51 protein-coding genes (2 of these 51 cut by a window edge) are annotated in these 57,414 nt (G+C 58.5%); 20 read left to right on the plus strand and 31 right to left on the minus strand.

Going from position 1 to position 57,414, the window contains the following annotated elements:
* From ABH912_RS07455 to ABH912_RS07465, 3 genes are all read right to left on the minus strand, one after another.
* Positions 1-1,194, minus strand: the 5' portion of a protein-coding gene (locus ABH912_RS07455) for an NAD(P)/FAD-dependent oxidoreductase (protein ID WP_033056464.1). 90 nt of this gene lie to the left of the window's left edge; 1,194 of the gene's 1,284 nt are visible here — the first part of the coding sequence; it begins with the start codon at positions 1,192-1,194; its stop codon lies beyond the left edge, outside the window.
* Positions 1,195-1,246: 52 nt separating this feature from the next.
* A complete protein-coding gene (locus ABH912_RS07460) occupies positions 1,247-2,737 on the minus strand; it encodes an aldehyde dehydrogenase (protein WP_429510232.1) in 1,491 nt (496 codons plus the stop codon).
* 183 nt (positions 2,738-2,920) lie between these two features.
* A complete protein-coding gene (locus tag ABH912_RS07465; protein ID WP_033056466.1) occupies positions 2,921-4,297 on the minus strand; it encodes a glutamine synthetase family protein in 1,377 nt (458 codons plus the stop codon).
* Positions 4,298-4,577: 280 nt separating this feature from the next.
* Between ABH912_RS07465 and ABH912_RS07470 the strand changes: the two genes are divergently transcribed.
* The 5 genes from ABH912_RS07470 (at position 4,578) to ABH912_RS07490 (ending at position 9,972) form a co-directional block, all read left to right on the plus strand.
* Complete coding sequence (locus tag ABH912_RS07470) at positions 4,578-5,339, plus strand: gamma-glutamyl-gamma-aminobutyrate hydrolase family protein (RefSeq protein ID WP_429510233.1); 762 nt, start codon at positions 4,578-4,580, stop codon at positions 5,337-5,339.
* Between the two features lie 370 nt (positions 5,340-5,709).
* Positions 5,710-6,852: an ABC transporter ATP-binding protein gene (locus ABH912_RS07475; RefSeq protein ID WP_429510234.1), complete on the plus strand. Its 1,143-nt coding sequence runs from the start codon at positions 5,710-5,712 to the stop codon at positions 6,850-6,852.
* Positions 6,853-6,881: 29 nt separating this feature from the next.
* Positions 6,882-7,763, plus strand: a complete 882-nt coding sequence (locus ABH912_RS07480) for an ABC transporter permease subunit (protein WP_197281736.1) — start codon at positions 6,882-6,884, stop codon at positions 7,761-7,763.
* Positions 7,760-8,644, plus strand: a complete 885-nt coding sequence (locus ABH912_RS07485) for an ABC transporter permease subunit (protein ID WP_033056472.1) — start codon at positions 7,760-7,762, stop codon at positions 8,642-8,644. Before ABH912_RS07480 ends, ABH912_RS07485 begins: the two co-directional genes overlap by 4 nt.
* Before the next feature lie 230 nt (positions 8,645-8,874).
* On the plus strand, positions 8,875-9,972 hold the full coding sequence (locus ABH912_RS07490; RefSeq protein WP_008151822.1) for a polyamine ABC transporter substrate-binding protein: 1,098 nt from the start codon (positions 8,875-8,877) through the stop codon (positions 9,970-9,972).
* Between the two features lie 116 nt (positions 9,973-10,088).
* Here ABH912_RS07490 and thpR read toward each other — a convergent pair whose 3' ends face one another.
* On the minus strand, positions 10,089-10,631 hold the full coding sequence (gene thpR, locus ABH912_RS07495) for an RNA 2',3'-cyclic phosphodiesterase (RefSeq protein ID WP_429510235.1): 543 nt from the start codon (positions 10,629-10,631) through the stop codon (positions 10,089-10,091).
* A gap of 60 nt (positions 10,632-10,691) precedes the next feature.
* Here thpR and ABH912_RS07500 point away from each other — a divergent pair, with 60 nt between their 5' ends.
* Positions 10,692-10,886: a hypothetical protein gene (locus tag ABH912_RS07500; protein ID WP_033056474.1), complete on the plus strand. Its 195-nt coding sequence runs from the start codon at positions 10,692-10,694 to the stop codon at positions 10,884-10,886.
* A 14-nt stretch (positions 10,887-10,900) separates the two neighbouring features.
* On the opposite strand, the gene ABH912_RS07505 is transcribed toward ABH912_RS07500, so the two are convergent.
* Both ABH912_RS07505 and ABH912_RS07510 read right to left on the minus strand, forming a co-directional pair.
* Positions 10,901-11,254 (minus strand): DUF1428 domain-containing protein, encoded by a 354-nt coding sequence (locus tag ABH912_RS07505; protein WP_429510236.1) that lies wholly within the window; start codon positions 11,252-11,254, stop codon positions 10,901-10,903.
* 16 nt (positions 11,255-11,270) lie between these two features.
* The gene (locus ABH912_RS07510; protein WP_429510237.1) at positions 11,271-12,338 is read right to left on the minus strand and encodes a hypothetical protein; all 1,068 of its coding nucleotides are present in this window, start codon (positions 12,336-12,338) and stop codon (positions 11,271-11,273) included.
* A gap of 324 nt (positions 12,339-12,662) precedes the next feature.
* On the opposite strand from ABH912_RS07510, the gene ABH912_RS07515 reads away from it, so the two are divergent.
* Complete coding sequence (locus tag ABH912_RS07515; protein ID WP_429510238.1) at positions 12,663-12,923, plus strand: hypothetical protein; 261 nt, start codon at positions 12,663-12,665, stop codon at positions 12,921-12,923.
* Here ABH912_RS07515 and ABH912_RS07520 read toward each other — a convergent pair.
* The 6 genes from ABH912_RS07520 to ABH912_RS07545 all read right to left on the minus strand — a co-directional run bounded on the left by ABH912_RS07520 (position 12,895) and on the right by ABH912_RS07545 (position 19,915).
* Positions 12,895-13,842 (minus strand): NAD-dependent epimerase/dehydratase family protein, encoded by a 948-nt coding sequence (locus ABH912_RS07520; RefSeq protein ID WP_429510239.1) that lies wholly within the window; start codon positions 13,840-13,842, stop codon positions 12,895-12,897. The genes ABH912_RS07515 and ABH912_RS07520 overlap by 29 nt on opposite strands.
* Positions 13,843-13,845: 3 nt before the next feature.
* Entirely contained in the window at positions 13,846-14,961 is a 1,116-nt protein-coding gene (locus tag ABH912_RS07525; RefSeq protein WP_033056480.1) for an HlyD family secretion protein, read from the minus strand.
* Positions 14,962-14,967: 6 nt separating this feature from the next.
* Positions 14,968-15,819 carry a hypothetical protein gene (locus tag ABH912_RS07530; RefSeq protein WP_429510240.1) on the minus strand — a complete coding sequence of 284 codons (852 nt, stop codon included), beginning with the start codon at positions 15,817-15,819 and terminating at the stop codon, positions 14,968-14,970.
* Positions 15,819-17,147 (minus strand): glycosyltransferase family 2 protein, encoded by a 1,329-nt coding sequence (locus ABH912_RS07535; RefSeq protein ID WP_033056481.1) that lies wholly within the window; start codon positions 17,145-17,147, stop codon positions 15,819-15,821. The genes ABH912_RS07530 and ABH912_RS07535 overlap by 1 nt, the downstream gene beginning before the upstream one ends.
* A 6-nt stretch (positions 17,148-17,153) precedes the next feature.
* Positions 17,154-18,542 (minus strand): diguanylate cyclase domain-containing protein, encoded by a 1,389-nt coding sequence (locus ABH912_RS07540; RefSeq protein ID WP_033056482.1) that lies wholly within the window; start codon positions 18,540-18,542, stop codon positions 17,154-17,156.
* 482 nt (positions 18,543-19,024) lie between these two features.
* On the minus strand, positions 19,025-19,915 hold the full coding sequence (locus tag ABH912_RS07545; protein ID WP_429510241.1) for a LysR family transcriptional regulator: 891 nt from the start codon (positions 19,913-19,915) through the stop codon (positions 19,025-19,027).
* A gap of 134 nt (positions 19,916-20,049) precedes the next feature.
* Here ABH912_RS07545 and ABH912_RS07550 point away from each other — a divergent pair, with 134 nt between their 5' ends.
* Positions 20,050-21,480 (plus strand): MFS transporter, encoded by a 1,431-nt coding sequence (locus ABH912_RS07550; RefSeq protein WP_033056485.1) that lies wholly within the window; start codon positions 20,050-20,052, stop codon positions 21,478-21,480.
* A 13-nt stretch (positions 21,481-21,493) separates the two neighbouring features.
* Here the strand turns inward: ABH912_RS07550 and ABH912_RS07555 are convergent, their stop codons facing one another.
* The 7 genes from ABH912_RS07555 to ABH912_RS07585 all read right to left on the minus strand — a co-directional run bounded on the left by ABH912_RS07555 (position 21,494) and on the right by ABH912_RS07585 (position 28,062).
* A complete protein-coding gene (locus ABH912_RS07555) occupies positions 21,494-21,934 on the minus strand; it encodes a cupin domain-containing protein (protein ID WP_033056486.1) in 441 nt (146 codons plus the stop codon).
* Between the two features lie 525 nt (positions 21,935-22,459).
* Positions 22,460-23,395: a Ppx/GppA family phosphatase gene (locus ABH912_RS07560; protein WP_033056487.1), complete on the minus strand. Its 936-nt coding sequence runs from the start codon at positions 23,393-23,395 to the stop codon at positions 22,460-22,462.
* Between the two features lie 191 nt (positions 23,396-23,586).
* Positions 23,587-24,405 (minus strand): CHAD domain-containing protein, encoded by an 819-nt coding sequence (locus tag ABH912_RS07565; protein WP_033056489.1) that lies wholly within the window; start codon positions 24,403-24,405, stop codon positions 23,587-23,589.
* A 76-nt stretch (positions 24,406-24,481) separates the two neighbouring features.
* Positions 24,482-25,330, minus strand: coding sequence for a sugar phosphate isomerase/epimerase family protein (locus ABH912_RS07570; protein WP_429510242.1), 849 nt, complete (start codon positions 25,328-25,330; stop codon positions 24,482-24,484).
* A 1-nt stretch (position 25,331) separates the two neighbouring features.
* Positions 25,332-26,573 (minus strand): NAD(P)/FAD-dependent oxidoreductase, encoded by a 1,242-nt coding sequence (locus ABH912_RS07575; protein ID WP_429510243.1) that lies wholly within the window; start codon positions 26,571-26,573, stop codon positions 25,332-25,334.
* Positions 26,574-26,591: 18 nt separating this feature from the next.
* Positions 26,592-26,912, minus strand: coding sequence for a MocE family 2Fe-2S type ferredoxin (locus ABH912_RS07580; protein WP_429510244.1), 321 nt, complete (start codon positions 26,910-26,912; stop codon positions 26,592-26,594).
* Positions 26,913-26,949: 37 nt separating this feature from the next.
* Positions 26,950-28,062 carry a fatty acid desaturase family protein gene (locus ABH912_RS07585; RefSeq protein WP_429510245.1) on the minus strand — a complete coding sequence of 371 codons (1,113 nt, stop codon included), beginning with the start codon at positions 28,060-28,062 and terminating at the stop codon, positions 26,950-26,952.
* Between the two features lie 182 nt (positions 28,063-28,244).
* Between ABH912_RS07585 and ABH912_RS07590 the strand changes: the two genes are divergently transcribed.
* A complete protein-coding gene (locus ABH912_RS07590; RefSeq protein WP_033056496.1) occupies positions 28,245-29,294 on the plus strand; it encodes a LacI family DNA-binding transcriptional regulator in 1,050 nt (349 codons plus the stop codon).
* A gap of 186 nt (positions 29,295-29,480) precedes the next feature.
* Here ABH912_RS07590 and ABH912_RS07595 read toward each other — a convergent pair whose 3' ends face one another.
* Positions 29,481-31,529: a sigma-54 interaction domain-containing protein gene (locus ABH912_RS07595; protein WP_429510246.1), complete on the minus strand. Its 2,049-nt coding sequence runs from the start codon at positions 31,527-31,529 to the stop codon at positions 29,481-29,483.
* A 152-nt stretch (positions 31,530-31,681) separates the two neighbouring features.
* Between ABH912_RS07595 and ABH912_RS07600 the strand changes: the two genes are divergently transcribed.
* The 3 genes from ABH912_RS07600 to ABH912_RS07610 all read left to right on the plus strand — a co-directional run bounded on the left by ABH912_RS07600 (position 31,682) and on the right by ABH912_RS07610 (position 34,700).
* Positions 31,682-32,704 carry a Gfo/Idh/MocA family oxidoreductase gene (locus ABH912_RS07600; RefSeq protein ID WP_429510247.1) on the plus strand — a complete coding sequence of 341 codons (1,023 nt, stop codon included), beginning with the start codon at positions 31,682-31,684 and terminating at the stop codon, positions 32,702-32,704.
* Positions 32,701-33,489, plus strand: coding sequence for a TIM barrel protein (locus ABH912_RS07605; protein WP_429510248.1), 789 nt, complete (start codon positions 32,701-32,703; stop codon positions 33,487-33,489). Before ABH912_RS07600 ends, ABH912_RS07605 begins: the two co-directional genes overlap by 4 nt.
* 284 nt (positions 33,490-33,773) lie before the next feature.
* A complete protein-coding gene (locus tag ABH912_RS07610) occupies positions 33,774-34,700 on the plus strand; it encodes a sugar ABC transporter substrate-binding protein (RefSeq protein ID WP_429510249.1) in 927 nt (308 codons plus the stop codon).
* Between the two features lie 57 nt (positions 34,701-34,757).
* Here ABH912_RS07610 and ABH912_RS07615 read toward each other — a convergent pair whose 3' ends face one another.
* Entirely contained in the window at positions 34,758-36,161 is a 1,404-nt protein-coding gene (locus ABH912_RS07615; protein WP_429510250.1) for an MFS transporter, read from the minus strand.
* A 691-nt stretch (positions 36,162-36,852) separates the two neighbouring features.
* Between ABH912_RS07615 and ABH912_RS07620 the strand changes: the two genes are divergently transcribed.
* Together ABH912_RS07620 and ABH912_RS07625 are read left to right on the plus strand one after the other, a co-directional pair.
* Positions 36,853-37,827, plus strand: a complete 975-nt coding sequence (locus ABH912_RS07620; RefSeq protein WP_429510251.1) for a quinone oxidoreductase family protein — start codon at positions 36,853-36,855, stop codon at positions 37,825-37,827.
* Between the two features lie 70 nt (positions 37,828-37,897).
* Entirely contained in the window at positions 37,898-38,827 is a 930-nt protein-coding gene (locus ABH912_RS07625) for a LysR family transcriptional regulator (protein ID WP_429510252.1), read from the plus strand.
* 18 nt (positions 38,828-38,845) lie between these two features.
* Here the strand turns inward: ABH912_RS07625 and ABH912_RS07630 are convergent, their stop codons facing one another.
* Together ABH912_RS07630 and ABH912_RS07635 are read right to left on the minus strand one after the other, a co-directional pair.
* Positions 38,846-39,262, minus strand: a complete 417-nt coding sequence (locus tag ABH912_RS07630) for a DUF1801 domain-containing protein (RefSeq protein ID WP_429510253.1) — start codon at positions 39,260-39,262, stop codon at positions 38,846-38,848.
* A 24-nt stretch (positions 39,263-39,286) separates the two neighbouring features.
* On the minus strand, positions 39,287-39,523 hold the full coding sequence (locus ABH912_RS07635) for a hypothetical protein (RefSeq protein ID WP_008151753.1): 237 nt from the start codon (positions 39,521-39,523) through the stop codon (positions 39,287-39,289).
* 172 nt (positions 39,524-39,695) lie between these two features.
* On the opposite strand from ABH912_RS07635, the gene ABH912_RS07640 reads away from it, so the two are divergent.
* Positions 39,696-41,459: an L-lactate permease gene (locus tag ABH912_RS07640; RefSeq protein WP_429510254.1), complete on the plus strand. Its 1,764-nt coding sequence runs from the start codon at positions 39,696-39,698 to the stop codon at positions 41,457-41,459.
* A 172-nt stretch (positions 41,460-41,631) separates the two neighbouring features.
* On the opposite strand, the gene glcC is transcribed toward ABH912_RS07640, so the two are convergent.
* A complete protein-coding gene (gene glcC, locus ABH912_RS07645; RefSeq protein ID WP_429510255.1) occupies positions 41,632-42,399 on the minus strand; it encodes a transcriptional regulator GlcC in 768 nt (255 codons plus the stop codon).
* A gap of 234 nt (positions 42,400-42,633) precedes the next feature.
* On the opposite strand from glcC, the gene glcD reads away from it, so the two are divergent.
* The 5 genes from glcD to ABH912_RS07670 are packed head-to-tail and all read left to right on the plus strand — an operon-like array spanning position 42,634 to position 49,076.
* Positions 42,634-44,133: a glycolate oxidase subunit GlcD gene (gene glcD, locus ABH912_RS07650; RefSeq protein ID WP_033056515.1), complete on the plus strand. Its 1,500-nt coding sequence runs from the start codon at positions 42,634-42,636 to the stop codon at positions 44,131-44,133.
* Positions 44,133-45,197: a glycolate oxidase subunit GlcE gene (glcE, locus tag ABH912_RS07655; RefSeq protein ID WP_429510256.1), complete on the plus strand. Its 1,065-nt coding sequence runs from the start codon at positions 44,133-44,135 to the stop codon at positions 45,195-45,197. Before glcD ends, glcE begins: the two co-directional genes overlap by 1 nt.
* A gap of 3 nt (positions 45,198-45,200) precedes the next feature.
* Positions 45,201-46,442, plus strand: coding sequence for a glycolate oxidase subunit GlcF (gene glcF / locus ABH912_RS07660; RefSeq protein ID WP_429510257.1), 1,242 nt, complete (start codon positions 45,201-45,203; stop codon positions 46,440-46,442).
* A complete protein-coding gene (locus ABH912_RS07665) occupies positions 46,439-46,840 on the plus strand; it encodes a heme-binding protein (RefSeq protein ID WP_033056518.1) in 402 nt (133 codons plus the stop codon). The genes glcF and ABH912_RS07665 overlap by 4 nt, the downstream gene beginning before the upstream one ends.
* Positions 46,841-46,895: 55 nt before the next feature.
* Positions 46,896-49,076: a malate synthase G gene (locus ABH912_RS07670; protein ID WP_429510258.1), complete on the plus strand. Its 2,181-nt coding sequence runs from the start codon at positions 46,896-46,898 to the stop codon at positions 49,074-49,076.
* A gap of 114 nt (positions 49,077-49,190) precedes the next feature.
* Here the strand turns inward: ABH912_RS07670 and ABH912_RS07675 are convergent, their stop codons facing one another.
* From ABH912_RS07675 to ABH912_RS07705, 7 genes are all read right to left on the minus strand, one after another.
* The gene (locus ABH912_RS07675) at positions 49,191-50,720 is read right to left on the minus strand and encodes an MFS transporter (RefSeq protein WP_429510259.1); all 1,530 of its coding nucleotides are present in this window, start codon (positions 50,718-50,720) and stop codon (positions 49,191-49,193) included.
* A gap of 92 nt (positions 50,721-50,812) precedes the next feature.
* Complete coding sequence (locus tag ABH912_RS07680; RefSeq protein ID WP_429510260.1) at positions 50,813-51,685, minus strand: prephenate dehydrogenase dimerization domain-containing protein; 873 nt, start codon at positions 51,683-51,685, stop codon at positions 50,813-50,815.
* Entirely contained in the window at positions 51,682-53,751 is a 2,070-nt protein-coding gene (pabB, locus tag ABH912_RS07685) for an aminodeoxychorismate synthase component I (RefSeq protein WP_429510261.1), read from the minus strand. The genes ABH912_RS07680 and pabB overlap by 4 nt, the downstream gene beginning before the upstream one ends.
* The gene (locus tag ABH912_RS07690; protein WP_429510262.1) at positions 53,748-54,083 is read right to left on the minus strand and encodes a chorismate mutase; all 336 of its coding nucleotides are present in this window, start codon (positions 54,081-54,083) and stop codon (positions 53,748-53,750) included. Before ABH912_RS07690 ends, pabB begins: the two co-directional genes overlap by 4 nt.
* Before the next feature lie 43 nt (positions 54,084-54,126).
* Entirely contained in the window at positions 54,127-55,398 is a 1,272-nt protein-coding gene (locus tag ABH912_RS07695) for an aminotransferase class I/II-fold pyridoxal phosphate-dependent enzyme (RefSeq protein ID WP_429510263.1), read from the minus strand.
* 22 nt (positions 55,399-55,420) lie between these two features.
* Positions 55,421-56,272 carry a HemK/PrmC family methyltransferase gene (locus ABH912_RS07700; protein WP_429510264.1) on the minus strand — a complete coding sequence of 284 codons (852 nt, stop codon included), beginning with the start codon at positions 56,270-56,272 and terminating at the stop codon, positions 55,421-55,423.
* Positions 56,269-57,414: the 3' portion of an NAD(P)/FAD-dependent oxidoreductase gene (locus ABH912_RS07705; RefSeq protein ID WP_429510265.1), read on the minus strand. The gene runs 288 nt beyond the window's last position; 1,146 of the gene's 1,434 nt are visible here — the last part of the coding sequence; its start codon lies beyond the right edge, outside the window; it ends in the stop codon at positions 56,269-56,271. Before ABH912_RS07705 ends, ABH912_RS07700 begins: the two co-directional genes overlap by 4 nt.

Consider the following 57,414-nt stretch of genomic DNA (forward strand, 5'->3'; position numbering starts at 1 on the left):
GTGCGGTAGCGAAGCGAAGGCATCGAAGCGTTCGGCGTCGCCGCGGATCATTTCCGAGATCAGTTTGCCGGCCAGGTGCGAGCAGGTGACGCCGTGGCCGCTGTAGCCTTGCATGTAGTAGGCGTTTTTCTCGATGCGGCCGAATTGCGGCATGCGTGACATGGTCAGCAGGAAGTTGCCGGTCCAGCGGTAGTCGATTTTTACGTCCTTCAGTTGCGGGAAGGTTTTGAGGATTTTCGGCTTGATCAGTTGTTCGATGTCGTCCGGTTCGCGGGCGCCATAGACCACGCCGCCGCCGTACAGCAAGCGGTTGTCGGCGGTGAGGCGGTAGTAGTCGAGCAGGTAGTTGCAGTCTTCGACGCAGTAGTTGTTTTTGATCAGGCTGCGCGCAACCTTTTCGGACAACGGTTCGGTGACGACAATTTGCGAGCCGCACGGCATGCTTTTGCTGGTCACGCGATTGTCGAGGCCCTGCGGCAGGTAGGCGTTGCCGGCGATCAGCAGGTATTTGGCGCGGACCACGCCTTTGGCGGTGCGTACGGTGATCGGTTCGCCGTAGGTGATTTCCACCGCGGCCGATTGTTCGTAGATTTTGCCGCCCAGGCCGATGATGGCCGAGGCTTCGCCGAGGGCCAGGTTCAGCGGGTGGATGTGGCCGCCCTGCAGGTCGAGCAGGCCGCCGACGTAGGCGTCGGAACCGACTTCGCGCTTGATGTCGGCCGTGTCGAGCATTTTCAGGTTCTTGTTGCCGTAGCGCTCCCAGCTCTTCTTCTGCTCGGCCAGGCCTTTGAGTTGCTTCTTGTTCATCGCGGCAAAGATGCCACCCGGCTTGTAGTCGCACTGGATGTCGTAGTGTTGTATGCGCTGACGGATGATGTCGGCGCCTTCGAAAATCATGCTGCCGAGGACTTCGGCGGTTTTGTCGCCGTAGCGTTCTTCGATGACATCGACATCGCGGCTGTAGGAGTTGACCAGTTGGCCGCCGTTGCGACCGCTGGCGCCGAAACCGACTTTGGCGGCTTCGAGCACGGTCACGCTGTAGCCGGCTTCGGCGAGGAACAGCGCCGAGGACAAACCGGTGTAGCCGGCGCCGATGATGCAGACGTCGCAGTCCACCGCTTGTTCGAGCACCGGGAAGTCGCCGGTGAAGTTGCGGGTGGCGGCGTAGTAGCTGTTTACATGTGTTTGCTTCATAAAATTCTCCGATGGCCGCTGGCATGTGCCGGCGGCCGCCGTTGTAGAGGTGTTAGAGCTTGATCCAGGTCGCTTTGAGTTCGGTGTATTTGTCGAACGCGTGCAGCGATTTGTCCCGACCATTACCCGACTGCTTGTACCCGCCGAACGGCGCGGTCATGTCGCCGCCGTCGTATTGGTTGACCCAGACGCTGCCGGCGCGCAAGCCGCGAGCGAAGGTGTGGGCCTTGCTCAGGTTGCTGGTCCACACGCCTGCGGCGAGGCCGAAGATGCTGTCGTTGGCAATCGCCAGCGCTTCTTCTTCGGTGTCGAAGGTGATCAGCGACAGCACCGGGCCGAAGATTTCTTCGCGGGCGATGGTCATGGCGTTGGTCACGCCGTCGAAAATCGCCGGTTCCACGTACAGGCCACCGGTGGCTTCGAGGGTGCGGCTGCCGCCGGCGATCAGTTGCGCGCCCTGGTCTTTGCCGACCTGGATGTAACGCAGCACGTTTTCCAATTGACGCTGATCGACGACCGCGCCGACGGTGGTTGCCGGGTCCAAAGCGTGTCCTGGTTTCCAGGCTTGCAGCGCTTCCACCAGCAGCGGAATGAACTGCTCGCGGATCGAACGCTCCACCAGCAAGCGCGAACCGGCGGTGCAGACTTCGCCCTGGTTGAAGGCAATCGCACCGGCCGCCGCTTGTGCTGCCGCGCGCAGATCCGGCGCGTCGGCGAACACCACGTTCGGGCTCTTTCCCCCTGCTTCGAGCCAGACGCGTTTCATGTTGCTTTGCCCGGAATAGATCAGCAGTTGCTTGGCAATCGCGGTCGAGCCGGTGAAGGCCAACACGTCGACGTCCATGTGCAACGCCAACGCTTTGCCGACGGTGTGACCGTAGCCCGGCAGGACGTTGAACACGCCTTTCGGGATGCCGGCGTCCAGCGCCAGTTGGGCGATGCGGATCGCGGTGAGCGGCGACTTTTCCGAAGGCTTGAGGATGAACGAGTTGCCGGCCGCGAGGGCTGGGGCGAACTTCCAGCTGGCCATGATCAACGGGAAGTTCCACGGCACGATGGCGGCGACCACACCGGCGGGTTCGCGGGTGATGAGGCCGAGCTGGTCGTGGGGTGTGGCGGCGACTTCGTCGTAGATCTTGTCGATGGCTTCGGCGCTCCAGCGGATCGCGTTGGCGGTCGCTGGGATGTCGATGTTCATGGAATCGTTGATCGGCTTGCCCATGTCGAGGGTTTCGAGCAGGGCGAGTTCTTCCTGGTTGGCCAGGATCAGGTCGGCGAAGCGAATCAGGATGCGCTTGCGCTCGGCCGGAGCAAGGTTGGCCCAGATGCCGGAGTCGAAGGTGCGGCGCGCGACGGCGACTGCCGCATTGGCGTCGGCTTCGTCGGTGCTGGCGACGTTGGCCAGGAAACGACCGTCGACCGGGCTCATGCATTCAAAGGTGTCGCCGCTGAGTGCCGGGCAGTATTGGCCGTCGATGAATGCGCGGCCTTCTAATGATAAGGACTGGAAGCGTTGCTCCCAGTCGCTGCGAGTGTTTGTCATGGTTGTGACTCGACGCGGGGGAATAAGTAGTGGGACTGAATGCCGCTCAACCAGAGCGTTGAAATGCAGCCCCCTGTAGGAGCGAGCCTGCTCGCGATGGCGGCGGCACAGTCAACATTGGTGTTGTATGACACACCGCTATCGCGAGTAGGCTCACTCCTACAGTTGATCGGGGTTGTCGTTTTAGACGGTGTGCAGATACCAGTTGTACTCAAGGTCCGAAATGGAGTTCTCGAACTCAGCCAGCTCGCTTTCCTTGCACGCCACGAACACGTCGATGTACATCGGGTCGATGTAACGGGCCATGACTTCGCTGTCGTCCAGCTCGCGCAGTGCATCGCGCAGGTTGTTCGGCAGGCTCTGCTCGTTCTGCTCGTAGCTGTTGCCTTCAACCGGTGCGCCCGGCTCGATTTCGTTGGTCAGGCCGTGGTGAATACCGGCCAGGACCGACGCCATCAGCAAGTACGGGTTGGCATCGGCGCCCGCTACACGGTGCTCGATGCGCACGGAGTCCGGCGAACCGGTCGGCACACGCACTGCAACGGTACGGTTGTCGATGCCCCAGCTCGGCGAGTTCGGCACGTAGAACTGCGCGCCGAAACGACGGTACGAGTTGACGTTCGGGCAGAGGAACGCCATCTGCGCCGGCAGGGTCTCGAGCACACCGCCGATCGCGTGTCGCAGCGCGGCGTTCTGCTCGGGATCCTCGCTGGCAAAGATGTTGTTGCCTTCTTTGTCGAGAATCGAAATGTGCACGTGCAAACCGTTGCCTGCCTGGCCCGGATACGGCTTGGCCATAAACGTGGTGTCCATCTCGTGGTCGTAGGCGATGTTTTTCACCAGACGCTTGAGCAACACCGCGTAGTCGCAGGCCTTGATCGGGTCGTTGACGTGATGCAGGTTCACTTCGAATTGCGCCGGGGCGCTTTCCTTGACGATGGCGTCAGCAGGGATGCCCTGCTCTTTCGCGCCTTCGAGGATGTCTTGCAGGCAATCGACGTATTCGTCGAGGTCGTCGATCAAATACACCTGGGTCGACATCGGACGTTTGCCGGAGACCGGCGAGCGTGGCGATTGCGGACGACCGTTCACGTTGTCCTGGTCGATCAGGTAGAACTCGAGTTCGAACGCGGCGCAGATGGTCAGGCCCATGTCATCGAACTTGCTCACCACCTGACGCAACACTTCGCGAGGGTCGGCGAAGAACGGCTGGCCTTCGAGTTCGTGCATGGTCATTAACAGTTGCGCGGTCGGGCGCTTCTGCCAGGGCTCGATGCTGAGCGTATCCGGGATGGGGAAGCAGATTCGGTCTGAGTCGCCGATGTCCAGACCCAGGCCGGTGCTTTCCACCGTAGAACCGTTGATGTCCAGGGCAAACAGCGACGCCGGGAGGTTGATGCCTTTTTCGTAAACCTTATGAAGACTGGTGCGTTCGATGCGCTTGCCGCGCACCACACCGTTCATATCCGCAATCAGAAGGTCGACGTACAAAACCTCAGGATATTTCTTAAGGAATGCGTTTGCTTCGTTGAGTTGAACGGTACGCAGAGGGACCGACATGATGCACCTATTAGCTGTTAATTATTATGTTCACTACCTTGTTGCGAGCCCAGTCAACCCGAACGGCAAAGTGAAGTCAATAGCGAACACTTGACCTCTCAACCTTTATTTTCGGGCCTTTCTTGGGCACGAGAGTGCCAGATCAGTCCTGTGCACCGTGTAAATCCTGAAGATCGGACGCGTGGCGTTTAGAATTTTTTACATGAGAGTTGTTAATTAAAATCAACAAGGCTAAGCTCCGGAAAAGCTCGTTCAAGTGTGAAACTTCGAGGTGATAAAAATGGCATTCAAGCCATTGATCGGCGTTACTGCGTGCGTCAAACAGATTGGCCTGCACCCCTACCACGTCAGCGGCGACAAGTACTTGCGTGCTGTCAGCGTCGCGGCTTTGGGGCTGCCGGTTGTCATTCCTTCTTTAGGCGATCTGACCGAAATCGATGACCTGCTCGCGCAGCTCGACGGTCTGCTGCTGACCGGCTCGCCCTCGAATGTGGAACCCTTCCACTATCAAGGCCCCGACAGCGTCCCCGGCACGGATCACGATCCGCAACGGGACGCCACCACCCTTCCCTTATTGCGTGCAGCCATTGCGGCGGGCGTTCCGGTGCTCGGCATCTGCCGGGGCTTCCAGGAAATGAACGTGGCGTTCGGTGGCAGCCTGCATCAGAAGGTCCACGAACTCCCGGGCATGCTGGATCACCGGGAAGCGAATCATCCGGACCTGGCGGTGCAATACGCACCGGCTCATGCGGTCAACGTGCAACCGGGCGGTGTGTTCGAGGCGCTGGATTTGCCGCAGGTGTTCCAGGTCAATTCGATTCACAGCCAGGGCATCGACCGACTGGCGCCCGGACTGCGCGCCGAAGCGATTGCGCCGGACGGTTTGATCGAGGCGATCTCGGTGGAACACAGCCCGACCTTCGCCGTCGGTGTGCAATGGCACCCGGAATGGCAGGTTCTGTCGAATCCGCCCTACTTGAGTATTTTCCAGGCGTTTGGCGACGCGTGCCGGCGACGGGCCGCGCTGCGTAACAAGCGCTGACTTGACACTCGATTAATCAATTTACTGCCCCCGTGAGTCAGGCGGGCGTGCCTTTGCGCGCCGGTCCCTCACGACAACAACACACTGCAATAACAACAAGTACTACCAGGCAGCCAGGACGGCGGCGCCGAATAAGCCCAAGGCGGGCGATGGCAGTGAAGCAAACGCAGTGCCCCCTGTAGGAGTGAGCCTGCTCGCGATTGCAATGAGTCATGCGACATCAATGTTGACTGATCCACCGCTATCGCGAGCAGGCTCACTCCTACAGGGGGCACTGCCGAATTCACTGACATCGTACGGCTTGGGCTTGCAATCAACTATTAAGTCAGGCCGCGTTGGCCCGACGACTGAAACCTGTTGGGAGTTTCACATGGCAAACGCCTCCAGCATCTACAGGAAGGCTCTTGAAGGTCACCAGTCACCGAAAAAGGTGCTGGTGAAAATCGACCGCGTCACCAAGAAATTCGACGAAACCACCGCGGTGGACGATGTCTCGCTTGAGATCCATCAAGGGGAAATCTTCGCCCTGCTCGGCGGTTCCGGTTCCGGCAAATCGACCCTGCTGCGCATGCTCGCAGGCTTCGAGCGCCCGACCGAAGGACGGATTCTGCTCGACGGTGTCGACATCACCGACATGCCGCCGTACGAACGGCCGATCAACATGATGTTCCAGTCCTACGCGCTGTTCCCGCACATGACGGTGGCGCAGAACATCGCTTTCGGCCTGAAGCAGGATCGTCTGTCTGCCAGCGAAATCGACGCCCGCGTTGAAGAGATGCTGCGGCTGGTGCACATGACCCAATACGCCAAGCGTAAACCCCATCAGTTGTCCGGCGGTCAGCGTCAGCGTGTGGCCTTGGCTCGCTCCCTGGCCAAGCGGCCGAAGCTGTTGCTGCTCGACGAACCGATGGGCGCGCTGGATAAAAAGCTGCGTTCGCAAATGCAGCTTGAGCTTGTCGAGATCATCGAGCGGGTCGGCGTGACCTGCGTGATGGTGACCCACGACCAGGAAGAGGCCATGACCATGGCCCAACGCATCGCGATCATGCACCTCGGCTGGATCGCGCAAATCGGCAGCCCGGTGGACATTTATGAAGCGCCGGTCAGCCGCATGGTCTGCGAATTCATCGGCAACGTGAACGCCTTCGACGGCACCGTTGTGGAAGACCTTGAAGGTCACGCGATCATTCACAGCCCGGACCTGGAGCAGAAGATTTACGTCGGTCACGGCGTCAGCACTTCGGTGCAAGACAAGTCGATCACCTACGCCATCCGCCCGGAAAAACTGCTGGTCAGCACCACCCAACCGGATACCCGCTACAACTGGTCCAGCGGCAAGGTGCATGACATCGCCTACCTCGGCGGTCACTCGGTGTTTTACGTGGAACTGCCTGGCGGCAAGGTTGTGCAGTCGTTCATGGCCAACGCCGAACGCCGTGGTTCACATCCGACATGGGACGACAAGGTCTACGTGTGGTGGGAAGACGACAGCGGCGTGGTACTGCGCTCATGAAAACACTCAATCAGCAGTTTATGCGGCTGATGCCGAGTGGTCGAAAGCTCGTCATCGGGGTTCCTTTCCTGTGGCTGTGCCTGTTTTTCCTGTTGCCGTTCTTCCTGGTGATGAAGATCAGCTTCTCGGAAGCGGCCCTGGCCATTCCTCCTTACTCAGAGATCTACACCTTCGCCGAGCAGAAATTTCAGCTGCTGCTGAACCTCGGCAACTACTCGCTGCTGACTCAGGATGAGTTGTATATCTCGGCCTACTTCGGCTCGTTGAAGGTCGCGTTTTTAAGCACGCTGATGTGCCTGGTGATCGGTTTCCCGATGGCCTACGCGATCACCAAGGCGAGCAAGGAAACGCAAAACGTCCTGCTGTTGCTGATCATGATGCCGACCTGGACGGCGATCCTGATTCGCGTTTATGCGTGGATGGGCATTCTCAGCAACAACGGTTTGCTCAACGCGTTCCTGATGTGGATCGGGTTGACTGACCATCCGATCGAGATCCTCAACACCAACACCGCTGTGTATATCGGCGTGGTGTATGCGTATCTGCCGTTCATGGTGCTGCCGCTGTACGCCAACCTGGTCAAGCACGACGGCAGCCTGCTGGAAGCCGCGTCGGACCTGGGTTCGAGCAACTTCAACAACTTCTGGAAAATCACCGTGCCGCTGGCCAAGAACGGGATCATCGCCGGTTGCATGCTGGTGTTCATTCCGGTGGTCGGTGAGTTCGTGATTCCGGAACTGCTGGGTGGCCCGGAGACACTCATGATCGGTCGCGTGCTGTGGCAAGAGTTCTTCAATAACCGCGACTGGCCGGTGGCGTCTGCCCTGGCGGTGGTGATGCTGTTGATCCTGATTGTGCCGATTCTGCTGTTCAACCGCAGCCAGGCCAAAGAGATGGAGGCACGGGGATGAAACGCTTCGGATTTTCAAAGTTCATGCTGATTTTCGGCTTGTCGTTTATCTACCTGCCGATGTTGATTCTGGTGATCTACTCGTTCAACGCCTCGAAATTGGTGACGGTGTGGGGCGGCTGGTCGTTCAAGTGGTACGCCGGCCTGGCCGATAACTCGCAACTGATGGGGTCGGTGGTGCGTTCGCTGGAAATCGCCTGCTACACCGCGATTGCCGCGGTGGCGCTGGGGACGTTGGCGGCGTTTGTGCTGACTCGCGTCACGCGCTTCAAGGGCCGCACGCTGTTCGGTGGTTTGGTGACGGCGCCGCTGGTGATGCCGGAAGTGATCACCGGTCTGTCGCTGTTGCTGCTGTTCGTGGCCATGGCGCAGTTGATTGGCTGGCCGCAAGAACGTGGGTTGGTGACGATCTGGATCGCCCACACCACCTTCTGCGCGGCGTATGTGGCGGTGGTGGTTTCGGCGCGCTTGCGTGAGCTGGACTTGTCCATCGAAGAAGCCGCCATGGACCTCGGGGCGAAGCCGTTCAAGGTGTTTTTCCTGATCACCATTCCGATGATCGCGCCGTCACTGGCGGCCGGCGGCATGATGTCGTTTGCCCTGTCGCTGGATGACCTGGTGCTGGCGAGCTTCGTGTCCGGCCCGGGCTCGACGACCCTGCCGATGGAAGTGTTCTCGGCGGTGCGTCTGGGCGTGAAGCCTGAGATCAATGCGGTGGCCAGCCTGATTCTGTTGGCGGTATCGATCGTGACCTTCATGGTCTGGTTCTTCAGCCGCCGCGCCGAAGCCACCCGCAAACGTGCGATCCAGGAAGCCATGGACCAGACCGCCAGCGAATCCTGGCAGCAACCTGAAAAGCAAATGGTAGAAGCGACGGCCTAGTGCCGTTGCTGATGAGGTAAGTGAACTTCATCCTGTGGCGAGCGAGCTTGCTCGCGCTGGGTTGCGAAGCGACCCCAAGATTTCTGGCAACCCTGCCAATTTTGTGAGTGCTGCGCACTCAAGCGGGAGCAAGCTCCCTCGCCACAGGTGTTGTGTTTGCCCCACAGGTTTTGTGTTCACTGCATTTTTGCTGTGTGATTTTGAATAAAAAAAGAAATGGAGTTGTACCGATGAAAATGTTTGGCAGGACTCTGCTGACACTGTCCTTATTGGGCGCAATGGCTACCGGCGCCCAGGCCAATGACAAGGTACTGCGCGTCTACAACTGGTCGGATTACATCGCCCCGGACACCGTCAAGAAGTTCGAAGACGAGACCGGCATCCGCGTGACCTACGATGTGTTCGACAGCAATGAAACCCTTGAGGCACGGCTGCTCGCCGGCAAATCCGGCTACGACATTGTCGTACCGTCCAACAGTTTCCTGGCCAAGCAGATCAAGGCAGGCGTCTATCAGGAACTGGACAAGTCAAAGCTGCCGAACTGGAAAAACCTCAACCCGGTCCTGCTGAAAAACGCTTCCGCCAGCGACCCGGATAACGGTCACGCCTTCCCGTACATGTGGGGCTCGATCGGCATCGGCTTCAACCCGGAGAAGGTCAAGGAAGTGCTCGGCAGCAACGCGCCGACCAACTCCTGGGACTTGCTGTTCAAACCGGAAAACGCCGCCAAGCTGAAAGCCTGCGGCATCAGTTTCCTTGATTCGCCGACCGAGATGCTCCCGGCCGCCCTGCACTACCTGGGTTACCCGGTGAACTCGCAGAACAAGGATCAGATCGCCGAAGCTGAAGCGCTGTTCATGAAGATTCGTCCGTCGGTGGCGTATTTCCATTCGTCGAAATACATCTCCGACCTGGCCAACGGCAACATCTGCGTAGCGGTCGGTTACTCCGGCGATGTGCTGCAAGCCAAGGCGCGCGCGCAAGAAGCGGGCGATAAGGTGAAGGTCGACTACAGCATTCCCAAGGAAGGCGCGGGCAGTTTCTACGACATGGTCGCGATTCCTCGGGATGCTGCGAACGTGGAAAACGCCTACCTGTTCATGAACTTCCTGATGCGTCCGGACATCATCGCCGAGATCACCAACAACATCGGCTACAGCAACGCCAACGCGGCGGCCACACCGTTGGTGGATGAAGCAATTCGGGATGATCCGGGTTCGTATCCGTCGCAGGCTGTGATGGCGACGTTGTATGCGATTCCGGACATGCCGATCGGCGTTCAGCGGGTGATGACCCGGGGCTGGACGCGGGTGAAGCTCGGTAAGTAATTCAAAGATTTCCGTTCACGCAGCGCCTTACCACCGCTGCACTCCTATCTGCAGAACGGCCTCACCTGGCTTCCTCGGTTCGGGTGAATTTGGGCGCCCTCCTCGGGCGCCTTTTTTTATGAGGGAACGAGCGGCCACTCGGCCAGCGCTCGGTAGCGGCCTTTATGGGATTCGAACAAGGTGAAATGATCGGCCCGCAGATAGAACTCGGGCGGCGTCGCGGACTCGGGCACCGGCACTCGGTAATCCCGCATCAGCGTCAGATGCGGTCGAAACTCCTTCTTCGGCGAATCCTCAAACCCGAACGGCAGCATGGCCTGCTCAAGCGAATACACCAGCCGCAGCAACTCCGGTGATGCCTGCTCCGGAGCGAGCACCAACACCCCTGCCCTGCGCCAGACATCCAGCCGATCAAGCGCAACCTTCAACGGCACACCCGGTGTTCGAACATGGGCGGCAGCCGTGCAGATATCGGCGATTTGCGCCACCTCGACAGCGCCCAAAAACATCAACGTCAGATGAAAGTTTTCCACCGGCACCGGGCGGCCGCTCCTGAGCCCAAGTGCGCTGCGCCATTGGGCAATGGCCCGACGTTGCTCGGGCGTGCAGTTCAGGGCAAAAAACAGTCGTTTTAACGGCTCATGGGATTCGTCGCTCATCTCTGGCACCTCCTGACATCCAAGTTATAGTTCATGCAAACGATTCAACTGGAGGGGGCCATGCGAGAGATCATCAGCAAGGAACCATGGTGGGCCGTGCCGCCGAAACCCGGTCAGGACGAGTCCGAGCTGGAATGGGGCTGGCTGGTTCATTACAACGAAGGTGAGCCGCGCTTCGAGTTCATCAAGGAGCGGCCGACGGACAGCGAGATTCGTAATCGCAAGAGTTGCAGGATCACCCCGACGCCGGAGTGATCCTGTCGTGGATTTCAGGCTTTTACGATCATTTCGAACCCGCCAAAGATCAGCCTTTGACCATCGAACGGCATCGGGTTGACGTCCTGCTGCATGCGCAGATCTGTCATGATTTTTTCCATGCCTGCATCGCGGGTGGCCTTGTCGGGCCAGATGATCCAGGAAAACACCACGGTTTCGTCTTCCTTGAGTTTTACTGCCATCGGAAACGAGGTCACTTTGCCGTCAGGGACATCGTCGCCCCAGCATTCGGCGACGCTGAAGGCGCCGCATTCCTTGAAAAGGACAGCGGCGGTTTCGGCGTGTTTCTTGAATTTTTCGCGGTTGGCGGTGGGTACGGCTGCGATGAAGCCATCAACGTAAGACATGGTCGTTCTCCTTGGGTTATGGGGCGTTCTGCTGGTTAGTCGATTCCTTCGGCCCCCAATCGACAGATCCGCTGCCCGAACTGACCGACGGTACTTCGGCGCTCCCTGCCAGATTGCCCTCGATCTGCGCCGCCATGTAAAACGTACCGGCCATTACGCCGGTGGTCGGATTTTGCACCAGCTTCAGCCAGGCCTTGTCGAACGTGTTACCCAGGCTGCTGCGAATCAGTGCCTCGCTGTCCGGCCGGTCATTGGCCTGGATAATCGCGCGAATCCCCGCCACCCCCACGGTAATCAATCCCCCGGCCAATTTGCCCGCTGCGGCGGCCACTGCACTGGCCGCTCCTCGCGGGGCCATTTCGGCTTCCATCCGTTGGCTGGCGCGTTTGGCCACCGGCGCCATGGCGGTGTCTGTCGAACCCACCCCCTTGTCACCGCCCGCCTTGTGGATCTTCTCGATCAGCGCCGCGTAGGCCGGCAAGGTGTTCAGCGGCTGGGTGTGAACCACTTGATACAGCGAGGCGTCCCGGGCCGGCGGTGGCCCGAGGGCGATGGCGGGGATTTTCTGGATTCGGCCATTGAGCTGAGCCATCGGCACGCCGTGACGCTGGGAGATTTTCTGCAATTCTTCCTGAAGGATGTCCACGTAGAACGCCGTCGCCTGGCCAAGAATCGCGTCGGGATCAATCTCCACCGCGACCGGCGCCAGCACGCGCTCTTGGTATTGCTCCAGCAGATAAGCGGCCAGGCGCTTGGCCGAGGCATCTTGCTCGCCCTTGGCGCTGATCGTGTACCAGCTGACCTTCATCGACAGCCATTCCTGGGTCCAGTAACTGCTGAACCAGGGGATGAAGTTCTCTTCAGTCAGTTGATAGACCCGTGTTCGCCAGTAATCCATGGCACCGCGCGCGTAGATTTTGGTCTGCTCGGTGGCCGATTGCGACGCCGCGACAATCTCCTGATCCACCCTCTGCCAGGTGCTTTGGGAAACAATCACCGGCACCACTTGCACCGGCGCACGCTCAGGCGTGGCGCATCCCGCCAGCACCACCAACAGCGCGACGATCAGCGAACGCACGTTCAAGATCGCGGTTCCTACAGACTTGCCCGAACGGGATGTCCGGTGTTCAAAGGCCTATTAATTTGAGTATAGGTGTCGGTGTTTGTTCGCTTGGGGTTGAGGGTGTTCTTCAGGCCGCGATGTTCGCACCATCACTTATGTCGATATTCACCATCGCCGCGAAGGCCTTCCGCTCAAAAACCGTCAGCGTAGGATCAGCCTTAACCCAACGCAAAACCCCGCATCGGAGGGGCGAATCATGATTATCCATCTCCTGACCTGCCTGGCCCTGACGGCCGTCACGCTGAGCGTTTTTTCCTGGTACGTCCTGTCCGAGGAGCGCACGTCATGATTCACTCCGTGACCTTGGCCGTGAGCTTTGCGGTGTTCGGCAATAACTACTATTCCCAATCCTTCGTTTCCCGCAAAACGTTCGAATTGGTGTTCGACAAAAACTTCGAGGCGTTGCTGATGCCATCCGCCACCAATCACTTCAACAATGAAGTGATCGGGCTCAACGATCAGTTCCGCTTCCTGAGCGATGTGCTGGAAGAGCACCTGCTGGCGACCGAGCTCGCCGCTACCGTCCGCCGGAATCAATACTTCTGAGCAGTTGACCCAGCCCCTCGGTAAAACAGGTCGGTGAACTCAAGGAAAAACGCTCAAGCAGGCGACGGTTGTCGGCGCGCGAATGTTTGATGTCACCGGAACGCGGCGCGTCGTGGTTCAACGTTACGGGGCGTCCCAGGAGTTCGCTCAACGTCGCCACCAGTTCGTTAACGCTGGTGGATCGGTTAAACCCGACATTGACCGGTTCGATCATCGGCTCTGACTCAGCGACCGCCTGTACCAGGACCTTCACGAGGTCATTGATGTAAACAAAATCCCTTGTTTGCTCCCCATCACCGTAAACCGTGATGGGGAGTTTTTTTTGCGCCCTCTCGCTGAAAATGCTGATGACACCGGAGTAAGGCGATGAAGGGTCCTGACGGGGTCCGTAGATATTGAAAAACCGCAGGATGACCGGTTCGAGACCATGCTGGCGTCGGTAGAAATCGAGGAAATGCTCGCTGGCCAGCTTGTCGGCGGCATACGGGGTCAGCGGATTCTTGGGCGTGTCCTCGGTAATCGCCATGCCCTCGCCATTGTTGCCGTAGATCGCCGCACTGGACGCGTAAACCACCCGTCTTACGCCAGCCTGACGCATGGCTTCGCAGATATTCAGCGTCCCGACGAAATTGCTTTGGTGAGTCGCAACCGGGTCATCGATCGACGCCTGCACCGAGGCCACCGCCGCCAGATGCACCACCGCGTTGCAGTCTTTCATCGCCCGTTCCACCGTCGGCGCGTCGGCGACATCCCCCACCACCAGGGTCAAATGGCAGCGATCAATCGGCAAGTTCGACAATTTTCCACTGGAAAGATCGTCCAGAACCCGAACGCTATAACCGCTTTCCAGCAGTGCTTCGACCAGGTGCGAACCGATGAAACCGGCACCGCCCGTCACAAGAATTCGATCTGCAGTCATGATTTATTTACTCCCCTGTGCGGTAGTGGGTGTTCGATCCATTGCAATGAAGTCGCCTAATTGCTCGATGAGTTCACGGCTGTTACTGACCATTTGTTGCCAGTCGGTGGGAAAGCGCACATTCAACGGCAGTTGATCGATTCTCCAGCGCGGCGGCAGGGGGCGATCAAACCGGGCGGCGACCTGCAAACCCATTTCGCTGGCAGCGAACGGCCCACGCAACACCGTCGGCGTGCGACCGGCGCTGTCGACGGCCTGGACAACATGGGCCGGCAACCACTCGCCATCGGGCATGCGCACGCGCAGCGGCTGGCCAATCGCGGCGTAGCTGATGTTCAGCGGTTCCAGATAAATCCACAGCAGAGGCTCTTCCAGGCGCTCAAGGCGCATCAACAACGTGCCGGCACCGACGTTTTCGCCGGGCGTGACCAACACCTCCGCAATTCGACCGCTCTGCGCAGCCTTGACCGACAACGCGGCGAGGCGCGTCTTCAACCACTGCTGCTCGGCAGTCTGTTGGATAATCTCGCGCTCAACGCTCAACGGCGATTGACGAGCCAGTTGCTCGCGGCGCTCGAACGCCAACAGGTCGGCTTTAAAAGCGTCGAGTTCGGACTGGGCGGCCAGTACTTCTCCACGCGAGACGGCGCCTGATGTGACGAGGTCTTCAAGCACCTGCACGCGCTCCTCCGTCCGGCTCACTCGGGTCCTGAGCAACTGACGCTCCCTGGTGTCCAGTTTGGCGTTGGTGGTGGGCACCGCCTTGGTCGGCATCGCGGCGAGTTGCGAGAGCCGCGCACGCCATTCGGGATTGTCGAGGCTGACCAACGGCTGATCGACCTGGACCTGCTCGCCGGCCATGACGAACAGCTGATCGACCCGCCCGGCATCCCGTGCGCGCACTTCAAGAATCGGCAGGCGCAATTGCGCCGGTGCGTCGATCATCAACATGCCGTAAGCCAGCTTCCCTCCCAGCCAGATCAAGGGACTCGCGACCAGGAACAGGATCAAATACCAACGCACGCGAAACGCCATGCGTTTGCCCGGCGCGTAGAGCACAGTCAAACCCTGTTCCTGGGTGGGGTTCAGTTCTTTGCGACTATCGAATCGAATCTTCATGACGGCTCACCGTTTTGGAAAGTCTCGCCAGGCTTGCCAGTCAATGCCGGCAATCCCCCAGGGTTGCAGCTGTTCGCGCCAGACACTGGTCTGGTGCTGCAACTGCTCAGGTGACGCGCCGGCCCAGGATTCTGTGGCATCCAGTTGCGGCTCCGTGCTTTGCGCCAGGCGAAACTGCAGATCGGGCCAGCGTTGAGCGATCTGCTCTGCCATTCGTGCGCTGTTTTTCGGGTTACGGGTGTAGATCATCAGGCTGACCTGACGCACACCCGCCTCGGGAAGCGCGCACGGCAGGCAGGTTTTTCCGGGTTTCGCTTCAGCAAACCAACGGTGATGGCTGGAAATTTCCACCGGCCATGGGCTGGCTGCGGAGGCGGCGCGCAAGGTATCGAGCAAATCCTTCAAGCGCTGATCCGGGACCGGCACGCCCAGTTGTTCGAGTTCCAGGTCCAGGTGCAGGCTGGTGAATGAAAGCCCCTTCAGCTTCGCCAACAAGTCGGTGAGCTGATGGCGTCCCTGCGGCTCGATCCACGCCGGATCGCCGAGCAACAGGCTGACTTGCACGCCCTTGCCGGCCGCGTCCCGGAGCAATTGCTCCAGCCGTTGGCGCGTCGTGGCAAGGTCCTTCAACTGGGCGGACTTGAGGCCAAGGTAGATCTTGTCCATCCCGGCTTTACGCAGTTGCTCGAGCTCCGCCTTGCGTTGATCGGGATCGAGCAACGCTTCGCTGTCCCAGACATAACTGGCCTGTGACCATTGGCTCGACGGCGCCCCCGCCGCCTGAGCCGGCAGTGCTTGTACGGCCAGTATCGTAGGGGGCAACGACAGCGTCAGCAGCAGAAGTATCGATCGCATCATCAAAACCTCGTGGCTCGTTTAAGCACCCACCACGGTGCCATAGAGCTTTCTTCGTGGCCCCGGCGAAAGATCTCGTTGAGCATGGCCACTGCGCTCCAGCACCGCAGGAGTAGCATGAACAGCGGAAAGAAAGGCACCAACAACCCCAGGGTCATGTCCTTTGCAGGTCGGTCGGAGACCATCAACAACATGGCGCCGAACAACAGCGCGGTGATCGTCAGGTACAGCGCATAGATCAGTACAAACAGAAACAACAGCGTCTTGCCCGGCAGAACAAATAACGCCAGCAAGGTGTAGCTGAAGATGAGGAACGGCAGCACCAGCTGAAAAAAGAAGCCGCTGAGCAGGATCATCAGAAAGGTCGGCCAGCCCAACAAGCTGGGGTTGATGTTGTGGTTGTGCTTTCTGATGTAGAGAAAAAACAGGTCGCCATCCCAGCGTAAGCGCTGCATCAGAAACTGACCGAGCGTCGACGGTGCATCGGTGTGTCCAATCGCTTCCGGCTCGAAGGGAATCCTCAAGTCGTGTCGCTTGAAGTAACTTTTGATGCGCAACGTCAGGTCCAGATCCTCCGCGGTGTGCGTGTTCCAGCCACCGATTTTCACCAGAAAGCTACGGCGAAATGCTCCGAAGGCCCCCGAGACGTTATTGACCAGGTTCCATTCGGCCAGGCCGATTTTCGACATATGGATGGATAACAGGTATTCCAGCGCCTGCATCGCGGTCACCCAGGACGCCCAGACATTGCGCACTCGCAGGCTACCGGCGACCGCAGGCACCGACGGGTCCTCGAAGTGCCGCACGATGGCGCTGACCATGTTGTTGTCGAAGGACGTGTCACCATCAAGCGCCATCACGATTTCACCGCTGGCAAGCGACAGGCCGGCGTTCAACGACGACACCCGCCCACCCCTCTGCCACTTGGCGATCGGACGCAAATGGCGCCGGGGGTACAACTGCGGATCCACGCTAAAACTGCGCACGGCGCTGAGCGTCGGCTGGTTCACCGTGGCCCCGTCCACCACCGGAATCATCTCGATGTGGCCGGGGTACGTCTGCTCGCACAGGCTTAACAGCGTGGTCTGTACATCCATTCCCTCGCTGTAGCAGGTAATGATGCAAGAGACCCTTGGCCGATAGACACTGATCTTCGGTACACGGGTGCGCCGACGTGTGAACCAGCGCAACACCCCCAACATCACCATGATCATCAGGGGTAATTCAAAGATCAGAAACAAGGGGAAAAGCATGAAGAACAACCGGCTCAAACCATCCGGCCCCATCAGCGCACTGAGTGCGTTGTAAAGTTGCTCCAGTAAAGGGCTCATGGCGGGTCACGCCAACTCACTGGCCAGACGGGCCAGGAGTAGTTCGCCATCTTCTTGCTCGAGAAGATCCTGGGGCGCCGTGATGCTGACGACACGCAGGGAAATGTCACTGACCTCCGGTGCTGAAAACAACTCGGCGACCCGGCCCAAGCGTTGCTTGACGGTCTCCAGGCCCTTGCCATCGGTATGGGGAAGCATGATCCAGAAGTACTCTTCGGTACTTCGAGAGCAGCGGTCTGTTTCCCTGACGGTTTCCTTCAACCGATCAGCCACGCTGTCGATGAAGGCATGGCCGTGGTGTTCACCCAGGCGAGTCAACGTGCCGGCCAGGTTGACGAAGCGCAGACCGAGCAGTGAGAAGGCAGGCGACTGGTAGCGGCGTACGACCTGCATCTGCCAGGTCAGCAGGTCATAGAAATCCTTGCCGCCTAACAGATTGAGTCGACCGAAGTGACGGACCGTTTGATCGCTGAACTCCTGGCGGCAGCGGAAACGGCCGGCCTCGGCCAGGCGGAAATCTCTGACCTCGCGTACTCGCAACTTGTCAGGCGTGTGCGACAGGCCGCAATCCAGGCAGCGCGCCTGCACGTCGGCATCGACAAAAAACGCCTGACATGAGCGACAGCGATAGTTCTCCATCGGGCGGTCGTAATCACTGCCGATATGGCGCAACCGGTTCAAGCAGTTGGGGCACAACAACACCCCGTCTTTGAGAAAGGATTCCTGTGGCCCCACATGCCCACAGGTAAAGCAGTGCAATGAAGGCTGCCGTGAAATGTCCAGGGCCTGACATTCGGCACACACATCAATGTAATTGAGCCGGCCCGAGCCACACTCCGAACACAAGCGAACGCGATCGACCAGAACCCCCTCTTGCAGCCAGTCCTGCTGCACCATCAAGCTGAGCCAGACAAACGAGTTGACCTGCTCGTTATCAGCCAGGGCGTCCAGCAGCGGATAGCGATAGTGCTGAGGCACCTCCGGGTCTCGAAGGGCATAGATGTGAGCGCTGTCGCGCAACCACAACCATGAAAGCACCCGACTTTCAAAACGCTCGGGGGCAGAACCTCGTTTGAACAACCTGTAGCGTTCTTGCCATATCCCCCAGAGGGTTCTTATTTCGCTGGATTCGACAGGGCATGCGCCATCACCCAAGGCTTCGCACCAGCCGTTCTGATCACGGCAGCAGTAAATGAGGCTGTAACGATATGGGTGAAGGGTGCGCAACTTTCGAAGCACCCGCCCGGAATAAACCGCGGGCAGGTCCAGCAGCACCACATCAAATGCGGGTGCAGCCAACAAGCTGCCCAGATCGGCGAAGTGCTCAAGCTCCGGAAGATTCAAGCTTGGAACTCTATTACCCAGTATCGCAATCCGTGGAGTTGGAGTCGTCATGACGCACGGCCTCTACAGACAGACAAGTACGGTTAAAAGGAGTTAGAAACACTAGCACCGCATCAGAAATACGTCAGTATTATTATGAAGTTATTTTTCTGATATGTCGGCTGCCAATATTCTGCCACTACCCCTTATTGGATCCCTGACTTACCCTCCGTGTTTCAGCCTGTTAAATCGCCTGATTACTAGAAAAATAATTATTTATATTTCATAAGGTTATACACACTAAGTAACTCAGGCTTTACAACTATACTCACTACTAGTTAATCGCCACCATTGATAGCGTTGCGCCATTTAATGGTATCAGCAGTTAATTCCCATTTACGCAAAAACCTTTCGGCTACCGCACCTATATTAATAAGTTCAAAGTATTTTTATACCAAAATTACTTACATGTAGAACCAGAACACCCATGCAATAGTTCCACGTATGAAACAGCATAGTTTCAATAATGAACATCAGATCAAATCTGACAATTTTTAATCGGAACAAACCTCTCGAAGACAACCGCGCAACCAGCGATGCACAGGGTCGGCATCCAGCCGCGGATGCCAGAGCATGGCGACGGTGAACGCAGGAAGAGACAACGGCAGTGCAAAGCGGTGCATGCCGGTGCGCAGGCTGGCGGTGTGGCGTTCAGGAACGCTGGCGATCAGGTCGGTGGCCCGGGCGAGCGCCAGCGCGGTGGAGAAGCCTGCAACGATGGTTGCTATCTGCCGCTCCAGTCCCAGTAGCTCAAGGGCTTCATCAATGGGCCCCTTGTCGAGCCCCCGCCGAGAGACGCTGATGTGGCTGCCTGCCGCAAAACGCGAGGGGGTTATCTCGCCTTCGCTTAGCGGATGCCCCAGTCGCACGACGCCAATAAATCGATCCCGAAACAAGCCTTGGGTACGCAATTCCGGGCCAGCGGCTGTGCCCACCACACCCGTTTCCAGGTCGACCGTCCCGTCGCGCAGTGACGCGCTGTCTTTGTCCGGTTTGTGCATGAAGCGCAGCCGCACGCCAGGGGCTTGCTTGGCGACGCGGGCAATCAGTTCCGCGCCGAAATTCTCGACAAAGCCTTCACTGGTACGCAGCGTGAATGTGCGGCTCAGCTGGCTGAGGTCGGGTTGCTCGGCAGGCCGAAGGACCGCTTCGGCGTCCTGCACCAGCTGACTGACCCGCTCGCGCAGTTCGAGCGCTCGCGGAGTGGCAACCAGCCCCCGCCCGGCCCTGACCAACAGCGGATCGCCGGTGGTTTCACGCAATCGCGCCAGCGCCCGGCTCATGGCCGACGGGCTCAGCCGCAAGCGCTTGGCGGCGCGGGCCACGCTGCCTTCGGCGAGCAGCACATCAAGGGTGATCAGCAAATTGAAATCGGGAGTGGACATGCAGCGCCTCGCGGCAGATTGATATGGCGTTGAACGCACGTATCAAGTGCAAACGGTGCGCCTTCCGCCATGTTAGGCCGGGGCGTAGATTTCTGATAGCTCCACTTCGGGAGTGGTCAGAAAAGAGGAACAGCATGAAATCACTCAGTGCAGTCGCAGAGCGTGCGCAACAGACACCGTCGGTTCGGTGGGCGCTGGCCAGTCTTTCGCTGTCGATGCTGCTGTCCTCGCTCGGCACCAGCATCGCCAATGTGGGTTTGCCGACTTTGGCCCAGGTGTTTAACGCTTCCTTCCAGCACGTGCAGTGGATTGTCCTCGCCTACCTTCTGGCCATTACCACCCTGATTGTCAGCGTCGGTCGGCTCGGTGACATCACAGGCAGACGGCGGCTGCTCTTGACCGGCATTGGCGCGTTCACCCTGGCGTCGGCCCTGTGCGGCTTTGCGCCCACACTCTGGATGCTGATTGGCGCCCGGGCACTGCAAGGAATCGGTGCGGCAATCATGATGGCGCTGACCATGGCCTTTGTCGGCGAGACCGTGACGAAGGCAAAAACCGGCAGCGCCATGGGCTTGCTCGGGACGATGTCGGCGATCGGCACCGCGATGGGACCGTCGCTCGGTGGCCTGTTGATTGGCGGGTTCGGCTGGCGGGCGATCTTCCTCATCACCGTACCGCTGGGCTTGCTGACACTGGTACTCGCGCATCGCTACTTGCCCGCCGATCGCCAGAAGCCCAAGACCGATCGCGCTGGTTTCGACCCGCTGGGCACACTGCTGCTTGTATTGACGCTCGCCGCTTATGCGCTGGCCATGACCCTTGGCCGAGGCAGTTTCGGTCCGTTCAACATCGCCTTGCTGTTGGCGGCGGGCGGCGGCGCCTGCCTCTTTGTATTCACCGAGGCTCGCGTCACCTCACCGTTGATTCGATTGGCGATGTTCCGCGATCCCGTGCTCAGTGGCAGCCTCGCCATGAGCCTGCTCGTCGCGACCGTGATGATGGCGACGCTCGTGGTCGGCCCCTTCTATCTCGCGCATGGGCTGGGGCTCGATGCCGTTCTGGTAGGACTGGTTTTGTCGGTCGGGCCGTTTGTCGCGGCACTGACGGGGGTCCCAGCCGGCCGTATTGCCGACCGCTTTGGCGCCCAACGCATGACCCTCGCCGGGCTCGTGGCCATGGCGACTGGATGCCTCACGCTGTCGATATTGCCGGAGACGTTCGGCATCGGCGGCTATCTCTTGCCCATGGTCGTGATAACCATCGGCTATGCCCTGTTCCAGACAGCCAACAACACGGCGGTCATGGCGGAGGTTCAGCCGGACCAGCGAGGCGTCATCTCCGGCCTGCTCAACCTGTCGCGCAACCTGGGGCTGATCACGGGGGCATCCGCCTTGGGCGCGGTGTTCGCGCTCGCTTCGGCCTCGGTCGACATTGCAACGGCGCGACCCGAAGCGGTGGCCAGCGGTCTGCGGATCACCTTCGCCGTGGCGCTGGTGCTGATCTCTTTCGCACTGACCATCGCGCTGGGAAACCGCGCGCTGGCCGTGCGTCGTGACCGCCGGTAACCCGACAGGTCGTTTACTTTTCCAGTACGACCAGTGGCGTGTCTTTTTTCACAATGTACGTCGCCAGCTCAGACGCTTTGTTCGCGCCAACATTCTTCGCAACGTGCGCGGTGCCTGCGGGGATGTACAAGGAATCGCCCGCCTTGAGCGTTACAGGAGGCTGACCCTCGAGTTGATATTCAAACGTGCCTTCAATGACGTGGGCCACTTCCACCCCGGGATGCGAGTGCTTGGGGGACACCACACCTGGCTCGAAATCAACGCGGACCTGAATCACTTCACGCCCGGTGACGTCGAGGTCCTGGCGCAGCAGATCGGTGCGGTGAAGACCTGCCTGCCAGCTTTTTGCCGCAGGCGCCTCTTCTGCTTGAGAGAGCCCCGCGAAGGCGGTGAGTGACGCGGCAACGGCGATGCCGAGCATGCCAGCGCAGATACGGTGGTTGAAACGGGACATGGGCATTTCTCCAATGGGTGCGCGGAGAGTCGCGCGGAGCTTGCCGCGGATGCGGTGGCTCTATTTGGAGGCCGCCGTGTATCGCGCACGTGTCGCCAATGCCCTGGATTTGTATGCGAAGGTAGCTGCAAGTGCGCGGGATACGTTCCGATACAAACGGACCCTGCGGACACGAAAAAGCCCGCACAAGGCGGGCTTTGTAAATCGAGTAGGTGGCCGGTGCTGGTCTCCGGCTTACAAGGTTTATCAGGCTTCCCACAGAACAGTTTTGTGCTGTCCTGCTTCACACGGCATAAGGGCTGGATCTCAGCGCGGAGATCTTTCTAACCGTGTACCCTTCGGAACGCGCCCCACGTTTCCTCGCCATCCGCTTGCGCATCAGTCTGCGTCTTCACCTACACGTTCAAGATTAGTACAAAGTGCACAGCGCAAGGCGGACTTTTTAGAACGATTTTGCCCCGTCGAAAGAGCGGAAGGATGGAAAAATACTAACAGCCGTGACACACGTCATTAACGCCCTCGCTGTCAGTGTTGGCTCATCAGACCATGCAGAACGCCAAACCTCAGCCCCGGCTCGGAAGGCGTCATCTGCGAGACACCAAACACCTTGAATGCCGCCAGCATGAGCACCAGACCTCCAGGCAAGATACTTTGGCGATGGGGTTGCAAGCCCGCCAGGCCAAGTTGTTTGACATGCCCCACTTCAAGCAGGCGCAACGACAGGCGCAACAGACCACTGTAGGTGATGCCGCTTTCGCCATAGTCGTTCAACCCGTTGGCCTTGAGGACTTTGGCCAGCATCCGTGCGGTGCCTGAAGAGCCAATCACCTGCTGCCAACCCAGCGTGCGATAACGACGTGCGACTTTTTCAAATTGAACAGTGGCTACGCGCTCAGCCTCCAGGAGCGCCTGCGCCGTGATACAGCCACCCTGAAAGTAACGCGTGCCGAAGTTGCCGCTGCCTATGGCAATACTCTCGGTCATCAAGGGCTGAACGCCCTGCCCCAGAATCAATTCAGTGGAACCGCCACCGATATCCACGACCAGTCGTCTGTTTTCGGTACCGGGTATCGTATGGGCAACACCGGCGTACACCAGTCGGGCCTCTTCATGCCCAGAGATGACATCAATCCGAAACCCCAGGTGCCGCTCCGCGCTGGCCAAAAACAGTTGCGCATTGTCGGCTTCGCGCACGGCACTGGTCGCCACCGCCCGCACTCGACCGGCCTCGAAGCCGCGTAACTTTTTGCCGAATCGCGCGAGCGCTTGCCATCCCCGATCCAGAGCCAACTCGTCCAGCGCGCCACCTTGAAACCCCTCCGTTAAACGGACAGGTTCACGCAGAGTTTTCACTTCCTGGATCACGAAGCCCTGACGCCGTCTGACTGACTGGCCGATCATCATGCGAAACGCATTAGAACCAAGGTCAATGGCTGCAAATAGAGAGGCGTCTCCTTTCATGGGGGATTCCTTGCAAGCTGAGCGCGCTAGGCGGTTTGCGAGGATCTTGCCATGGGGTCGATGACGCTAAGATGACACCCGCTACCCTTTACGGATGGGCAGACTCCAGGATCGCGGGTCTTGAGGAGGTGATCGTCGATGGACGCAAAAAATGTGTCACAGCGCTGTAACTTTCGACAGGCATACTCGGGCTACACAACGCGTGCTCGTTCTTCTGCTGCCCCTTTAGGCGGCTTTTTTTTGCCTGATGATTTTGGCAGCCGTTTTGACAGATCGACCAATTGGGTCTCGGCTTTTTCGAGAGCGGTTGCCGCGCAGCTCTGCCATATCTTTTCCAGCGGGCGCAGGTCGGATTCGATCAGCGCCTTCTGGCACCATTGATAATGGTCATGCCAGGCACCCAAAGCCGATTGCAGTGCCTTGAGCGCACTCGCCGCTTTACCCGACAGCGGTGAAAGACTGGGAAACGCTTCCGTCAGGTAGCGCGTGCGCTTGACCAGGATTCTCAACTCATGCCGATCAAAACCAACGTCATCCACGGCCGCATGCAGCCGGTCAATCTGCTTTATCAGTGCTTTTTCGATTTGAGGCTGGACGTGTTTTAAACCGCCGCTGGCTTCCACTGATCGAAAAATGGAAGGCCACTCATCCAATTGAATGAACAGGTTCTTGAGGGCCGGACTTTTCAGAATCCAGGAGTAGTGAGAGGCCAAACGCGCTTTTCTGAGCTGAGCCTGGGCAAGAAAGCCCCTGCCCTCCAGTTCCTCAATCATGACCTCCAGATCCCGAGCGGGTGTAGTCAGCCGTCCCACCTCAGCTGCCGCGATGTTCAGAGCCACCACCTGGCTCATGGAGCGCATCGGTCGAAGCAAACTCCTGATACGCCTCACGGCAATCCTGAGATCATGCAGAGCTTCGCTATCAGTTCGTGCCTCCAACCGAGCACGGGCGTGGTACAGGGCAACCTGAAGGGCCAGTATCTCAGCAACGAACTTGTCGACGAATGCCATTCTGTCATCTCATTGAAACGCGATGGACAGGAGATTAGCAGTGGCCAGTGCGTTCGACCTGTCTTGCATTAATAAATCAGTGACCCTTGTGTGGTCGTGCCTGGCACTCCTTCCAGACCTTGCGCATCAGCGCCTTCAGCATCAACGCCTCGGCCCAGCGATCGCTGATGTCGCCTCCGTCGGCACCCGTGATTGCATACGGCGGCGGACCGAGTTCACAGGTGAAGGACAGGCTGGCGGGTGTGTTCGGTCGGGCCAGCCAATCCTCGATCCCATAGCGCCACCAGCCCAGGAAACGCTCCAGCCAAGGTCGGTGCTGGGCGAAGCTCAAGGGTACCTGGACCTGTTCGCCGTTGGCGACGCGACCATGGAAACCCCAACTGTGACGCAGGATGGTATGGATCTGCTCGTCGTCCTCGGCGGTGGCCAGTTCTGGCAGTTCGCGGCCCACGACATAGTGGGACAAGTCGGCCAACAACTTGAGATCGGGCATTTCAGCAAGAATGTCGAGGGTGAACAACAGGTCGCTGGTGAGGCGATAACGGTGAGTTTCCAGCAGGATCGGAAAGTCCACCTGCTCGGCCAGACGCTGCCAGCCTTCGATCAGCTGGATCGCTTGCGTCAGCGTGCGGGGCCTGACGTCGGCTTGCAGCGTGAGGTGGTGGCAGCCGTAGCAGGAGGCGACATCAATCGCTGCGGCCAGATCATCCACGGTGCGGGGGAACAGCTGACCTTCAATTTGCAGGCCCTGCTCTTTGGCCGCAGCACTCAGGCGTTTGGCCTGTGCCTCGACCCAGAAATGGTCGGTGATCCCGTCGAAGCCAGCGGCGGCGATTTTCTCTAGCTGCGCTTCCAGGGGAAGGTCGCATTGGCCGTGTTGATCCTGCATGGCCCACAGGGACTGAAATACCAGAAATTCACGCATGTCAGCTCCTGAGCAATTGTTTGAGTGGCACACCGGCATCGGCCAGCGCTTCCGCCGAGAGGGGGTTATGGCTGGTGATCAGCCGTTCGCACAATTTGATGTCCTTGGCCACGCTATTGCCCTGGCCCCAGCCGCAGGCACCTTGCAGACGTCGCTCGGCATCGAGGTAGAACAACAGGAAACCACCGCCCGGGGTTGTCCGGCTCGCCGTCGGTTCGTCGTTCGAAATCACACCCACGATCTGCAGCCCCCAGTCGTACTGATCAGACCAAAAGCCGGGAATGACCTCGAAGGGGTGCTCGCCGCCCAATAGATTCAGGGCGACGTGATGGCCTTGGGTCTCGGCGTTGCGCCAGGTTTCCTGACGCTGAAAAACGCCTTGCGGGTGCAACTGAAACTCACAGACATCGCCCGCCGCAAAGATGTCAGGCGCGCTGGTGCGCAGCTGGGCATCGACACGAATGCCCTGCCCGACCTCTATCCCGGCCGCTGCGGCCAGTTCGATGTTGGGTTGCATGCCGATGCCCACGACCACCAGGTCGCAGGGCAGAAGCTCGCCGTCGACCAGTTGCACCGCCTCGACGCAAGCGTTGCCTTGCACCGCCTCAATCACCACGTTCAAACGGACGTCCACGCCTTGTCTGCGATGCAGTTCCAGCAGGACGCTGGACAACTGCTCCGGCAACACCCGCCCCGCCAGGCGCGGTCCGGCTTCGAGCAAGGTGACGGAGCAACCCAAGGCACGGGCGGTCGCGGCGACTTCGAGGCCGATGAAGCCGCCGCCGATGATCACCAACCGCGCACCGGGCCGCAACGAAGCGCGCAGTGCCAGCGCTTCGTCGTGGGTCCGCAGGTAAAGCACGTTGCCCAGATACTCGGGCACAGAAGCCAGTCGCCGCGACCGCCCTCCCGTGGCGAGCAACAGACGCGCATAGGTCAGCCAGCTACCGTCGGCCAACTGCAGGCGATGCTGCGGCGGGTCCAGGTTTTTAACCGGATTGCCGGCCAGGTGTTCGATCTCCAGTTCGGCGAGTCGAGCGCTGTTGCACAAGCTGTAGCCCGCCAGATCTACCGTGCCCTGCAACAATCCCTTGGACAGCGGCGGACGTTCATACGGAGGGTGGGACTCATCGCCGATCAGAATCAAGCGACCGCTATAACCTTCAGCACGCAGGGTCATCGCGGCGCGGCCACCCGCATGCCCGGCGCCGACGATGACCAGTGGAGCATTGGCAGAATTCATGGCACAGACTCCCTGCAATTAAACCGTGACGGCGAGCAGGACACGCCCCGCCTCAACCCGCACCTGATAGGTCTTGAGGTTGACGCACACCGGTGCGCCCAGGGCTTTGCCGGAGCGGTAGTCGAAGCGCCCGTTGTGCTTGGGGCACTCGATGACATGCTCCATCACCAGGCCATCGGCCAGGTGGATGGACTCGTGGGTGCACAGGCCCGCGGTGGCGAAGAACTCGCTGTCGGCGGAGCGGTAGACGGCATAGGTGTGCTGGCCGTGGTCGAAACGAATGACGTCTTCTTCATTAATCTCGCCCACGGCACATACGTCGATCCATTGATCGGTCATGGTGCTTTCTCTTTTTAGTGGTACAGACAGGAAGGTGTCAGGCCGGCGTTACTTCAGATTCCGCCCGGGCGGTTGCGGCAGGTTCTGCGCGCTGTGGCAAAGGGCGACGGATGAAATACGTCGGGTCTTTGCGCTGCTTCCAGATAGTCGGGAGGATTTCCTTGAAGGCCTCGAACAGGCTGGTGTACGGCGGTGGGCAGTCGTGGCGGATCTCTTCGTGAAGCTGCGCCAGCGCATGAAACGGCACCATCGGATACATGTGGTGCTCAAGGTGATAGTTCATGTTCAGGTACATGAAGCGCATCACCGGCCCCATGTAAATCGTGCGGCAGTTGCTGCGGTGATCGAGCACGTCCTCGGCCAGGCCGACATGCTGCGTCAGGCCGAACAGGTAGGACAGCCAACCGCCATAGAGGGTTGGCAGACCGATAAACATCAGCGGCAACCAGCTTTGCAGATACAGCGCAGCGACCACGACAAGCCCATAAATCACCAGCCAGACGCGCGCGTCTCTCACCACCTTGGGCCACTCGGATTCCGGGATGAACGTTTGCTCTTCTTCATCCATCCGCCCGACTGCATGCCGGCAGACTGACCCCATCGTCTTCAACGCGTAGGGCATCCTGAACAGGCTCAGCACCATATTGATCAGGCTCGGCGGACGCGGCTCGACGATCTCAGGATCGCGGCCGACGATGATGGTGTCGGTGTGGTGCCGCGCATGGCTCCAGCGCCAGACTTGGGGTTCGAACATGAACATGAAGCTCGACAGCTGGTAGACCGCATCATTCATCCAGCGGGTTTTGAACGCCGTACCGTGACCCGCTTCGTGCCAGCGGGCATTGGATGCGGTGCCGTAAAGCAGCCCATAGACGAAGAAGAACGGAACGCAGGCCCAGGAGCCCCAGAACCAGTAACCACCGAAGCCAGTGACGACCATCGCCAGCAACCAGATCGCGGTATCGCGCAAAGCCGGGCCGTCGCGGCGCTGCATCAATTCCTTCATGCGTTTACGGGAAATGGGCGATTGGTACCAGTTGGCCGAGACCAAACCTTTTTGCGCCGCTTTGGCGGCTTCGGGACCGAGCAATCGATAATCCCGAGGCACGGGTTTACCGCGGTTTTCATAGGCTGCGTTTTGTTCAGGCATTTTATTGTTCTCCGCAAGCTTGATGGTTTTAGGCACTTGCTTCGATGCGGGATGGCACCGTTGGAGAAAAGATAGAGAGCGCACTGATTACCCTCAAGCCCTTGAATACATTCCCTATCAAGCTATCATCCAGGCCCAGCAAGGCTTGATAGTTTTCTATCAAGGCGATTTCGGGACCCGCCATGAACAACACTAAACGCCCCACCATCGCCACGGTCGCCGAACACGCTCGGTTGAGTGTCGCCACCGTCGACCGGGTACTCAATGCCAGGGCGCCGGTCAACCCGGCCACCGCCGAGCAGGTATTCCAGGCCGCTGAAGCGGTCGGTTATTTCGCTGCCCGGCTGATCGGTCAGCGGATCCGCGAGCGGCGTCCCAATTATCGTTTCGGCATCCTGTTACTCGGTACCGCCCAGGCGTTCTATTCCAATGTTGCCGCCGCCATTACCAAGGCGGCGCAGCGTCACACCGGCGCCAACCTGAGCTGTCAGTTCGAGTACGTATTCGATCGTACACCGAGCGCCATCGTTGCTCAGATCGAACAACTGGCGGTGCAGTGCGATGGCCTGGCGGTGGTCAGCTTCGCTCACCCGCTGATCAACGCCGCCATCGCCCAGATCAGAGAGGCCGGCGTGCCAGTGATTGCCCTGCTGTCCGACATCGATGAGGCCGCGAATGAGCCTTACGTCGGCCAGGATAATCTTGAGGTCGGGCGCACCATGGGCTGGCTGATGGCTCACACCTGTGGTGCGCGCAAAGGCAGCATCGGGGTCCTGCTCGGCGGCCACCGTTTTCTCGGCCATCAGGCGCGGGTCGAAGGGCTGCGCAGTTACCTGGCGGAGCACGCACCAGGGTTGCGACCGCTTGAAGCGGTGATCAACCTGGACAACTGCGACATCACCGAAGAGGCGACCCTGGAACTGTTGGCCCGGCATGACGATTTGCGGGGTTTGTGCGTGGTCGGCGGTGGCGGCGACGGCATCATCAGTGCCCTGTCGCAGTTACCGAAGCGGCCGTCGCTGTGCTGTATTTTGCAGGAGTCGACCGAGCTGTCACGCCAGGCTTTGTCGCAGGGTTTGATCAGTTTGGTCATCGATTCCCAGCCGCGATTGCTGGCGACGGCGCTGGTCGATTTGCTGGTGGAATTGCAGACCACGCCGGACTTCGATCCGGCCCGGCATCGGGTCCATATTCCTTTGCAGATTGTCACTTCAGAGAATGCCCGGCCTTAAACCTTAATCCTGTGGCGAGGGAGCTTGCTCCCGCTGGGCTGCGTAGCAGCCCAAAACCAACCATTGAGTTCTGGCTGGAAGACTGCGATAGCACTCGTGGGGTCGCTGCGCGACCCAGCGGGAGCAAGCTCCCTCGCCACACGGTTGTTTTTCAGTCAGCAACAGATGGGGGAATTCCGATGTCCGTCAGAGATTGGGCCCTGCACGAAAAGCCTCGGCACTCAGCCCAAACCGATTCATCTTGTTGTACAGCCCGCCACGAGAAACGTTCAGCTGTCTGGCGGCCAGGCGGATGTTGCCGCGGGTATCCTTCAGGGCCGCAATGATCGCATTCATTTCATGGGCACCAAGGTCCAGGGCGGCCCGGGGTTCGGGCACATTTCCCGGCGCCGACGGCCGTTGCCCTTGCTTGATTTCAAGCGGTAGATCAGCTGGCTGGATCAGTTCGGTCACGGCGAGGTTGGTCGCCCGTTCAATGGTGTTTTCCAGCTCACGAACATTACCCGGCCAGTGGTAAGCCGACAGAATATCCAGCGCCTCTGGCGAGATGCCTTGCACCGATTTGCGCAGCGACCGGGCGCAACGGCTGAGAAAATGTCGCGCCAGCAACGGCACATCCTCGCGGCGCATCCGCAATGGCGGAACCGTCAGGTTCAGGACGTTGAGCCGATAGTAAAGATCCTCGCGGAAGGCTCCTTCAGCCACCGCCTGACTCAGGTTGCGGTGGGTGGCAGCGATGATGCGCACGTTCACCTGCTGCGATTTTTTCGCGCCCACGCGCGTCACCTCGCCTTCTTGTAAAACGCGCAGCAGGCTGACCTGGGCATCAAACGACATGTCACCGATTTCATCGAGGAAGATCGTTCCGCCATCAGCCAATTCGAACTTCCCGGCAGAGCCGCCGCGGGCCGATCCGGTGAAGGCGCCTTCGACATGACCGAACAGTTCGCTCTGCACCAGATCGCGCGGAATCGCCCCGCAATTGACGGCCACAAATGGACCGCTGCTACGGTCACTGGCGTTATGAATCGCTTGGGCGAACAGCTCCTTGCCGGTACCACTTTCACCCAGGATCAGCGCGGTCGAATCACTGCGACTGGCTATCCGCCCCAGGTGCAACGCGTCCTGAATGGCGCGCGAACTGCCCTGAATGGTCTCGAAGGTGTAGCTGGCTTGAGTACCGATAATCCGGCGAGTAATTTCCCGGATGCGCCGGTTCTCACGCAACGAAACAATACGTCCACCCTGCTCCAGCGAGCACACGGACACCAGGCACGCCAGTTGACTGCGATCATGCAGCTCAAATGTGCAATCCAGATCCCGCAGACCTTCCCCGCCACGCAGCAGAATCTCATCAGTCAATTCGCTCTGACCCAGGCGCTGGAACGGGCTGCCCAGCAGATCCCGGCCCACGCGAAACAATTGGCGGGCGTAACGGTTGAGCGCCTTGATGCAGCCCCGCTCATCCAGCACCACCAGCCCCTCATTGAGCACTTCAAGCACGGTTTGTTGTTCTTCCAGCAATGCTTGCAGCGCCATCTGCCGCGAGACCGCTTCGGCCGCCGCCTGGACGGTGCCCAGCGTATGGAAATGAAACCAGCCCGGCTCGGCGGTCAGGGTCAGCATGGCCAGTGTCCGGCCCTGCGCATCCCTGATCGGCGCGGCGGCACAATGCATGCGCCGCCGACGCAGGCCGACGCCGAAATTTTCCTCGGCCAGCACATACACCAAGCGGTCTTCGGCAAGCGCCAGCCCCGTGCAGTTGGTGCCTTGCACCGACTCCAGCAGCCGGCTGCCCACCGGCGTGAGGTCCAGGCCGCAGAAATACAGCGTCGTCCCTTCGGCATCGGTCAGGTTGATATGGCCCCTGGGGTTGTAGGCCAGCAACCCGCGCATGACCTCCGCCGCCGCCGTGATCAACACACGATTGGCCGCCAGCGTTGCAGCCAGCACCTCGGGGGTGACAAATCGGTACTGACCATCATCAGGATCGAGGCCGGCACTGACGCTGCGCAACCAGGAGTCCCAAATAATCTGCCTGACCCCGGCAGGTCGGTCGGTGCGACCGTTCAGGCACGCCAGCCAGGCCTGCTCCAGCTCAGCGATCGGTCCTTCGTTTAACGATGCCGGACCGAGCGCCGTAATGTAATCGAGGTCTTGCACGCTGAAGGCCATTGGCTGTGGGATCACCGCTTGCTTCCTATGTTCATATTTTCGACATGTCAGTATAGACATGTCATCGAAATGAACACTTATTTCAAATCACCTTGAATACTCCCTTAAATATCAATGACTTAAATATTGGCACAGCCCTTGCTCCCTGCTTTGTACCAGCGAGGACATTCCTGCTGTCGAGTCACTGAACAACAATAAAAGGGAGTCATTTCATGAGTTCATCCAAGATCATCCGCCTGGGTCTCATCGGTGCTGGCCGCATGGGCAGCTTTCACGGTCTGACTGCCGCCCGGCACATTCCCGGCGCCTGCCTGGCCGCCATCGCCGACCCGACACCCGGCCAGGCCGCGCGCCTGGCGGCAGAGTTAGGTGTGCAACGGGTCTATACCGATCCACAGCAATTGCTCGATGACCCGGAAATCGACGGTATCTTGATCGCCGCCCCGGCCCGCAGCCACGCCGAACTGGTGATCAGTGCGGCCCGCGCCGGCAAAGGGGTGTTTTGTGAAAAACCCATGGCCATCACCCTCGACGAAGCCGACCGCGCCATCGCCGCCGCTGCCGACGCACGGGTGACGCTGCAAGTCGGTTTCAACCGGCGCTTTGCCAAAAGCTTCCGAACGGCTCATCTGGACGTGGTCGCCGGTCGTATCGGTACGCCGCAACTGTTGCGCTCGCTGACGCGCGATCCGGCGCTGAACAATCCGGCCGCCTCGCCGCAGTGGGTGATTTTCCTCGAAACCCTGATTCATGATTTCGATACCCTGCGCTACCTGAATCCTGGTGCAGAAGCGGTTGAGGTTTTTGTCATGGCCGATGCGCTGATTGCACCGGACTACAAGAGCAAAGGGTTTCTGGACACCGCCGTGGTCACGATCCGTTTCGACAACGGTGCGATCGCGACGGCCGAGGCCAATTTCCAGGCGGTCTATGGCTACGACGTTCGGGGCGAAGTGTTTGGCAGCGCCGGCATGCTGACCATGGGCAGCGTCAATGACTCTGACCTGGTTCGCTATCTGGCCAATGGCATTCAGGCCGACACCCAGCGCCTGGACACCGACCTGCTGCGTGACGCTTATGTGGCCGAGCTCAACCACTTTGTCGATTGCATGCGCACCGGCGAAAAACCCCTCGCCAGCGGCGAAGATGCACGGGCGGCACTGGCCATTGCCCGTGCGTGTATCGAGTCCTTCCAGCAGGGCAAAGCGGTGCGCGTGCAAGGAGGCCGTTCATGAGCTTCATACCGTTCAAACTGGCGATCAGTGCTGAGATGGTCTTCCTCGACCTGCCGTTCACCGAACGCGTCAAACGGATTCACGCACTGGGCTTCAGCGCCGAACTCTGGGACTGGACGCAGAAAGACATTCCAGCGCTTGTCGCCACCGGCGCTGATTTCACCTCGATGACGGGCTACCTCTCGGGCAACCTGACCGACCCCGAGGACATCCAGCACCTGCTCGACAGCGCACGCGAATCGCTGGCTGTCGCCGCCCAACTGAATTGCCCGAGCCTCAACCTGCATGGCACTGGCCTGGGCGACAAAGGCCTGCCGGTCAAACCCGTGGCTCTCACCACGGGACGCATGTGGTTGAGCGCCTGCAAGACCCTGGAAAAAATCGCCCGTCTGGGCGAAGACGCTCGCCGGGTATTTTTGCTGGAAAACCTCAATACCGAGGTGGACCACCCCGGCACCCCTTTCGCTCGCGCCGACGATACCCTGGCACTGATCGAGGCCGTGGGCAGCCCCCATTTGAAAATGAATCTGGACCTTTACCATGCGCAGATCGGTGAGGGAAACCTGATCGAACTGATCCAGCGCGCCGGCAGCGCCATCGGGGAAATCCAGGTTGCCGACGTCCCCGGCCGCATGGAACCGGGTACCGGTGAAATCCATTATCCGGCGATTGCCAAAGCGTTGTTCGGCATGGGATACACCGGAGTCGTCGGGCTCGAGGGCTGGGCCAGTGGCGACAGCGAAGCGGCACTGGAACGCTTCCGACAGGCCTTCACGCTGGATTGAGCCTAATGCCGGTCAGTTAAGCAATTTCAGCTGCGACGCACTCTTTGTAGCAGCTGTCGAGCTTGCGAGGCTGCGTTCGGCTGCGCAGCAGTCGTGAATCCGGCTGATGCGGTCCGCCTGACGCACCGCAGCTTCTGGTTTGACGACTGCTGCGCAGCCGAACGCAGCCTCGCAAGCTCGACAGCTGCTACAGATCGCATTACGGCTTAACGGACTGGCATCAGTCAGCCCCCACGTTTTTGATCTTGATGAATGTCGACTCATAACAAAAAAGGAAAACCATCATGCGTCGTTGCACACTGCTTTTTGCCACGCTGTTATTACTCTTCAGCCAATGGGCCGCCGCCAGCTATCGCATCGGCGTCAGCATCGCCAGGGTCGACGACAACTTCATGACCTACGTGCGCAGTGGTCTCGAAGAGGCCGCGAAAAAGGACAACGTCCAGATCCAGTTCGAGGACGCCCAGGGCGATGTGGTTCGCCAGCTCAATCAGGTCGAGGGCTTTCTCAGCCAGAAAGTGGATGCGGTCATCGTCTTGCCGGTGGACACCGCCGCCACTGCCAACATGACCCGCGCGGCCGTCGAGGCGAAGACACCGCTGGTCTACGTCAACCGCCACCCGGACGAACGTGTCCTGCCCAAAGGCGTGGTCACGGTCGCGTCCAATGACATCGAGGCCGGGCAACTGCAGATGCGCTACTTGGCCGACAAGTTGGGGGGCAAAGGCAACATCGCGATCATCATGGGTGACCTCGCGCAAAACTCCACGCACGACCGTACCGAAGGTGTGAAACAGGTGCTCAAGGACTATCCAGGGATCAAAGTCGTCGAACAACAAAGTGCCGAGTGGCAGCGCAACAAAGGGATGGACCTGACCAGCAACTGGCTGCTGGCAGGTACGAGTTTTGATGCCATCGTTGCCAACAATGACGAGATGGCCATCGGCGCCGCCATGGCATTGCAGCAAGCCGGCAAAGCCAAGGGCGAGATTGCGATTGTCGGCATCGACGGACTGCCTGACGGCCTGGCAGCCATCAAGCGCGGGATGCTCGTAGCCTCGGTGTTTCAAGACCCCAAAGCGCAAGCGACCAGCGCGCTGCAATCGGCTATCAAAATGATCAAGGGGGAGCCGGTTGAGGCGGATGTCTGGGTGCCCTTCCAGCTGATCATGCCGGAGCAAGTGGCCGTGTTTGAGCAACGCTACAAGTAACGTCAAACAGTCGAATGACCTGCGGACAGGACGTCAGCAGGTCAATCGCATCGCCGTTTACAGGTCAGTGATTTCCTTATGGCGTGGTACCAGCGTCTTCATCACGCTCCACGCCACCAGATAAGCCAGTGCACAGATGGCAAACATGATCATGTAGCCGGTATGGATATCGCCGATCAGTTTGTAATGGTCGATCACCCACCCGCCAGTCTTGGTCATCACGACGCCGCCCAGGCCGCCGGCTAAACCGCCAATGCCCACCACCGACGCGATGGATTTTTGCGGGAACATGTCAGACACGGTGGTGAAGATGTTGCACGACCACGCCTGGTGCGCCGATGCGCCCACGCCGATCAGCAGCACCGGCACCCAGAAACTGATGTAACCAAATGGCTGCGCCAGCAGCACCAGCAGCGGGAAGAAAGCGATCACCAACATGGCTTTCATACGGCCGTCATACGGCGCGTCACCGCGTGACATGAAGTAGCTCGGGAACCAGCCGCCGCCGATGCTGCCCACCATGGTCATGCTGTACAGCACGGCCAGCGGCAACACGATGGCCTGGCCCTTCATGCCGTATTGCGCCGACAGGTAGGTTGGAAGCCAGAACAGGAAGAACCACCAGACGCCGTCGGTCATGAATTTGCCGAAGGCAAAGGCCCAGGTCTGGCGGTAGGTCAGCAGCTTGAACCACGATACTTTTTTAGCAGCGGCACCCGAGTCTGTCCCGGTGAGTGCTTGCGCGCCCTGATCGCTGCGGATATAGGCCAGCTCTTGCACCGACAGGCGTTTTTGCTGCTCCGGTTTTTCGTACAGTGCAATCCACACCGCCACCCAAACGAAGCCCAACGCACCGATCACGATGAACGCCGCTTCCCAGCCCCACATACCGGCAATCAGCGGCACGCAGATCGGTGCCAGGACCGCGCCCACATTGGCGCCCGAGTTGAAGATACCGGTGGCGAAGGAGCGTTCCTTCTTCGGGAAGTATTCGGCAGTGGCCTTGATCGCGATCGGGAAGTTACCCGCTTCGCCAATCGCCAGCACGGCGCGCGCCAGCATGAAACCTGCAATCGAAACCGGGATGGCGGCAAAGCCCAAGGCGCTGCTGATGCCGGCGATCCCCTCGCCCATCGGCTCCGCAAAGGCGTGCATGATCGCGCCGGTGGACCAGATGCCGATCGCTACCACATAGGCGGTCTTGGTGCCGATCTTGTCAACGAAGCGGCCGGCGAACAGCATGGAAATCGCGTACACAAACTGAAAGACAGAAGCGATGTTCGCGTAATCGGTGTTACTCCAGCCAAATTGCGTCGACAGATCCGGCGCCAGCAGACTCAGTACCTGGCGGTCCAGGTAATTGACGGTGGTGGCAAAAAACAACAGCGCGCAAATCGTCCAGCGGTACTTGCCGACGGCCTGGCCGATTCGTTGCGGATTGATGGGCTCGTTCAGATTCATGGCATCACTTTATTGTTGGATTATGGTGATGATCTCTCGGTTTCAAGCGAGATCAATTGTGTCGTAGAGCATCGTCAAAACGCGATGAATCCACGCCACTGTATTGCGGGCTCGACAATGGGCACTCCATGCTCAGCGGCTGGAGTGGGACATTTGGCAAGAGCTATCGGGCGTTGGGTGGGACAGTTGTATGGGACAAGCCTGACCGTGGGGATGGGCAAGCAGTCGAGGTCGAACCATAAGAAGCGGCATTCTGGGAGATGCGCAGGCGGGTTGAATTCATGATGGGGCCGACACTCGTTTTTATTTTTAGTGTTTAACAGTCGATAATCGTCTGTCGTCGTACAACCTTGTCTTTTATATCGAGATCAATACCGGGCTGTCAATCTGAAAAATGGCCGTTCGTCTCGATAAAGGCTGCCCATCAAAAGTGCAACTTCGTACAGATGCCGCTGGTTGTGGGCCCGTCAGGTTTTTATTTTTCGGGTGTTGATCGTAATATCTGGGCGTTTTGATACCACGCAAAGTCGTACGACAACGCCATCCAGCACGATGACTGGCCGAAACCAGACCGTATCCACTCGGCGCCCATTGCTGCACCTGTTACAGCAATGAACTGCAATTACCCTTACTAGTGCTTCACTGGCAACTCCTTAGACTCTCAGCACCACCAACGCATCGGGAGTTCCACATGGTAAGCACCGTTACAATTCAGGAAACTGGCGGGCCTCAGGTTTTGCGGTTCGAAAAAACCACTGCGCAAACACCGGGTGCCGGAGAAGTCTGGCTGGAGCAAATGGCCATCGGGCTCAACCCTCTGGACTTAAGTCAGCGCTCCGGGACTGCCCGTGTTTCCCTGCCCTCCGGGCTCGGCCTCGAAGGCGCCGGACAGGTGGCGGCGATCGGGCCAGGCGTCACCGAAGTTGCCGTGGGGGACCGAGTCGCGTACGCCACTGGCCCGATGGGTGCCTATGCAAGCGGTCGCCTCTATCCGGCCAATCGGCTCGTGAAGATTCCCGATGAACTCGGTTTCGACGAAGCGGCGGCCCTGCTCTTCAAGGGCATCACCGCCCACTACCTGCTCAAGACGACCTACCCCGTTGGCCCAGGCACCAGAATGCTGGTGTATGGCGCTGCGGGTGCGTTGGGGCAAATCATGGTGCCTTGGGCCAAACACCTTGGCGCCTTCGTGATCGGCGTGGTCTCGAAACAGGACAGTATCGAGCGGGCCAAGGCCGCTGGTTGTGATGAAGTACTGGTGTTCGACGCAGCGACGCTGGCTGCCCAGGTTGCGGAGGTCACCCACGGGCAAAAGGTTGATGTCGTGTATGACCCTATCGGGCGGGTGTCTTTCGAAGCCTCCCTCGACAGCCTTCGCCCGCGTGGCGTGATGGTGTCTTTCGGCATGGCCTCGGGCATTCCACCGGCTGTCGAGATCAGCACCCTCAACGCCAAAGGCTCTCTGTTCCTGACCCGACCGTCTCTCGCCGCGCATACCGCCACCACGCACGAGTATCAGCAGCGCGCACAGGAGGTGTTGCAAGCGGTCGCCGCCGGTATCATTCAACCTCGAATCTGGCGTCGTTACCCATTGGCTGACGTAGCGCGGGCGCACGCCGATATGGAAAGTGGACTGTCGCAAGGTGCCATTGTCCTTACGCCCTGAATACTGGCCGGAACTCTGGCCCCGGGCCTTCAACCCTGTTGTTTGCTTGAATTGACGAGGTTTCCGTTGCATGGATCTGTTCGATAGCCGACAGGCAGATGAACTCGCCACACTCTTGGCGCTCTCCGAACACGGCTCTTTTGCCGCCGCCGGAAGGAGGCTGCAACGGCACCCGTCGGTGCTGTCCAAACGGCTCAGCGCGTTGGAACTTCGTCTGGGAATACGTCTGGTGGAACGAACGACAAGGCAACTGCGTTTTACCGACGAGGGACAGCGTCTGGTCTCGCAGCTTGCTCATGCCGTCAGTTTGATTTCCCAAGCGGAGCAAGAGGCGGCCCAAGGCGCGGCACAGATCAGGGGACGATTGCGACTCGCGCTGCCAGCCGCGATGGGGCGATTATGGCTCAGCGCGATGGTGTCGGAATTCGCCCTGGCTTACCCCGAGGTGTCGCTAGAGGTCGAATACTCGGAGCGATTCGTCGACATCGTCGCGGAGGGTTTCGATGCTGCGATCCGAATCGGTGAGCTGTCAGACAATCGCCTGGTCGCCAGGAAGTTGTGCGATCACCGCCGAATCCTCTGTGCTGCACCCGCCTACCTGCAACGCCAGGGCGAACCGAAGACACCGGCAGACCTCGCGGAGCACAATTGCCTGGGCTTCACCGGGCTGCACTCGTACCCGGAATGGAAGCTGACTCGCGATGGCGATCAGCAAAGCACCAGGGTGCGCAGCGCCATGATCAGTAACGACAATGAGGCGCTGCTGTCCGCCGCCCGCATGGGGCTGGGCATTCTTGCCGGCGGTGAGTGGCTCATGACGAGGGACATCGATAGCGGTCATCTCGTCAGAGTGCTTCCCGACTGGCAGCTGGATGCAGACGCGGGCGTCTATCTGGTGCGCCCGTCAGCCAAGTACAACACGGCAACGACGACGGCATTCAAGCACTGGATTGAAGCAGCGTTTGCGCGAGGCGCCCCATGGCAGTTGCCCCAACCGTAGCGCTTCGGCGAGGCCGCGTCAGGGTTTCGCACGCCCGCTTGTGTTGAGCGTCACGGCGGCGAGAATCAGAGACTTCAAGGCGTTCTCATCAAGTGTGTCGCCCTCATGCAAATCAATGGCACGTCGGGTGTTGCCTTCGAGGCTGGCGTTGAAAAGGCCTGAAGGGTCGTCCAGCGAGGCGCCCTTGGCAAACGTCAGCTTCACGACCTGCTTGTAGGTCTCGCCGGTGCAGATGATTCCGCCGTGCGACCACACGGGAACGCCCCGCCACTTCCATTCCTCGACCACGTCAGGGTCAGCCTGCCGGATGAGCGTTCGGACCCGAGCGAGCGTCTCGCCACGCCAATCTCCCAGCTCCTTGATTCTCGCGTCGATCAGCTGAGAAGCCGAATCTGCACCCTCTTCTTCCTTTGCACCGACCTGCTGTTTCTTCATGGTGGTTGTCGCCTTCTTCATGAGTTACAGCGTTTTCTGACTGTTGCCGAGGGTCTTGGCCTTTTCGATCCCCCAGTCAAAGGCAGCCTCCATGTCCAGCAGATGCGGTTTTGGATCGTGATCCTCAAAAATGGCCGTGCCATCGGGCCGGTAAACACCGATGAACATCCCCAGTGAGCCGTCCTTCAATATCTCGGCTTTGACCTCGATCTTGCATCCGTTCGACAGCGTTTCCTTGTGGTGCATATGGCGTTCAGTCATGGCTGCATTTCTCCCGTCGTTGAAGTCCGAGTCGCGCATTTACCCATTGGCCATGTTAGCTCAGTGCGGCCCACTAAAAGGCCTGCCAGGACAGCGGCGTAATGCCACCTATACTAGAAGCCACCGCCCCCACGGGGTCTGCACTCCCAACAATAAAAAGCAGAGGTGGAACATGGTCTGGCAGCAAATCTACGATCCGTTCGGTAACCCGATACTTTCAACCCTCATGGCAGCAGTGCCGGTCGTGGTGATGCTGGCAGCCCTGGCGTTTTTCCATGTCAAGGCGCATCTGGCCGCATTGATGGCCCTGGCGTCTGCGCTGGTGATCGCAATTTTCGCCTTCGGCATGCCGGCGAACATGGCCGGCTCGGCTGCGCTTTACGGCGCCGCCAACGGCTTGCTGCCCATTGGCTGGATTGTGCTCAACATCATCTTCCTGCATCGGCTGACCACCGAGAACGGCTCGTTCAAAGTGCTGCAGGATTCCCTGGCGCGCATCACTGACGATCGACGCCTGCAACTGCTGCTGATTGCTTTCTGCTTCGGTGCTTTCTTCGAAGGGGCCGCAGGCTTCGGTACGCCGGTGGCGGTGACCGGGGCGATTCTGATCGGGCTGGGCTTCTCGCCACTGGCCGCGTCTGGCCTGGCGTTGATCGCCAACACCGCGCCCGTGGCGTTCGGGGCGCTGGGCACGCCGATCATCACCCTGGCCAAGGTGACCGGGCTGGATGAAATGGAGCTGTCGATGATGGTGGGCCGGCAATTGCCGTTCTTCTCGGTGATCGTGCCGTTCTGGTTGATCTGGGCCTTCGCCGGCTGGCGCAAGATGCTGGAAATCTGGCCGGCGATTCTGGTGGCCGGGGTCACTTTCGCCGTGCCGCAGTTCCTGGTGTCCAACTACCACGGGCCGATGCTGGTGGACGTGATCGCCGCACTGATTTCCATGGCCTGCCTGACCGGTTTCCTCAGGGTCTGGAAACCGGCCACTGTGCACACCTCCGCTGCGCTGTCCGGGCGTGTCGACAACTCCAAGATTGCCGAAGAGCATGACGAAAAACCCGTCGCCAGCGCGACCTTTGCCAGCGATGCCAAGCCTGCGGTGATGCGCGCGTGGATGCCGTGGATCATCCTCACGGTGTTCGTGTTCGCCTGGGGCACCCAGGGGTTCAAAAACATGTTCGATACCCGCCCGGCGATTGATCCGGCCACCCACTCGGCCAAGCTCGACCCTCAAGGCAAACCGATGCGCGAAGCGAACCCGATCTTCGCCCCGATCGTGACGTTCACCACGATTCACCAGCAGATCGAGAAGGTCCCGCCTGTAGTGCCCGCGCCTAAAACCGAGGATGCGGTCTACAAGTTCACCTGGTTCACCAGCACCGGTAGCGGCATCCTGCTGTCGGCAATCCTCGGCGGGTTGCTGATGGGTTATTCCATTCCGCAGCTGATCCACCAGTACCTGCGAACGCTGTGGGTGGTGCGCTACTCACTGATCACCATTACCGCCATGCTCGCCCTCGGTTTCCTCACCCGTTATTCGGGCCTGGACGCCACCATGGGCCTGGCCTTCGCCGCGACGGGCATTTTCTACCCCATGTTCGGCACCCTGCTCGGCTGGCTCGGCGTGGCGTTGACTGGCTCGGACACGGCGTCGAACGTGCTGTTCGGCGGCTTGCAACGGGTGACCGCCGAGCAGTTGGGCCTCAGCCCGGTGTTGATGGCTGCCGCCAACAGTTCCGGCGGGGTCATGGGCAAGATGGTCGACGCGCAGTCGATTGTGGTGGCCTCCACCGCCACGCGCTGGTACGGGCATGAAGGGGAAATCCTGCGTTACGTGTTCTTCCACTCGATCATCCTGGCCATTCTGGTCGGTGGTTTGGTGACATTGCAGGCGTATGTGGCGCCGTTCAGTCATATGGTGGTCGGCGGGCATTGACTGACGCAAGCGCGACTCTGAAGTCTGACTTTTGTGGCGAGGGAGCTTGCTCCCGCTTGAGTGCGTAGCACTCACAAAAATCGGCCGTCTTTTCGATTTTTGGGGCCGCTACGCAGCCCAGCGCGAGCAAGCTCGCTCGCCACATGTTTCTCGCGGATTCAAGCAGCAGGTTTCACGCCCACCCCTCAAGTCGCAGCGTGGCCCGAACCAACCGTTGTTCCTCGCTTTCGATTTCCTTGAGGTTCTCGCAGATGCTCTGGATGTGAGCGATGGCCGCCTTGCGTGCCTGTTCCGGCATACGGCCGGTGACAGCGTTGTAGAGCCGCGCATGTTGGCGGTCGATCTGACGCTTTTGTGGCTCGCGGTGGTAGAGGTTGTTGACCGAGGCAAACACCGTGCTCAGCAGCAAGTCCGTCAGCGAGCGCAAGGTCTGCACCAGCACCGGGTTGTGCGAGGCCTCGCAAATCGCCAGGTGAAAGGCATGATCGAGCCGAGCGTGTTCGGACGCCTCCAGCGAACGACTATGGGCATTAAGCAACGCCTCGTAGCTGCGGGTGATGAGGACGAAGTCGGCGTCGGTTCCGCGCAACGCAGCCAAACGTGCGGACTCGCCTTCGAGCAGGCTGCGGACCTCGAACAAATCGTAGAGCGTGCGGGGTTGTGAGCTGAACAAGTGCATCAGCGGAGACGCGGCACCGTGACCCGAAAGGTCGGCGACAAATGAGCCTTTGCCCTGCTCTGTCTTGATAATCCCGCGTGCGCGCAACAGCTTCAGGCCCTCGCGAAGTGCCGTGCGGGAAACGCCGAGTTTTTCGGTCAGACGACGCTCCGACGGCAACAGTTGCCCGGTCTTGAGTACCCCGTCCACGATCAGCCGTTCAATGCGTTCACAGACCACATCTGCGACTTGTGGATTACGGCTCGTTTCTGCCTTTTCCATCGACTCTCCAACTGGTATGACCAGCCTCGCTACCAAAACCACAAAGATTCAAACACAAACATAAGCCTATGTTTTAAATCTATTTTTTTGCACCAATAAAAAACCATTGAATAAAAAACTGGTTCGACCAGCCAAACAACACATAGACAGTAGAACGCCTCAGGCCAATGATGCAAGTCAGTGGTAAACGGACACAGACCTCCTATAAAAACAACTGAGGGTCGTCAACCGACTATGAACATTCTTTACGATGAACGCGTCGACGGTGTCTTGCCTGATGTCGACAGAGCAGCCTTGTTGCAAGCCCTGCACACGCAGTGGCCGGATCTGGAAGTCCTGCATCAGCAGGAAGAACTCAAACCGTACGAATGCGACGGACTGTCTGCTTACCGCACCACACCGATGCTGGTGGTGCTGCCGCGCCACATCGACGAGGTGCAAGGCGTGCTTCGACTCTGTCATGAGCGGCAGGTCTCGGTGGTCGCCCGCGGTGCCGGCACCGGTTTGTCCGGCGGTGCATTGCCGCTGGAAAAAGGCGTGCTGCTGGTGATGGCGCGCTTCAATAATATTCTGCACATCGACCCCGCCGCACGCACGGCTCGGGTTCAGCCGGGGGTGCGCAACCTGGCGATTTCCCAGGCAGCCGCGCCGTTTGGCTTGTACTACGCGCCGGACCCTTCCTCGCAGATCGCCTGTTCAATCGGCGGCAATGTGGCGGAAAACGCCGGTGGCGTGCATTGCCTGAAGTACGGGCTGACCGTGCACAACCTGCTCAAGGTCGACATCCTCACCGTCGACGGCGAACACCTGTCCCTGGGTTCGCAGGCGCTCGATTCTCCGGGCTTCGATCTGCTGGCATTGTTCACCGGTTCCGAAGGCATGCTCGGTGTCATCACCGAGGTCACGGTCAAACTGCTGCCCAAACCCCAGACCGCCAAAGTGCTGCTGGCGGCGTTCGATTCCGTCGAGAAGGCTGGCCGCGCGGTGGGTGACATTATTGCCGCCGGCATCATCCCCGGCGGCCTGGAAATGATGGACAACCTGGCCATTCGCGCAGCCGAGGACTTTATCCACGCCGGTTATCCGGTCGACGCCGAAGCCATTTTGCTGTGCGAGCTCGATGGTGTTGAAGCCGACGTTCATGATGACTGTGATCGCGTGCGCCAGGTGCTGGAACAGGCCGGCGCCACCGAAGTGCGCCAGGCCCGCGATGAAGCCGAACGCGTGCGCTTCTGGGCCGGACGCAAGAATGCCTTTCCGGCGGTGGGCCGTCTCTCACCGGATTATTACTGCATGGACGGGACGATCCCGCGCCGCGAGTTGCCCGGTGTGCTGCAGGCGATCGCCGCGTTGTCGGCCGAGTACGGCCTGCGGGTGGCCAACGTTTTTCACGCCGGTGACGGCAACATGCACCCGCTGATTCTGTTCGATGCCAACCAACCGGGTGAGCTCGATCGCGCCGAAGCGCTGGGCGGCAAGATCCTCGAATTGTGCGTGAAGGTCGGTGGCAGCATTACCGGTGAACACGGCGTGGGCCGGGAGAAAATCAATCAGATGTGTGCGCAGTTCAATAGCGATGAGCTGACCGTGTTCCATGCCGTCAAAGCCGCCTTCGATCCGAGCGGCCTGCTCAACCCCGGCAAGAACATTCCGACGCTGCACCGCTGCGCCGAGTTCGGCGCCATGCACGTTCACATGGGTCAGTTGCCCTTCCCTGAACTGGAGCGTTTCTGATGCGCAGTGAACACGATATCGACGACAGCGCCTCGCTGCTGGAACAGGTCAACCAGGCGCTGCAAAACGCTACGCCGTTGCGCATTCAAGGCTCTAACAGTAAGGCGTTTCTTGGGCGCATCGTGGCGGGCGAAGTGCTCGACACGCGCAGCCACCGAGGCATCGTCAGCTACGACCCGACCGAGCTGGTGATCACCGTTCGCTGCGGCACCCCGTTGGCAGAACTGGCTGCAGTGTTGGACGCGGCGCAGCAGATGTTGCCCTGCGAACCGCCCTCCTTCGGCGACGGCGCAACTGTCGGCGGCATGATCGCCAGCGGGCTGTCGGGACCACGGCGTCCCTGGTCCGGGTCCGTCAGGGACTTCGTCCTCGGGACACGGGTCATCACCGGCCACGGCAAGCATTTGCGCTTTGGTGGCGAAGTCATGAAAAACGTCGCCGGGTACGATCTGTCGCGTTTGATGGCCGGCAGCTATGGCTCGCTGGGCGTGATCACCGAAGTCTCGCTCAAGGTCCTGCCCAAGCCGCGTCAAGCGTTAAGCATCAGCCTGGAAATGGACAGCGATCGCGCCTTGCTGCGCCTCGCCGAATGGGGGCAACAGCCGCTGCCGATCAGCGCTGCGTGCCACGATGGGCAGCGCCTGCACCTGCGGCTTGAGGGTGGCGAAGGCTCGGTAGCGGCGGCTCATGACCGACTCGGCGGCGAGTTGCTGGACGCTTCATATTGGGATGATCTCAACGAACATCGATTGAGTTTCTTCGATGAGGACCAGGCACTTTGGCGCCTGTCCGTCCCTCACAACACGCCTCGGCTTTCCTTGCCTGGCCGTCAGTTGCTCGATTGGGGCGGTGCGCAGCGCTGGCTAAAATCCGACGCAGAGGCAGCATTCGTTCGCTCAATCGTCGAAGAAGTCGGCGGGCATGTGACCTGCTATACCCATGGTTTGATCGACAGCCCGTTCCAACCGTTGCCTGCCGCATTGATGCGCTACCACCGGAACTTGAAGCAACAACTCGATCCCCGGGGCATCTTCAACCCCGGGCGCCTGTACGCGGAGCTTTGACCCATGCAGACCACCTTGAGCGAGCAAGCCCGCCAACTGCCCCGCGCCGAAGAAGCCGAAAGTATCCTGCGCACCTGCGTGCACTGCGGTTTCTGCAATGCCACCTGCCCGACCTATCAATTGCTGGGCGATGAACTGGACGGACCGCGGGGTCGCATCTACCTGATCAAGCAGGTTCTGGAGGGCAACGAAGTCACGCAAAAGACCCAACAGCACCTGGATCGCTGCCTGTCGTGTCGTAATTGCGAAACCACCTGCCCTTCCGGCGTCGACTACCACAACTTGCTGGACATCGGCCGGGCGGTGGTCGATGCGGCGGTGCCGCGCCCGCTCGGTCAGCGCTTGTTGCGCGAGGGATTGCGCAGCGTCGTGCCCAATCCGGCGCTGTTCAAAGGGCTGGTCAGCAGCGGTCAGGTGTTCCGGGCGTTGTTGCCCAACACCTTGCAGATAAAGTTGCCTCGCCGCATCTATCCGGCCAAGCCGCGCCCGGTCACTCGCCACGCCCGGCAGGTGCTGATGCTTGAAGGCTGCGTGCAACCGAGTCTGTCACCCAATACCAACGCAGCCGCTGCACGAGTACTGGATCGACTGGGGATCAGCGTCACACCGACCCGCGAAGCCGGGTGCTGCGGCGCCGTGGATTATCACCTCGACGCTCAGGCGGCCGGCCTGGATCGCGCCCGCCGCAATATCGATGCGTGGTGGCCAAGCATTGAAAACGGTGCCGAAGCCATCGTGCAAACCGCCAGCGGTTGCGGCGCCTTCATCAAAGATTATGGTCACCTGCTCAGCACCGACCCGGCCTATGCCGAGAAGGCGAAAAAGGTCAGTGCGCTGGCCAAGGATCTGGTCGAAGTGCTGCGTGACGAGCCGCTGGAAAAGCTCGGTATCCACAGCGCCCAGCGCCTGGCGTTCCATTGCCCCTGCACCTTGCAGCACGCGCAGAAACTGGGCGGCGCGGTGGAAGCGATTCTGACCAGTCTGGGCTTCAACCTCACGCCTGTTGCCGACAGTCACCTGTGCTGCGGCTCGGCGGGCACCTATTCGCTGACCCAACCCGAACTGTCCCGGCAATTGCGCGACAACAAGCTCAATGCGCTGGAAAGCGGACATCCCGAAGTCATTGTCACGGCCAATATCGGCTGTCAGTCCCACCTCGACGGTGCGCGCCGAACCCCTGTCAGGCACTGGATCGAATTGGTCGAAGCCGCCTTGCCCCAACCGAGCACTGGAGAATCCCGATGAAAAGCAAAGCCGTACTGAGCCAGACCGAAGTCAGCCAAATCCTCGCGGCGGCACGCACCGAAGCGCAGAATAATCAATGGGCCGTGACCATCGTGATTGTCGACGACGGCGGCCATCCCCTGGCCCTCGAACGCCTCGACGGTTGCGCTCCGATTGGCGCCTACATCGCCACCGAAAAGGCCCGCACCTCGGCCCTCGGTCGGCGCGAGTCCAAAGGCTATGAAGAGATGGTCAATGGCGGACGCCACGCCTTTTTGTCGGCGCCACTGCTGACGTCCCTTGAGGGCGGTGTGCCGATTATCGTCGACGGCCAGGTGATCGGCGCGGTCGGGGTGTCCGGTGTCAAAGCCGAACAGGATGCCCAAGTGGCCAAGGCCGGCGCGCAATGCCTGAAGTGAACTGAACGTGACGCTGTCGTTGCTCGATAAATACTGTGTGATGGAGATGCAAAAAGTGACCGATTTCGTGAACTGCCAAGGCCTCAAGGTCGCACCTGTCTTGCAACGTTTCGTTGATCTGGACGTGCTGCCGGGAACCGGCCTGGACCCTCAAGCGTTCTGGAGCGGTTTCGCCGCACTGGTGCATAAACTGGCGCCGCAGAACCGCGCGCTGCTGGCTGAACGTGATCGCCTGCAAACCGAACTGGACACCTGGCACCGCGCCCACCCGGGACCAGTGACGGACATGCCGGCTTATCGCAGCTTCCTGAGCAGTATCGGTTACCTGCAACCGCAACCCGCAGACGTCAAGGTCAGCACCGACAACGTTGATACAGAAATCAGTGTGCAGGCCGGACCGCAACTGGTCGTCCCGGCGGTCAACGCGCGTTATGCGCTGAATGCCGCGAATGCGCGCTGGGGCTCGCTGTACGACGCGCTCTACGGCACCGATGTGATTGCCAATGATGGCGGCGCCGAACCGGGCCGGACTTACAACCCGGTGCGCGGGGCGAAAGTCATCGCTTTTGCGCGGACGTTTCTGGATCAGGCTTTCCCCTTGATCAACGGCTCCCATGCAGCGGTGGCGCGTTACCGAATCGACAACGGAACACTGGAGGCCACCTTGAATGACGGTAGCCAAACCGGTTTATCGAACGCCGCGCAGTACATCGGCTATCAGGGTTCGCTCTCTGATCCCATCGCCATCCTGCTGAAAAACAACGATCTGCACGTCGAGATTCAGATCGATCGCCAGAGTGTGATTGGTCAGGCTGACACTGCCGGGGTCAAGGACCTGCTGATTGAGGCGGCCCTCTCGACCATCATTGATTGTGAAGACTCGGTCGCGGCAGTCGACGCCGATGACAAGGTGCAGGTGTACCGCAACTGGCTGGGTTTGATGAAGGGCGACCTGAAAGAGGACCTGGAGAAAAACGGTAGAACCATCACGCGACGACTGAACCCGGACCGCGAGTACACCGCGGCCGATGGCCGCTCACTGTCGCTGCACGGGCGCTCGTTGCTGTTCATCCGCAACGTTGGGCACCTGATGACCAGTCCGGCGATTCTCGACAAGGACGGACTGGAAATTCCGGAGGGCATCCTCGACGGCGTCATCACCAGCCTGATCGCCCTGCATGACCTGCAACGCCGCGGCAACTCCCGCACCGGCAGCGTCTACATCGTCAAACCGAAAATGCACGGCCCCGCCGAAGTGGCCTTCGCCGAGCAGTTGTTCAGCCGCATCGAAGACCTGCTGCAGCTCGAACGCCATACCCTGAAAATGGGCATCATGGACGAGGAGCGGCGCACCAGCGTCAACCTCAAGGCCTGCATCGCCGCAGCTTCCTCACGGGTCGCGTTCATTAACACGGGTTTCCTGGATCGCACCGGCGACGAGATGCACACCGCCATGGAAGCGGGCGCGATGCTGCGCAAGGGCGACATGAAAAACACCGCGTGGATCGAGGCTTACGAGCGTAACAACGTGCTCGTCGGTCTGGACTGTGGATTGCGTGGGCGAGCGCAGATCGGCAAAGGCATGTGGGCCATGCCGGACCGGATGGCCGATATGCTCAAACAGAAAGTCGCCCACCCGAAAGCGGGCGCGAATACCGCGTGGGTGCCCTCACCGACCGCCGCCACCCTGCATGCGCTGCATTACCACCAGGTCAACGTGCGTTCGGTGCAGGAGTCCCTTGAAACAACGGACTTCGGTGGCGCCAGCCCGGCACTTCTGGACGGCTTGCTCAGCGTGCCGGTCGTCACCGAGCCATCCTGGTCGGCCGATGAGATTCGTCAGGAAGTCGAAAATAACGCGCAAGGTTTGCTGGGGTATGTAGTGCGTTGGGTCGAACAAGGGATTGGCTGCTCGAAGGTGCCCGACATCCATAACGTGGGCCTGATGGAAGATCGCGCGACCTTGCGAATTTCCAGCCAGCACATGGCCAACTGGCTGCGACACGGGGTGATCACCAAGGATCAGGTCGTCGAGATATTGCAGCGTATGGCGCGGGTCGTCGATGAGCAAAACGCCGGTGATCCGATCTACACGCCTATGGCGCCGGACTTCGAGCAGTCAGTTGCATTTCAAGCGGCCTACGCGCTGGTGTTTGAGGGGGGCGTACAACCCAATGGTTATACCGAACCGCTGTTGCATAAATTCCGGCGGGCGTTCAAGCAGTCGAGGGCGTAAGCAGAGAGGACAACAGAGTCTGAGCAGACTGGGTGAAAACCTGGAACCTGTTTGGTAACTGCGAGCACTGAAACAGTCGGGCCGTGTGGCAAACGGCCCGACGTTCATTTTCGATCACTGCCCTTCAGCAAGCTTCGTCTTCGGTATCCGCAGAGCACGCGAGGCAATTAAAATCGCCATGAGTGCCAAGCCGCACGTCACCCACGAAACCAGATTAATTCCACCCTCGAATGCACTTCCCGCCTGTGTCATCAGCTGTCGTGCTTGATCTCCTGACAACTGCACCGCCACATGATTAGCACCCGATAGCGTCTCACTCGCCAGCATCGTCTGCACCTCGCTCAAAAAATCCGGAAGCTGCAATGCACCGCGATAGTAGGCAGTGACGAGACCTCCGAGCACTGTCGTCCCCAAAACCACACCCACTTCATAGGCCGTTTCACTAATGGCTGACGCCGCACCTGCCTTTTCCGGCGGTGCAGCCGACAAAATCACATCGTTGGATACCGTCGCGATCGCGCCCACGCCAATGTTCAGCAAGGCAAAGGCCACCACCAGAACGATCAGACTGCTGCCGATGCTGGCCACCAGCAAAAACGCCGCCCCAGCAAACGCCATCAGAATCGGTACCAGCACATGCACCGGTACTCGCCGCGCTACAGGCACGACTGCCATTCCCATTACGATCGCCATGATCTGACCAGGTACTAACGCAAAACTGGCATTCAACGGTGACATCTGAAGGACGATCTGTAAGAACTGAGTGGTGAAGAACACAAAGCCGACGAGGAATGCGAGGCTCATCAGATTGATTAGTACCGAGCCGCTAAAGGTGCCACTTCGGAACAGACTCAGATCCATCAACGGCACAGGCAGACGTAATTGCCGATGCACAAACATCCACCCAGCAACCATGCCGATTACAAATGCTGTCAGCGCCATCCAGTCGAGACCATTACTGGCGCTGTGTTTAATGCCGTAAACGATCGCACTGAGGGCAATCATCGATTGCAGGATACTTAACGGATCCAGTGGCCCTGAACAGTCTTTCTCGGATTCGGGCAACAACACCGGCCCCAATACCAACAACGGCACCAATACCGGTATCGCCAATAGGAAAATTGCCCCCCAACTGAAAAACTCCAGCAAAACTCCACCGACCAAAGGACCCAGCGCTGATCCTACCGTCAGAGTTGTTGCCCAGATCGCCACAGCTACTCTGCGCTCCTCTCGATCCAGAAACACCGATCGTATCAATGCCAGCGTCGAGGGCATCAACATCGCACCGAAAATCCCCATACAAGCTCGCCCGGCAATCAGTTGCATGGCCGTTTGGGAATAGGCAGTCAGCACCGACACAATGACAAATCCCAAAGACCCGGCCAGTAACAACTTTCGATGACCGATTCGATCGCCCAGACTACCCATCGACACCAGCAATCCAGCCAATACCAGCGAATAGGCATCGATCATCCATAGCTGCTGACTAGCGCTTGGACTCAGGGCCTCGGCAATCTTTGGTAACGCGAATCCAAGCACCGTATTGTCTACTGTTACCAGTAGCACTGGCAGCATCAGCACGCTAAGGGCTGACCATCGTTTTGATTTTGCTGTGTGTTGCGCTGTCTCACTTATTAACGGCATTACTCCAAGCTCCTTATTACCTCAAAAATCACGGGAGATTTCGCAATGCACCCGTGAAACGAACCCTGCGCGCTTCCATGGCGAGGGCTCGGTCAGTTCAGTAACGAAAATACGTGCTGACAATCAACAGCCCCTGAGTTCAAACGACTACCCAAAGCATTTGAAACGCCCCTTAAGTCGCATCTGAACTCGTCAAAATCCTGATTAGAGACATTATTCATCAAGCGCTCCATCCCTTCCGCCAGCGCGGCGCGTTGGTGGTGGGCTTGGTCATTTTCTAGCTGTATGTCCCAGTAGACTTCAGGCGGATTGACCAGAACCCGGGACAGCAACGCCATCATTGTCCGCATCGGTGGTGGCATCACTTCAAGAGCGCTTTCCAGGTCAAGTGACGACCTTGCCAACGCCAAACCGAAACCGAGAATTGCGGCATGGGGCAGCGCCTGACATAGCGCCATGAGTTCATCATGGGCCACCGGCGTCATTCGCTTTATCTTCATCCCAGCCCCCATCAAGTGCTGTTCGATGAAAGTCGAAGGCGAGTCGCCATCTTCCAGACAAATTGCAACGGTGCGTCCCTGAACGGAGAGCTTGGGTGAAAACATCGGATTGACGCCGACGAAAGGCTGCTGGGACGAAGCATTCTTCAATGCTCTGTAAAAAGGCTCCTGAACAGAACAAGTCGGTATGAATACAACATCGTTCGAAACGGAGCCAACAACCCAAGGTATTGCTCGAATAGCCACGGTTTCGGGCAATGCAAAGACCACTGCCACCGCCCCTTGAAAAATGTGCCCGGTGTTGCTGAACGGACTTGTGACATCGACTTCATAGAAGCCACTTTCCTGTTCGGGAGGCCTTCGATCCACCACCCGGACATCATATCCATATTGCATAAGAATGCGGCTGATCAGTGAGCCAACCAAACCCGCTCCCCCCAACACGACAACCGTGTCGCTCATCATGATTCGCTCCCTGCGGCAAAACTGTAATAAGGCACGCTAGCCTTGACCAACGTTTCTTCAAGCTCTTGCTGTGGGTCAGAGTGCGCAACAATCGCGCCACCAATTCCAAATTTCGCCTCGTTACCCTGGAGCACTGCCGTTCGGATGACAATACTCAGCTCCGCTCCACCACTGAAAGATAACCAGCCTAAAGCGCCTGAGTAGACACCACGGGCAGAGGACTCCAATACGTCAATAATTTCCATCGTGCGTTTCTTCGGAGCTCCCGTCATTGAGCCTCCCGGAAAACAAGCTCGAATAGCTTCGATCGTTGAAATATCAGAGCGAAGGTGCCCACGAACCGTTGAGACAAGTTGGTGAACCGAGGAAAAGCTTTCCACTGAGAAAATCTCAGGAACATGAACGCTCCCTGGGCGGCACACTTGATTCAAATCATGACGCACCAAGTCGACAATCATTAGGTTCTCGGCCCTGTCCTTGGTCGATTTACGTAGTTCATCCCGCAGTATTTGGTCCTCTGCGAGTTGTTTACTACGCGGCCTGGTTCCCTTGATCGGTCTGGATTCGATCAATCCGCTGTCATCGATTCTGAGAAAGGTTTCGGGCGAAGCGCTCAATACTGAAAATCCTGCAAACGAAAGGTAGGCACCGTAGGGTACGGGGCTAGCCTGGCGCATTCGCCAATAAGCACTCAAAGGCGCACCGCTGTACGCCATTTTTGCCCTATTGGTCAGGCAAATTTCGTACGACTCTCCATCGGAGATGTACTTTAGAGATTGATTTATTTTACTGATGTAATCATCTGGCCCGTCCTCAAGCGTGAGTTTCAGCTGATCTACGGCACCTGGAATAAACGAACTGCAATGACCCGCTGACTCATCATTACGATGGAGAAAATCAGGTAAGGTCGGCCAAACAACAGCATCGCCAGTCGCAGTCATCAGGCATTCATAGGCCTTGTTTTCATGATGATCAAAGACAAAGAAATGAGGCGCAAACATGAATGAAGCGTCCGGATAAACCGAACGGTAAATTTTTCGCCCACCCGCCAGTGCTTTCAATTCGTAACCGAGGTAGCCAACAAAACCACCCTTGAAAACAAACGGCAAGTACTGAGGTGTTGCCACCTGCACAGCTTCGAAGATCTGTGCAACCAGAGTAAAAAAGTCTCCTTTGATGCTTTTTTTACCCTTGGGGCCCTCAAGTTTCAGGCACTCATCATTTACATCGTACGCAAGCCTTATCGCTCCTTGCGCGTCCCCACTACCCATGATCGAGTAGCGAGCATTAGGTCTTTCCGACTTCTCGCAGTCTAACCAAAAAGCATAACTATCATCTGCATAGAGCGTTGAAAATACCGCTGGTGGATCCGTGCATTCGGAAAACTCGCGGTAGGAAAGCTGCATATTCAGCATCCCCCCTACTGCGACGTATGCATCTTTCGATGACGTACATTCCATGTCGGATTCTAAGTGAGTTCTAGCACTGACGTTATGTTCCAGCGCCATGCGTATGAAGTTGCTCAATAGCGCATGGCCATATTCTGAATCGATGGACTCGGGGTGGAACTGGACACCCCAAACCGGTCTAGTGATATGTTCAATTGCCATGACCACACCTTCAGACGTCCAAGCCGTACATTGGAGCTCCGCTGGTAGGCTGGTACACATCAACGAATGGTATCTGACCACTTCGAATTGCTTCGGTAAATCTCGAAAGAGCCCTTTACCGGAATGAGTAATCCGACTGCGGTAGCCATGCACAGGGCTGGGAGCGTACCCCACAGTCCCCCCAAGAAATTGAGCGATGCCTTGGTGTCCTAGACAAATACCAAGCAACGGGACAGGAGAGCGGAGGATGACGTCACCGCACACACCGAAATCAGCCTCTTGACCGGGGTGCCCTGGACCGGGCGACAGTACTACAGCATCATATTTTTCGATGCCCAATTCATTGTACGAAAAGGTATTTTTTACTACATCTGCGCAAACTCCTGTCACCTCATACAAATACTGAGCAATGTTCTGGGTGAAGGAATCAAAGTTATCAATCAGCAATATTTTCATGAAGGTCGCCCCTCAGTCAGACACTGATTGATCAGGACGTCTTCCTGAATACACGTCTCTTCTATTATCAGTTTGAATATCGACTCGGTGTATTCTGCCCTCAACCCGACCGCCTCCGATCTAGTCTTAATCATATCGAGCACGTAGGAAATTCGTCCGGGTTGCATCATCGCAATGCCATGGACGGCTTTGAGCTCGGCAATGTCCATGCACACTTTCATTCGCTCAGAAAGCAAGTCGACAACTTGCAAATTTATCGAGTCAAGCCGCTCCCGCTGCGGCTGCAAAATGTTAGACGTGCCTGTCTGTGACAACTGTCCCTGTTGTTTCATTTTCTGCACCTCCGTTTGCCAATTTCTGGTAGAGAGTCGTCAGTCAGGCGTGATCCCGCTCATTGATAGCAGGCGTCCATAACCCCTTGCTCGTCATAGCCCCTAGAGCAGCCCCCAATAACTTGATGTCTTTGCCACTGTGGTCTGCTGAAATTGCAAAACGCAGCATCGCTTTGCCTTTGGCAATGATTGGGTAAAACACCGGAAAGAGCAGCATGCCTTGGTCACGCAGGGTTCTCGCAGCATGCAAGCCGGCCTCCTCTGTTTCAAAGAAGGCTCCTCTGACAGGTGACTGGATACCTGCGTTGAGCAACTGGTTGTCGGTGAGGGAATCTAATAGGGCGACATTTTCCCAAAGTCGCCGTTGCAGCATATCGATCTCTTCACTGAGATGGATTTTCGCCGAGGCAACGTTAGCCGCCAGCATGGGCACCATAATGGAATGACCAAATATCAGTGGATTGGCCAGGGTTCGGATAACTTCAACATCCCGTGGATCTGAAACCACGACAAAACCACCCGCACCACCAAATGCCTTGGAGAGAGATCCTGCCAGAATAATATTTGCAGGTAATGAGTGATCAACCGCTGCAAAGGCATATCCCGCACCATGACGTCCGACGATCGAAATACCATGAGCATCGTCTACGTATAGGTATCCCTTTGCCGACTCTAGCTGCCGAGAGAGCTCGGCGATGGGTACAAGACCACTCATCGAACCAATTCCATCGATCAAGAGCACAGGAGTTTCACCTTTGTCGGTGCAGACTTTCAGCGCTGTGGTCATTGATTCTTGGCTGGTGGACTCGACTCTAGAAACAGGTCCGAACTGCTCCAAAATCCCCCTGAGTACCTGCATCGAAGCATGGGCGGTTTTATCCATCAGCCAGTGGATTCGTTTTTTGACCGGATACCCACTCAACGAACCACTCCCGAGCAACGGTAAAACACCTAAATGGACACTGCTGGTAGAGGTAAACACCGCAACACCGCTACCGCTGTAAATCTGAGCAAGCAATTCCTCCAGTTGAGGGAGGTAACTTGGGCGCATTGCACTTCGAGAAGACGACAAGTGCAGCCCGGTAGTTTCCATAGCCTGGTGTGCGGCATCGATCAATACCGAGTGGGTTTCCAAGCCCAAATACGAACAGGAAACAAACTCTGTGAATGTGCCTCCGTCCTGCAAGGTAATGTGCTTACCCACACGACTCGCAACGGTAAAACCTGTCAGCCCTTCCTCGTAAGCCTTCGCCAGTGCACCAGTGGTGTTGCCGCGACGAATGCTCATCCAGTCTTGTCTCGTTTGCACATCCATAGCTAAAGCTCCTTTCTGAAAATCAATGAGATTTGCATCCGATGGTCATTACTGAGCTGCCCGAGGCGTCGGACGCTTCCTTATCGATTACAGTTTGTGTATTTGTCAGTTGACTCTGCTCGAACAGTTCACGCACTGCTCTGGCCTGTTCCTCGCCATGCTCAATGACTAGCCAACCTTCACGATTAAGTAACTGGTTCGCGAGCGAGATGATTTGCCGTATCAGTTCAAGCCCATCGACCCCGGAATAGACCGACTCCCGTGGATGGTGATCGCTCCATTCAGGCAACAACTCTTGGGACTGCGGGACGTACGGAGGATTAGCGACAATCAAACCAACCTGATCTTTGAATCGCGTGAATGCCTGTTTGTCGCGAATGTCTGCCTGCAAGTGATTGACCTGCCCCCCCTTGCAGGCCAGTCGATCGATATTGCGTTTGAGGTACTGCATCGCTATCCCATCAAACTCCACGCATGTCACTTTCAGATCCGGTCTGCGCCGTGCGATCGCCAAGCCAATCGCGCCGCTTCCGGCACACAAATCAAGGACACTAGCTCCCGGTGGCAGCGCAGCACTGGTCTCCAGCCACTTATGAATGATTTTGCTGTGAGGGCGAGGGATAAACACGCCGCTACCGACCACCAGTGGCATTTCGTCAAACTCGACCATGCCAACAATATGCCCGAGAGGAATTCGGTTACAGCGTTCTTTAACCGCCATCATAAATTCATCGAGCGCACGGCTTTTATCCACCCGTTCGATATAGCGATCTATAAGACAACTCAAATCGGCTTCCAAGTCCCAGACACCAGACGATTCCAACATAGCCCGTGCCTGACTAATAGCAAGATACTCACGATCTGTAAGACTCATGACCACTCCTTGTAATACTGCGAAAGTCTTTTCAAAATTGACTCATACAGATAGGAGAATGCGACCAACTCCGGTGGAGGCGTAAATGACGGATGCAAGTCATTTATAAGTTGTTCGTAATTACGCGATAGTCCTTCATCCAGCAAAGGAAACCAGTAAGGTTTTATATCCCAACGATACTCATATCCTGTGGCAAACATCTGCTGTACCGTTTCCTTGACCGTATTCTCACGGGCAAACCCAGATAACGGAGCACGCACAGGTTTGAAAGGGCTGAGATCTAGATCGGGAGTCTCTATATCGGTAAGACAATCAGCTATATACCGCGCCAGCAATGGTGATTGGTGCAGGCCGTCTCGGTAGGTACCTGTTGCAAGCCAAAGACCTTCGATGCCGCACTCGCCAATCAAAGGGAAACCATCTGCCGGAATTGGCCTGTTGCCAACCTGTATGGAGATGATTTCAGCACCATGAAGGTCCAAGTTCAATTGATCAACAGCACAGTCAAGCAAAAACTGAACATCCGATATGAGAGCCTGTTGTTTAGGCTGCTCGGAAATTATATTGGTAGCTCCCAGATACAGGACGCCGTCCCCACGAGGGACACAGTGCAAGCCGCACGCAAAAGCACGATTTGGCGTCCGTATGACAGAACTCGGCAACTCAACCCCTTCTGGCATTTTCACGAGAATTGAAACGCCATATCCACTGAACAACGGTGGAATTTTCTTTACAAGCTCGTCGAAATCACTAAGCAGGTCTAAAGATTGAACGCCTGCCGCAATCACAACTTTTTTAGCCCAAAGAACCTCTCCATCGCATAACTCAATGCCGGTGACTACCCCACCCTCACCCAACACACGTTGGGCGTTCTCATTTTTCAGAGCGCCGCCCTCGGAGACAAATGCAGCATCCAGCTTCTCCAGCAAAAGATGAGAATTCACGGAATGCTCGTTTGGTATGTACAGCCCACGCAAAGGGCGAACCAGATGGTTGGGCTTCAGCCACTCCATTTTGCGTGGATCAACAGTTTCGAACGGCTCACCATACTCACGAAGGGTTCTCTCGATGGTGTCGTAGTTAACGCTGTCCACCTCATCCATGCCGGCGGTGTTGAGCAGCACATGGGTCCCAATCGCGGT

This window comes from Pseudomonas sp. BT76 TE3572, from assembly GCF_050435365.1.
GTDB lineage: Bacteria > Pseudomonadota > Gammaproteobacteria > Pseudomonadales > Pseudomonadaceae > Aquipseudomonas > Aquipseudomonas fluorescens_W.

Bases quoted from the DNA above. Each gene is read 5' to 3' on its own strand.
- ABH912_RS07460 (WP_429510232.1), bottom strand. From the start codon at position 2,737: ATGACAAACACTCGCAGCGACTGGGAGCAACGCTTCCAGTCCTTATCA.
- ABH912_RS07465 (WP_033056466.1), bottom strand. From the start codon at position 4,297: ATGTCGGTCCCTCTGCGTACCGTTCAACTCAACGAAGCAAACGCATTC.
- ABH912_RS07470 (WP_429510233.1), top strand. From the start codon at position 4,578: ATGGCATTCAAGCCATTGATCGGCGTTACTGCGTGCGTCAAACAGATT.
- ABH912_RS07475 (WP_429510234.1), top strand. From the start codon at position 5,710: ATGGCAAACGCCTCCAGCATCTACAGGAAGGCTCTTGAAGGTCACCAG.
- ABH912_RS07480 (WP_197281736.1), top strand. From the start codon at position 6,882: ATGCCGAGTGGTCGAAAGCTCGTCATCGGGGTTCCTTTCCTGTGGCTG.
- ABH912_RS07485 (WP_033056472.1), top strand. From the start codon at position 7,760: ATGAAACGCTTCGGATTTTCAAAGTTCATGCTGATTTTCGGCTTGTCG.
- ABH912_RS07490 (WP_008151822.1), top strand. From the start codon at position 8,875: ATGAAAATGTTTGGCAGGACTCTGCTGACACTGTCCTTATTGGGCGCA.
- thpR (WP_429510235.1), bottom strand. From the start codon at position 10,631: ATGAGCGACGAATCCCATGAGCCGTTAAAACGACTGTTTTTTGCCCTG.
- ABH912_RS07500 (WP_033056474.1), top strand. From the start codon at position 10,692: ATGCGAGAGATCATCAGCAAGGAACCATGGTGGGCCGTGCCGCCGAAA.
- ABH912_RS07505 (WP_429510236.1), bottom strand. From the start codon at position 11,254: ATGTCTTACGTTGATGGCTTCATCGCAGCCGTACCCACCGCCAACCGC.
- ABH912_RS07515 (WP_429510238.1), top strand. From the start codon at position 12,663: ATGATTCACTCCGTGACCTTGGCCGTGAGCTTTGCGGTGTTCGGCAAT.
- ABH912_RS07520 (WP_429510239.1), bottom strand. From the start codon at position 13,842: ATGACTGCAGATCGAATTCTTGTGACGGGCGGTGCCGGTTTCATCGGT.
- ABH912_RS07525 (WP_033056480.1), bottom strand. From the start codon at position 14,961: ATGAAGATTCGATTCGATAGTCGCAAAGAACTGAACCCCACCCAGGAA.
- ABH912_RS07530 (WP_429510240.1), bottom strand. From the start codon at position 15,819: ATGATGCGATCGATACTTCTGCTGCTGACGCTGTCGTTGCCCCCTACG.
- ABH912_RS07535 (WP_033056481.1), bottom strand. From the start codon at position 17,147: ATGAGCCCTTTACTGGAGCAACTTTACAACGCACTCAGTGCGCTGATG.
- ABH912_RS07540 (WP_033056482.1), bottom strand. From the start codon at position 18,542: ATGACGACTCCAACTCCACGGATTGCGATACTGGGTAATAGAGTTCCA.
- ABH912_RS07545 (WP_429510241.1), bottom strand. From the start codon at position 19,915: ATGTCCACTCCCGATTTCAATTTGCTGATCACCCTTGATGTGCTGCTC.
- ABH912_RS07550 (WP_033056485.1), top strand. From the start codon at position 20,050: ATGAAATCACTCAGTGCAGTCGCAGAGCGTGCGCAACAGACACCGTCG.
- ABH912_RS07555 (WP_033056486.1), bottom strand. From the start codon at position 21,934: ATGTCCCGTTTCAACCACCGTATCTGCGCTGGCATGCTCGGCATCGCC.
- ABH912_RS07560 (WP_033056487.1), bottom strand. From the start codon at position 23,395: ATGAAAGGAGACGCCTCTCTATTTGCAGCCATTGACCTTGGTTCTAAT.
- ABH912_RS07565 (WP_033056489.1), bottom strand. From the start codon at position 24,405: ATGGCATTCGTCGACAAGTTCGTTGCTGAGATACTGGCCCTTCAGGTT.
- ABH912_RS07570 (WP_429510242.1), bottom strand. From the start codon at position 25,330: ATGCGTGAATTTCTGGTATTTCAGTCCCTGTGGGCCATGCAGGATCAA.
- ABH912_RS07575 (WP_429510243.1), bottom strand. From the start codon at position 26,573: ATGAATTCTGCCAATGCTCCACTGGTCATCGTCGGCGCCGGGCATGCG.
- ABH912_RS07580 (WP_429510244.1), bottom strand. From the start codon at position 26,912: ATGACCGATCAATGGATCGACGTATGTGCCGTGGGCGAGATTAATGAA.
- ABH912_RS07585 (WP_429510245.1), bottom strand. From the start codon at position 28,062: ATGCCTGAACAAAACGCAGCCTATGAAAACCGCGGTAAACCCGTGCCT.
- ABH912_RS07590 (WP_033056496.1), top strand. From the start codon at position 28,245: ATGAACAACACTAAACGCCCCACCATCGCCACGGTCGCCGAACACGCT.
- ABH912_RS07595 (WP_429510246.1), bottom strand. From the start codon at position 31,529: ATGTCTATACTGACATGTCGAAAATATGAACATAGGAAGCAAGCGGTG.
- ABH912_RS07600 (WP_429510247.1), top strand. From the start codon at position 31,682: ATGAGTTCATCCAAGATCATCCGCCTGGGTCTCATCGGTGCTGGCCGC.
- ABH912_RS07605 (WP_429510248.1), top strand. From the start codon at position 32,701: ATGAGCTTCATACCGTTCAAACTGGCGATCAGTGCTGAGATGGTCTTC.
- ABH912_RS07610 (WP_429510249.1), top strand. From the start codon at position 33,774: ATGCGTCGTTGCACACTGCTTTTTGCCACGCTGTTATTACTCTTCAGC.
- ABH912_RS07615 (WP_429510250.1), bottom strand. From the start codon at position 36,161: ATGAATCTGAACGAGCCCATCAATCCGCAACGAATCGGCCAGGCCGTC.
- ABH912_RS07620 (WP_429510251.1), top strand. From the start codon at position 36,853: ATGGTAAGCACCGTTACAATTCAGGAAACTGGCGGGCCTCAGGTTTTG.
- ABH912_RS07625 (WP_429510252.1), top strand. From the start codon at position 37,898: ATGGATCTGTTCGATAGCCGACAGGCAGATGAACTCGCCACACTCTTG.
- ABH912_RS07630 (WP_429510253.1), bottom strand. From the start codon at position 39,262: ATGAAGAAACAGCAGGTCGGTGCAAAGGAAGAAGAGGGTGCAGATTCG.
- ABH912_RS07635 (WP_008151753.1), bottom strand. From the start codon at position 39,523: ATGACTGAACGCCATATGCACCACAAGGAAACGCTGTCGAACGGATGC.
- ABH912_RS07640 (WP_429510254.1), top strand. From the start codon at position 39,696: ATGGTCTGGCAGCAAATCTACGATCCGTTCGGTAACCCGATACTTTCA.
- glcC (WP_429510255.1), bottom strand. From the start codon at position 42,399: ATGGAAAAGGCAGAAACGAGCCGTAATCCACAAGTCGCAGATGTGGTC.
- glcD (WP_033056515.1), top strand. From the start codon at position 42,634: ATGAACATTCTTTACGATGAACGCGTCGACGGTGTCTTGCCTGATGTC.
- glcE (WP_429510256.1), top strand. From the start codon at position 44,133: ATGCGCAGTGAACACGATATCGACGACAGCGCCTCGCTGCTGGAACAG.
- glcF (WP_429510257.1), top strand. From the start codon at position 45,201: ATGCAGACCACCTTGAGCGAGCAAGCCCGCCAACTGCCCCGCGCCGAA.
- ABH912_RS07665 (WP_033056518.1), top strand. From the start codon at position 46,439: ATGAAAAGCAAAGCCGTACTGAGCCAGACCGAAGTCAGCCAAATCCTC.
- ABH912_RS07675 (WP_429510259.1), bottom strand. From the start codon at position 50,720: ATGCCGTTAATAAGTGAGACAGCGCAACACACAGCAAAATCAAAACGA.
- ABH912_RS07680 (WP_429510260.1), bottom strand. From the start codon at position 51,685: ATGATGAGCGACACGGTTGTCGTGTTGGGGGGAGCGGGTTTGGTTGGC.
- pabB (WP_429510261.1), bottom strand. From the start codon at position 53,751: ATGAAAATATTGCTGATTGATAACTTTGATTCCTTCACCCAGAACATT.
- ABH912_RS07690 (WP_429510262.1), bottom strand. From the start codon at position 54,083: ATGAAACAACAGGGACAGTTGTCACAGACAGGCACGTCTAACATTTTG.
- ABH912_RS07695 (WP_429510263.1), bottom strand. From the start codon at position 55,398: ATGGATGTGCAAACGAGACAAGACTGGATGAGCATTCGTCGCGGCAAC.
- ABH912_RS07700 (WP_429510264.1), bottom strand. From the start codon at position 56,272: ATGAGTCTTACAGATCGTGAGTATCTTGCTATTAGTCAGGCACGGGCT.